Raw genomic sequence first — 47,640 nt, forward strand, 5'->3', positions numbered from 1 at the left:
GTCCAGCGTCCAGACCTGCACCTTCAGGTGTGTGGCGTCCGGATAATCCTCACCGGCCCCGAACTGGCGAACGAGGCTGGCCGGGCGACCCGCTTCCGCTGCCCCGGCCTCTACCATCTGGGCCAGACTGCGGCCCGTCACGCCTGCATGGTTCAGGAGCGCCAGTAGTTGCCCGCCCGGCGCCGTAACTCGCGCAGCCAGTTCGGCCAGCCGCCCGTAATCGCGCTCAGCCCGCCACACCCCCGCCTTGCCCCGCGCGAAGCTGGGCGGGTCCAGCACCACCAGGTCGAAGGTGTCGCCGCGCCGCTCCAGCCGGCCCAGCCACTCGAACACGTCGCCGTAGAGAAAATCCTGGTCAGGAGCGTGAAGGCCACTCAGAGCGTAGTTGGCCTGCCCCCAGGACAGCACTTTGCGCGACAGGTCCACATTCTTGACCGCCGTCGCCCCGCCCAGCGCCGCGCTGAGGCCAAAGCCGCAGGTGTAGGCAAAGGTGTTCAGCACCCGCCGCCCAGCCGAGTGGGCGCGCACCCAGGCGCGGGCCGGGCGGGCGTCGGTGAACAGGCCCACGCTCAGGTCGGCGCCGGGGCGAATCAGGAAGGGCACGCCGTCTTCCAGGCCCACCACTTCGGGCTGGGTTGCCCCCCAGATAGGCTCGGCCGGGGTCAGCTCGGCCCGCTGGACATTGGCGGCGTGGCTGGCCCCCACAGGACGGCGCTTGAGGTACACGCTGGCCAGGGGCACAGCCTGTGCACAGGCGGCGGCCAGCTCGTGTTCCTGAGCCCCCGTCAATTCGTCGTAGAGGCTCAGCATGCCCGTGTCGCCCGCCACATCCAGCGTGAACTGCCCGCCGGTTTCGGTCAGGTGCGCGGCGCGGTACAGGGTGGTGCCCTGCGCGGCCAGCGGCGCGCGGCGGGCCAGCAGGCGGGACAGGTCAGGGAGGGGCAACGTCACGCGCCCGAGTGTAATGCGCAGCCCAGGGGAAGATGGACTTCAGTGGGATCAAGAGAAGCCGTAAGCATGGACGAGGGGCGAGCAAACCGAGAAAGGCAAGACGGCCTCTGCCAAGGAAAAGTCATGTGGGCAGGGTGCTGGGCCAGAACTTTAAAAAGAGTTCCGTCTGCCGCTGCTCCTCATCAAAAAAGAGGAGAGGCGCGCTGCCCCTCCTCCCACTGTCCCGCTCTGTTACGGCCGCCCACCCAGCAGCCACCACACGCCGGCTGTGGCCACCGCCGTGATGGCCCAGAAGCGCATGGTGACGTGGGTTTCGGGCCAGCCGATGTCCTTGTGTTCAAAGTGGTGCTGAATGGGCGCCATCTTGAAGACCCGCTTGCCGCGCAACTTGAACGAGGCCACCTGAATGATGATGCTCAGGGTGGCGACCACTGGAATGATGGCGGCCAGCGGCAGCAGCCAGACATCGGCGTACAGCACATAAGCGCCCGCCGCAATGGCCCCGATGGCGTGGCTGCCCATGTCGCCCATGAAGACCCGCGCCGGGTAGGCGTTAAACCACAGAAAGCCCAGCAGCGCCGCCGCCAGCAGCGCCCCCACGGGCGACAGCCCCAGCAGCGGCAGCAGCACGATAATGGCCACGCCTGCCAGCAGCCCGTCCACGCCATCGGCAAAGTTAAAGGCGTTCACGCTGCCCACCATGACCAGGGTCAGCAGAATCACGTCGCCCACTGGCCCCAGGCTGGGCACCAGCTCATGCGAGGCCAGCGGCGCGGCGAAGTACGCGAACGCGGCGGCCACCACAAACTGAAGTGGGAATTTTTCGCGGGCCAGCAGCTCGGTCTTGCCGCCGCCCTTCATGCGCGAGCGGATTTTCAGCAGGTCGTCGGCCCCACCGACCAGGCCCATGCCCAGCGCCGTCAGCATGATGAGCAGTTCGCGCGGTCCCCCAGCGTTGCCGCTCAGGTACAGCGGCACAAAGACCAGCAGCGCCGCCAGCACGAAGGGCACGCCGCCGGCGGTGGGCGTGCCTTCTTTCACCAGATGGGTCTGTGGGCCGTCCACCCGCACCCGCTGGCCCCAGCCCCGCGCCTTGCTGACCCGCACGAACAGGCCCACCAGAAACCACGACAGCAGCGCCGTGACAATCATCATGGCCGCTTCACTCCGCTTCGCAACGTCATCTCAAGCGCGGAGCCTACCACGCGCCCGGCCAGCGCCGCCCGCATGCAGAGTCCAGGTTAGCCGCTGCGGTGCCTTCATTCCTCGCTGTCACCGTTTCTCTGCTTCCTCTCTTGAGCACGGCGTAGCTTTGTACAGCTTGACTTGATGCTGGGGTGTCTCAACAGCGTCATGTCCGCCTTGAGACTCGGCAGATCCTCTCATCCGGACTCCGATTAAATCGTTTGCAAAAACGATGAAATCCGAGCGGACTTGCAAAGCTGCGCCGCAGAGCGAGAAGGAGAAAAACGGGTTCCGGACGTGGAGTTGGCAAATCGGCGTTTTCCCGATTGGTCAACGAAACAAACGGAATCCGTATCACAGCTCTCCCGTGATCAATCATCCTCTGTGAGCGTCTGAATGGTTTTCGCCACCCGCCGGGCACGGGTCTCGGGGTTCTTGGTGCCCTCCACCGCCAACACATGCTGACGCTGCTGGCTATAAGAAAGCCGTCCGAAACGCTCTGAGGCGCCTGGCGTGCCGTTCAGCGCGGCCTGCAAGTCGTCAGGCACAGTGACTTGACGGGGTTCCGTGTCCAGGTGGAGGGTGACACTCACGTGGTCTCCTGCCTGAACGCCTGCACCCTGACGATGTTCGGCGCTGACCGGCAACATGTACCGGCCGCCCATCACCGCCACCGTGCTGCGGTACGTGTAACCGTTCAGGGTCACCGTCACGGCCGGTTTCTTCCCCGTGCCGAGTTCCGCCACGATCTGTGGGGGGACTTCGATGCCGGTGGCCGTCTTGCGTTCCAGTCTCAAGGTCGTCTCGAACGTGGGCATAGGTCTGTTTTATACGCCTGATGCGAGAGTACGTTGGGCCGGAGGGCAAAACAGAACGGCGAGGAAGAAACGCTGGAAAAGCGCGGGCGGTTTGAACAGTGTCGTGTCAGCCCAAATGCTCAGGAGACCCGTGCGAACCCTAACCGTGATCAATAATTGGGTGAATCCATGCTGGAGGAACGGCTTGACCAGAGGCCTTGATCAGTCGGCCAGATAACGAATAAAGTCCCGCATCTCATTGACGCAGGTGCCAGCGTCCTGGGCGGCGCTGCTGCCCGTCACGGTGCGCAGCAGGCCGCTGTCACTCAGATACAGCTGACTGACGCGGTAATTCACCCCGCCCTCTTGAAAATCGTAGGCGGCCAGCACGCTCCAGATGCCGGCGCGGTCCACCGGCTGGGTGACGACGTTGCGCACGTTGCGCCCCAGGCTGCCCTGCAACTTCAGGGCAAAGGCGCGGGCCTCTTCGGGGGTGCCAAAGCGGGGAAAGGCCTGCCCATGCCTCTCCTCGCGCATCAGGCAGTTGCCGCTGGCGTCGGTCCAGTAATTCGCGTCGCCGCCCACCGGCGTCCAGCCGGGCATAGGCACAATCAGGGCGCCCGATGTCCAGGGCAGCGTCAATGCGGCGAGGCAGACCGGCAGCAAGGGGCGTGGCATCAGCGGTCACGCTAACAGGCAGCCTGATGACAATCTTGAAGCTCTTCTCATGGAGTGGGGCCAAACAGTTCGTCCAGCCGCCGGTTCAGTCCGTCGCGTACGGCCGGCCACTCGTCCCTCAGTACGCTGAACATCACACTGTCGCGCGCCTGGCCGTCTGGCCGGACCTGATAGGCCCGTAAAACCCCTTCCTCCACCGCGCCCAGACGGCGCATGGCGCGGCGGCTGCGTTCGTTGCGGGCATCCACCTTGAAATGAACCCGGCCAGCCCCCAGCACCTCGAAGGCGCGGGCCAGCAGCAGCCGCTTGGCGTCGGGGTTGACCCCCGTGCCCTGCGCGGCGGGCAGCAGCATGGTGCCGATCTCGGCCCAGCGGTCGGCGGGCCTCACCTCGCTGTAACTGATGCGGCCCACCACGCGCCCCTCCTGCCAGACGGCAAAATTGACCCGCTGCGGCAGGGCATTTAGCCGCTCGATGTACTCGGCCCACGCCTCTGGGGTCGGCGCGCTGGGGCCGCCGCGCGCCAGAAAGCGAATGGTGTGCTCGTCGGCTCCGGCGCAGAGGTCGGCTGCGTGTTCGGGCTTCAGCGGCCCCAGCTCAATCAGGCGGCCGCGCAGGGTGGGCGTGGCCAGCCAGTCGGCCGCCGGGGCGGAGGGGGAAGCGCTGGTCATGCCGGGCATGGTACGCCGCCTGCCGGCTAAGCCCGGTGATACGGCTCGCCCGCACTGATGGTGGCGGCCCGGTACAGGGCTTCTAACAGCACCACCATGGCGAGGTCGTGCGGCAGGGTCAGCTGCCCCAGGCTCCAGAGGCGGTGCGCGCCGGCGCGCAGGTCGTCGGTGTGGCCCTCTGGCCCCCCAATCGCCAGGGCCAGCTCGCCGACACCACCCACCGCCTGAGCGTCCAGATAGGCACTCAGGCCCTCCGAGGAAAACTGCGTCCCGCGTGGGTCGAGCAGCAGCAGCGGCGCACGTCCAGCGGCCCGCCGTACCGCCTCACTTTCCTGGGCCTGGGTGCGCCCAGTGACCCGCGTGACCTGAAGGCGGTGGTAGCGCCGCAGCCGCTTTTCGTATTCGTCCCAGCCCGCGCGGGCGTAGGCCAGCCTCGGCTCTCCGACGGTGATGATATGCAGCCGCACGCCGGGCAGCTTAGCGTGCGGCGGCCCCCTGCCCGCTACACTGGGGGCCATGCGAGGCCCGATTTGCGCGTGCTTTCCCGGAGAGCAGGCATGAACTACGCCGCAACGCTGGCGGTGCTGGTGGTGCTGGCCTTCAGCTTTCCGCTGACGGTGCAGCTGGGCGCACAGGTGGGTGTGCCAGAGGCCGTGATGCTGTCTATTCTGGGTGCGGCGCTGACCTTCAGCCTGGCCACCTTTCTGGTGCGCTGGCAGGTCAACCACCACCGCGCCCGTCTGGAACGCCTGAACGCGGCGCGCGCCCAGATTGCCGCCGAGCCGGACAACCCGCGCGCCTATTTTGTGGGGGGCGAACACCTGGCCGCCCTGCTGCTGCGCCTGGACCGGCGCCGGGAAGCCGCAGAAGTCATTGACCGTTACGCCCGCCTGGGCGGCGCGCGGGAAGCAGAAATCGTGGCGCTCCGGGAAGCGCAGTCGGCAGCCGAACGCCGCGTGCGCCGCGCGCAGGGGAGAGAAACATGAAAGCGTACAAGGGCGTCGTGGAAAACGGCGTGGTGGTGGTCATTGGCGGCCGGCTCCCTGAGGGCACGGTCGTGACGGTGACGGTGGGTGAGGGCGAGTTGCTGCGCGCCCGCATCACGAATGTCCTCAAGCGGCCCCGCAAGGTGCGCGTGCGCCTCAAGCCCACGCCTGGCCTGGCGGTCAGTGGGGCAGGGCTGGACGCGGGCAGCCCGGTGCTGCGTCAGGACGGCGCACGGGCGGCCGATGACTGAAGGGCCCGAGCTGGACCTGACGGCCACCGGGCCAGGAGAGGCTGAGAGTCCGGCCCTCCCCAGTGGTGCCCGCGTGTGGCTGGTGCCGACCCCAGTGGGCAACCTGGGTGATGTCACCCTGCGGGCCCTGGAGGTGCTACGCGGCGCCGACGCCGTGGCCTGCGAGGACACCCGGCGCACCGGCGCCCTGCTGACCCACCTCGGGATTCGCAAGCCGCTGGTACGCCTGGACGCTCACACCATGCACCGCGCGCCGCAACTGCTGGAGCGCCACGCCCGCCTGGCCTATGTCAGTGACGCAGGCACGCCGGGCATCAGCGACCCCGGCGCCGAACTGGTGCAGGCAGCCATCGCGGCTGACATTCCTGTGGAAGTGCTTCCAGGGGCTACCGCCCTGATTCCGGCCCTGGTGCTGTCGGGCCTGCCCGCAGGGCGCTTCGCCTTTGAAGGTTTCTTGCCCCGCAGCGGCCGCGAGCGCCGCGAACGCCTGGAAGCCGTGGCGCACCGCGCCGAAACGAGTGTGCTGTACGAGAGTCCCCACCGCCTCCACGCCACACTGCTGGACCTGGCCGGCGCATGTGGCCCTGAGCGCGCCGCCAGCGTGACCCGCGAACTCAGCAAGAGGTTTGAGGAAACGGCGCGCGGCCCCCTGACCGACCTGGCGACCCACTTTCAGGAGGGCGTGCGGGGCGAGATTGTGGTGGTGGTGGCGGGCGCGCCAGCCACGCCGGCCCCCCAGGCCGCCGACTACGCCGAGCAGGCCCGCGACCTGGCCGCGCAGGGCCTGGGCGTCAGGGATATACGTGACCAGCTGACCCGCCTGGGTTTGCGTAAGAATGACGCTTATGCGCTGGCGCTTCAGGCGACCAGTACAGGCGCGCAAGACTGACCCTTTTTCCAGACCAACGAGGCTTTTTTCCATGACCGACCTGCCCCACTGTCCCCCCCAACCCAACCCGGCCAACATTCGCCGCGTGGCCGTCCTGACCAGCGGCGGCGACGCCCCCGGCATGAACGCGGCCATTCGCGCCGTGGTGCGCACCGCGACCTCCCAGGGCATCGAGGTGATCGGCGTGCGCCGGGGCTTTTCCGGCCTGCACCGGGGCGACTTCGTGACCCTGGGGCCCAGAGACGTGGCCAACACCATCCAGCGCGGCGGCACCATCCTGCTCTCGGCGCGCAGCCACACCTGGCGCACCCCCGAGGGCCGCGCGCGCGGCGCCCGCCACCTGCACGCCCACGATGTGGACGCTCTGATCGTCATCGGCGGTGACGGCAGTTTTCACGGTGCCCACTACCTGCAAGAAGAGCACAACATCCCCGTTATCGGTCTGCCCGGCACCATCGACAACGACCTGTACGGCACCGACCACACCATCGGGTACTTCACAGCGGTAGAAACGGCGCTGGACGCTGTAGACAAGCTGCGCGACACCGGCGCCAGCCATGAGCGCATCTTCGTGATTGAGGTCATGGGCCGCCACGCCGGCCACATCGCCCTGGACGTGGCGGTGGCTGGCGGCGCCGAGGAGGTGTTTATCCCCGAAGACGCCAAGGACATGGACAGCGTGCTAGAGACGGTGCGCAGCAGTGTCAAGCGCGGCAAGCTGGGCAGCATCATCATCGTGGCCGAGGGGTATCCAGGGGGCGCACAGGGGGTGGCGGCGGCCATTGAGCAGGGCACCGGCATGGAAACCCGCGTGAGCATCCTGGGCCACATCCAGCGCGGCGGCACGCCGGTGTCGTCTGACCGGGTGCTGGCCAGTCGCCTGGGCGAGGCCGCCGTCTACGCGCTGATGGAAGGCCGTAAGGGCGTGATGGTGGGCCGCCAGAACCACGAAACCAGCTTCACGCCTCTACCCGAAACGTGGGAACAACGCAAGGATGTCAGCCGCGACCTCTACCGCTGCGCCCGCACACTGAGTATCTAGCCTGTTCAGGCGAGGAAGAAGCCGCTGGCGGTAAGGCAAAGCGGCTTCTTCCTTGCGTCATGGCGACGATGGACAACACTGGGGCAGCCATCTGCTTCGGGGTGACTGCGGCAAACTCTCAATCAACATTGCTTTTAACGGCCCATCAAGCCGCTGGCTTCTCTGCATCTCTCTGCACGGCTCCAGACCAATGGGACGGGCGCTCGCCGGCTTCTCTGTCCTCTCTAGCGTCCCTCGCCGTTCAGGTCGCTGGACGGCACGTTAATGGTGGGGTGGCGCTTTTCAAAGCGGATGGTCAGGACGCCGCTGCTTAGGCTGGCCACACCTGACTGGGGCAGCACGGCTTCCGGGAAGGTCAGGGTGCGGCTAAAGGGGCCACTGGGCCGCTCCCCGCTTAGCAGGCGGGGGGCGGCCTCCCGGTGACCAGCCACCGTGACCTGGCCGCCGTCCTCCTGCACTTCCAGGGTCTCGGCGGCCACGCCGGGCACGTCCAGGCACAGCAACAGGTGGGTGTCATCCTCGGTCCAGTCAGCGGCCGGGCTCCAGACGGCTGGGGCCGAGAGGGTTTCCACCTCTTCCCGCAGCGTCATCAGGTGGTGCAGGCGCGCCAGTACGGGTTCGTTCATGCCGCACAGGCTATCATCCTCGCCGTGCGCGCCCTGCCTATGTTGACTGCCCCCACCGCTGCGGGCAAAAGCGCCCTGGCGCTAGACCTGGCCGAGCAGGCCGGCGCCGAACTGGTCTGCGCTGACGCCTTCACTGTGTACCAGGGGCTGGATATCGGCACCGCCAAGCCGGGGGCTGCTGAACGCGCGCAGGTGCCCCACCATCTGCTGGACGTGGCCAGCGTGACCGGGCCGTTCGATGTGGCGCAGTTTGTCGCCCTGGCCGAAGCCGCCATTGCCGATATTCTGGCGCGGGGCCGCACGCCGCTGATTGTCGGCGGCACCGGCTTTTATCTGGCGGCCCTGCGGCGTGGCCTGCCGCTGACCCCACCCAGCGACCCCCAGGTGCGCGCCGAGGTCGAGGCCGAGTTACAAGAACGTGGCCTGGACGCCCTGCTCGCCGAGATAGAACGCCGCCACCCCCAGGAGGCCGCCCGCCTGGAACGCAACCCGCGCCGGGTGGTGCGCGCCGCCGAACTGTACCGCCGCACCGGCCGCTACCCCGGCGAATTCGGGCATCAGGCACCTGCCTACCGCTACGAGGTGGTGGCCTTTACCCGGCCTCCGGCTGAGCTAGAGGCCCGCATGCACGCCCGCACCCTGGCCATGTTTGCGGCGGGCTGGGCCGACGAGGCGGCGTGGTTGGCCACCCAGGTGAGCCCCGACCAGACCCCACGCCCGACCGCCTGGCAGGCGCTGGGTTACCGCGAAGCGCTGGCGGTGGCCCAGGGCACCCTGAGCGTTCAGGCCGCCGCCGAGCAGGTGACCCTGGCCACCCGCCAGTACGCCAAGCGGCAGCTGACCTTTACACGCACTCAGCTGGGCGCGGCGCTGTTAAGTGAGGGTGAAGCGCGCCGGCATGTGCGCGCGGCGCTGGCCCGCTAGCGTAAGCCCCCGTCAAGGCCGCCGGAGTGGACATTCAGGCACGCCGGGTGTGAACACCGCGCCCAGCCAGTACAGTGACGGTGACCGCCTTCAGGTGGCGGGCGCCGTATTGACCGAAAGCCGATTTTCAGGGGGAGCGCATGAAAGCAAGGGTTCTCGGCATGATTCTCGCGGGTGGTCAGGGGTCCAGGCTGGCCCCACTGACCCAGAAACGCAGCAAACCGGCTGTGCCATTTGGCAGCAAGTACCGCATCATCGATTTCGCCATCAACAACTTCATCAATTCGGGCGTGTTTTCCATCTACGTTCTGACGCAGTACAAGGCCCAGAGCCTGACAGAGCACATCCAGCGCGGATGGCGCTTTGGCACCTTCCTGAGCGACTACTTCATCACGCTCGTCCCGGCGCAGATGTACCGGATCGAGGAACTGGGTCCGGTGTGGTACCGGGGAACCGCCGACGCCGTCTACCAGAACATGCACCTTATTGACAATTACGAAGCCGATTACATCGCCATTTTCAGCGGTGACCACATTTACAAGATGAATGTGGAGCACATGCTGCAAAAGCACATTGACAGCCGCGCCGACGTGACGATTGCGGCCTATCCCATGCCCCAGGCGCAGGCGCACCAATTTGGCGTGATGCATGTGGATGAGAGCTGGCGCGTGACCCAGTTTCTGGAAAAGCCCAAAGACCCCCCCGCCATTCCCGGCCAACCCGGCACCAGTCTGACCAGCATGGGCAACTACATCTTCTCGCGCCGGGCGCTGGAAGAACTGCTGGAAACCAACATGGGCGGCGGTGAGGACGGCTTTGACTTCGGCGGCGACGTGATTCCGCGCGCCCTGTCCGACGGCTACACGGTGATGGCCTACGACTTTCACCGCAACCCCATTCCGGGGCAGGCCAGTGCCAACACCTACTGGCGCGATGTGGGGACGCTGGACGCCTACTACGAAGCCAACATGGACCTCGTGAGCATCAACCCCGAGTTCGACTTTTACAACCCGCAGTGGCCGCTGCGCACCAGCAGCGAATTCTCGCCGCCTGCCAAGTTTGTCCATGAAAGTGATGGCCGCAAGGGCCAGGCTTTCAACTCCATCATGGCCGGGGGCATCATCGTCAGCGGGGGCACAGTACGGGACAGTGTGCTGGGCCGTAACGTGCGTACCCACTCGTATTCACTGGTGGAAAGCTGCGTGCTGTTTGATGAGGTCGAGGTGGGCCGCCATGCCCACCTGCGCCGCGTCATCGTGGACAAGAATGTGGTGATCCCGCCCGGCACGAAAATCGGTTTGGACCCCGAGGAAGACCGGGCGCGTGGCTTTACCGTCACCGACAGTGGCGTGACCGTCGTGCCCAAGAGCTACACCTTCTGACCGCACCCTACGGGCTTCAACTGTGCCCCCTCATCGCTGAGCCGATGAGGGGGTGTTGTTCTATCAGCGCTTCTCCTCAGCTGGAGCCGTTCTGCTTCCACCGCTGTCCGCAAAAAGGTACAACGGCGGCCTGTTGTGGAATCCAGTTGAATCAGAAGTCTGTTTTGTGCTCAACACAACTGGGCGCATCGGGAAAGAGATCAATCTTGAGATGCAGCCGCCTCATGTTCAGGGAATGTCTGCCAACCTCTAACGACTTCAGGCACCTATGCGGTCTGACTCAACGTTGCGCTGTATGCCTATTTCAAATGGCTCGTTGAAGCCACGCTGCCTGTTGAGCAGATGTGTCAGATTTGCGACAGGTGATGTGGAGATAATTTAAGACACTTAAAAGATCCTTCACGCTTGCGCGGGGGACCTGGGGAGAGCGTATGGACGAGTCGGGCAAGTCTTTGAAAGCTGTTGCTTTTACCTCTCGGGATCTCATTCAGGACGGAGAGGGGAACTGGTATCACCTGCCCACCCTGCGCGCCCTGCACACCGCTGGTCGCCTGGCCTCCGGCAGTGCCGGCTACCTCCTCCTGATGCAGCACGCAGCGCTGAACCGCCCCCGCCTGATCGCCTGAACGGGCCATCTGGAACAGCTGGGGGCAGGACCAGAAAGGCTGCTCTGGGCACAGGTGAGAAGTTCGGTGGCCGGTTTGTCCCAGGTCAATGACTCGGTCCTGAACTGGAAGAAGCTCAGGCCATACGACAATCTGGGAGAAGAAGCTGGACGGCCTGATTGAGGAGGCTGTCCGCTTTGTGTGTCAGGAAAGGTCTGACTGCGGTGTGCCATTTCACCCTGCGGAGAACCGCTACCTGTCAATTCCATTTCAAGTGCTGTCTACGACGGCCATCAAGGCTTGAAGATTTCCCTCAACAGACCGCTTTGACAGTGCGCCAATAGCTCCCGGCTGTCCTGCTGCCAAGTGTCTGGGCCACGTCCTTTCTGACGGCGGAGGTCAACGGAGAATCCACATTCGGCCATGCACTACACTGCCGCGCGTGAGAAGTTTTCTGGGTCTTTTGCGGTGGCCCCTACACGCGCTCGCTGTCCCATGTGCTCTGGTCAGGGTGAGCGGGTGATGCGCCGCTCTACCCGCCTGCTGCTGGGCTCGCTGCTGATTTGCTCAGCCTTACCGGCCAGTGCGGCTTCGCTATCCCCCCGCACCCTCCTCAGTGTGCCCGGCGACACCCCACTGGAACTGCGCCCGCTGACCAGCGGCCTGGTGGCCTGCCTGGGGGACCGCCTGCTGCTGCTGGGCGCTGGCGGCGAGATGCGGCGCAGCCTGTCCACGGGCGACCGCTGCGCTGGCCTGAGTGTGAGTTCAGATAGCCGCTACGCCCTGACCCGCACCGCCGAGCAGGTCAGTGTCTGGCGCCTGGCCGACGGAGTGCGCCTGGCGCGCCTGGAGACGCCTGGGGTGGTGGGGGCGGGCTTTAGCGGTGCGCAGGACCTCCTGATTGGGTCAGGGCGGGGGACCGAGCGGGTCTCGCTGACCACCCTGGCACGCACAGCCCCGGTGGGCGATGGGGTAGACGCGCTGGTCACGGCTCCGGACGGCCTGCGCGTGGTGGTCACACGTGGTCAGCGCGTCCAGTTGCTCGACAGCGCCACCCTGAGCATTCAAAGCGCGGTGGCCTGCGCCGTGCCCTGCACCTTGGGCCCCGTCGCCTTCAGTCTGGATGGCCGCACCGCTGCCGTGCAGGCGGGTGGTGAGGTGTATGCCCTACGCGCAGGCTTCCCAGCGTCAGTGGTGGTGCGCCGGAGTGACGCGGCGGGCGCAGTGGTCAGTGCCTTGCCCCGACCTGATGGCAGCGTGTTGGCCCTGCGTGTGGGTCAGGCCGAGGTGCGCGACCTGCAAACCGGTCACCGAGAGCGGCTCCTGCCTGTGGCCGGATTGCAGGCTGCCCCGGCGGCCCTGACCCCCAGCGGCCGGGTTTTGACCGTGCAGGGCAACGTGCTGCTGGACAGTGCCCCTGACCTGACCACGCCCCGGACTCTGCTGACCCTGCCGGGTGTCCTGACTGGCGGCGGGCTAGACCCCGCCACGAATGAAGCGCTGGCCCTGCTGCCCGGCGGCGCCCTGAAACTTGGGACGCGGGCCGCCGCTGGGGACGTGATGGCTGTGCAGACCATGAACCGGTTCACCTGGCTGCTGAGCGGTGACAGGGCAGGCGGCGCAACCCTGAGCCAGTTCAGTGGTGGCCAGCGTCGCCCTGGTGCCAGCCTCCGCACCGGCACCCACCTGAGTGTGAGTCACTGGGGCAACCACGCGGCCGTCTGGGACGACACGCGCCTGGTGGTGGTGGCGCAGAAAACCGGCCAGGTGGCGGTCACGCTGCCCGTGTCGGGCGCGGCGCGCGTCACCGTCTCGCCCGACGCTACCCGCGCCTATGTGTTTCCCCGCAGCGGTGACCCCGCTGTCATCTTGACCGCCAACGCCAAACGCTTTCCGCTGCCGGTCGTGGCTGGGGTGCGCTACGCTGACGTGCACATCAGTGGGAAAGGTCAGTTCGCGTACGTGCGCGCTGGGGGCGGCCTGGACCTGTACCGCCCTGGCCAGCGCTCGCCGTTTGCCGCTCTGCCCACCGTCAGCGATCAGGAAGGCGGCGTGCGGTACAGCCCCGACAGCGCCCACCTGGCCGCCGTGACCCGCGCCGACGCCGGCTGGCAGGTCACGCTGCTGGACCCCGAAACGGGCCGCGTGACGGCCACCAGCGCGCCTCTGGGCGACCGGCCCGCCTTTCTGGCCTGGAGTGCCGACAGCCGCAGCCTGACGGTAGGGGCTGGTCTGGGCACGGCACTGAACAATGTGACTGTGTTTGAGGTGACTCCTTAAAAGTTGGCAGATCCACGTGTTACTCAGTCGGAATGGTGATGCGGCGGCAGACCAGTACAGTCTCCAGGTGGGGGTAAACAGCGGGGCAGCGCGATCAGCAATCCCATATCAAACGGCCTTCTAGAGGGGTGGATCTTCGCCAACGAGGCGGCGAAGCGCCGTATTTAGCTCCTCCCAGAGAGGCTGACCAAGCGCCGCGCGGTACTCAGCCTCAATCTCCTGCTTGATGGTCTGTGCGTCCAGCAGGTAGTGCCAACCTGCTGCTGTGAATTGGACTCGCGTGGCCCGGCCATCGTCGGGGTCGGGGTGCCGCTGGACGTAGCCGCCCTTTTCTAGCTCGGTGACCAGCTGCCCTGCCGCCTGTTTGGTCATTCCGGCACGCTCAGCTAGCGTGACAATTCGCGTGCCCCCGGTGTCCAGATAGGGCAGAAGATTGGTATGGGCCAGACTCAGGGTGGTGTGCCCGCGCTGATGCAGTTTGTCTAATGCCAGGATGTTATAGGCCCGTGCGGCCCGGTGTAGCAGGCGGCCGACATGGTGCTGGCGGGCATGTTCGAGAGTAACGGAATCTGGTTTCTGGGGCAAGATGGTCAGTCTCCTTGTCTAATTAGACAAGATGGTTTACTATATCCGAGTTTGTCTATAGAGGACAGGGAGGTTCTTATGATGGTGCTCCACGCTCAGCACATGCAAGCACTCGAAACCCCCAACGGCAACTGGGGTACGGCGCTGGCTACCCCCCGACTGGGAGCCACTGAGGTCACGGTCATTCACCAACGTCAACAGCCCGGCGGATTTAATCCCCTTCACCGGCAGTCGCGGGAAGAGGTCATGGTGATGCTCGTAGGTGAGGTGACCGTCAGTCAAGGCGATGAGCGCGTCCGGTTAGGCGCCCACGACACACTGATTATGCCTGCCGAGATCCTGCACCGCGTGGATAACACCGGTGACGTGGACGCCGAGTGGCTGATTATTTCTCCAGCTGGGATGCGTTTTTTCCGTGACACTGGTGAAGAGGCCAGCCCACCCTGGCTGAAATAAGTGAGGCGGCCTCCGCTCATGGCGGAGCAGGCTGTCATTTGCTGATGAAGCCCCAAAACTGACAGCCTCTATCAAATACGCAGGGCGCCATGTGTACGCATGGCGCCCTGCCCGGTGGGCTCTTATACCACCGCCGGTTCCACGTATTCGCCGTACACCGTCTTCAGCACGTCCATCTGCTCACCCAGTGTGCAGTAGGCGTGGGCGCATTCCAAGAAGGCGGGCATGGAGTTGGCGCCCGTGACAGCCGTGTCGCGCAGGGCTGCCAGTGCCGCCTCCACTCGCATGGGGTCGCGCTCGCGGCGCACCTGGGCCAGGCGGGCTTCCTGCACACGCTCAACTTCTGGGTCGATGAGCTGGATAGGCACTTCGACCGCGTCCTGCACGAAGTCGTTCACGCCCACGATGATGCGTTCTCCGCGCTCGACTTCCAGCTGATAGCGGTAGGCGGCCTCGGCCATTTCCATCTGGAAGAACCCGCTTTCAATGCCGGCCTCCACACCGCCCATCAGGCGAATCTGCTCGATATAGCCCATTGCAGCGGCTTCAATGTCACCCGTCAGTTTCTCGACGTAGTAGCTGCCGGCCAGGGGGTCCACCACACCGGCCACGCCGGTTTCGTAGGCAATGATTTGCTGGGTGCGCAGGGCAATGGTCGCGGCTTCCTCGGTGGGCAGCGCGAGTGCCTCGTCAAACGAGTCGGTGTGCAGGCTCTGGGTGCCGCCCAGCACAGCGGCCAGCGCCTGAATCGCCACGCGCGCGATGTTGTTCAGGGGCTGCTGGGCGGGCAGCGACACCCCGGCGGTCTGAGAGTGCGTGCGCAGCATCCATGACCGGGGGTTCTTGGCGCCGTAACGGTCGCGCATCTGCCGCGCCCAGATCCGCCGGGCGGCGCGCAGCTTGGCAATTTCCTCGAAAAAGTCGTTGTGAATGTCCCAGAAAAAGCTGATGCGCGGCGCGAAGTCGTCAATGTCCAGCCCGCGTTCCATCGCCTTTTCCACGTAGTGAAAGCCGTCAGCCAGGGTAAAGGCCAGTTCCTGCACCCCGGTCGCCCCCGCCTCGCGGATGTGGTAGCCGCTCACTGACACGAAGTTCCATTTGGGCACCACTTTCGGGCCCCATTCAAAGGTGTCAATCACCAGCTTGACGCTGGGGCTGGGCGGGTAAATAAATTCCTTCTGGGCGATAAATTCTTTCAGGATGTCGTTCTGGATGGTGCCGCCGACCCGCCCCAGATCCTTGCCCTGCTTCTGCGCGTTGGCGATGTACATGGCCCAGATGGCGTTGGCCGGGCTGTTGATGGTCATGGAGGTGGTGACGGCAGTAGGGTCAATGCCCTGAAACAGAATCTCCATGTCCGCCAAGCTGGCCACCGCCACGCCGCACTTGCCGACCTCGCCCTTGGAAAAGGGGTGGTCCGAGTCGTAACCCATCAGGGTCGGCAGGTCAAAGGCGGTACTCAGGCCCGTCTGACCGGCCTTGAGCAGCGCGTGAAAGCGCTCGTTGGTCTGCTCGGCGCTGCCGAAGCCCGCGAACATGCGCATGGTCCAGAGCTTGCCTCGGTAGACGCTGGGCTGCACACCGCGCGTGTAGGGGAATTCGCCGGGATAGCCCAGGTCGCGCTCGGCATCCCAGTCTTTCAGGTCGTCGGCCGTGTAAATCGGCTCGGGGTCCATGTCCGACAGGTTCTTGAAGTTGTATTTGCGCTCGGGGAACTTCTGCGCGGCCGGGCTGTAGACGCTCTGCATCCACTCGTTCTTGCTTTTCATGTGGGGCCTCCGGGGGTGAGGAGCCAAACGCTCGTTAGGTCGCCACAGGGTAGCAGAGTGGCTCCAGGCAAAGGTGCGAGACAGGGCCAGAGGTGACCACTACGCTTATCCCAGTGACCCTTTCTGATCTGCCCACGGCCGCAGACCTGGCCCGTTTCAGCCTGGCTGCCCAGCATCCCCTGACCCTGACCTGGGGTGCCCCCTCCGAGCGCCTGAGCCACCTGGCTGGGGACCACGCCTTTGACCTGCAACTCGCCACCGACCTTGACCTTGCAGGGCAGCGGGCCGCTTTCCTGAACGCGGGTCCGGCCGCGCCCGAGTACCTGAATCACTGGGTCCATGTGCACAGCGACCTGCACGCCATGCTCAGCATCCGCTTTAAAGGGCTGGATGTGAGCCAACCTTTCGTCGAGGTCAGCGTGACTTCCCGGCCTGTCGTGCCCGCCGACCTGGCTGCCCTGGGCTCGGCCGCTCAGGTCTACCGCGCCTTTCAGCCCCCCAGGCTGCGGTTCTGGAGTGCCGCCCCCCAGACAATCTGGGCAGACCTGGCCCCAGACCGGCGTGTTCTGGCAGCTCCACTGCCTGACCTGCGCGGCGGCGCCGTGCCGGGCGGCCTGACCCTGCGGCCTACCGTGGACGCCGCCCAGTACGCCGAAGCCTGCGCGGCCTACGCCGCTGTGGACACCGACCACCCTGGGCATCCAGAGCAGGCCAGAATTCTGAGTGAGGACGATCTCCACAAGACCATCGCTGCTGGCACGATGTTTGACGTGCTGTGGCAGGGGCAGTGGGCGGGGTACGCCGGGACTCAGGCGTACCCGCAGTTGGGACTGGACACCCAGGTGATTCAGGAAGTGCTGCTGGCGCCACACGCCAGGGGCCGTCGTCTGGGCGCGGCGCTCAGCACCCTGCTGGCCCGGCACCTGCCCGGCGACCAGCAAGTCCTGAGCGGCACCATCCACGGCCACAACCGGGGCGCCCTTCAGGCCGCGCGGGGGGCGAGCCGCCACGATATCGGTGGCTGGTGGTGGGTGCCGCTGGGCTGAGTGGAAGCGTGGCTGGGGGCTCTAGCAGGGGCATTCAGTCAACTTCCGCCACTAACCTGACTGCCGCTCTGACTGGTCCTGCTGCGCGGCCTCAAGGGCCTGCGACACCGCCTGCGCCCGCACCGTTCTGGCGGCGCGCACGGTAAACAGCATGACCACGCCGGCAAACAGCATCGTGAAATACAGGTAGGCGCTGGGCACCCCCACCTCGAAGGCCTCGGCCACCAGATTGGTTCCCACCAGCAGCAGGAAGGCAGCGGCCAGCAGTTTCAGCGGCGGGTGCGCGTCCAGATACCGGCTGATGGGTCCGCTGGCCGCCACCATCACGACCATCGCCAGGACCACGGCGGTGACCATGACTGGCACGTTGCCGCTGATACCGATGGCCGTAATTACGCTGTCAAGGCTGAATACCACGTCAATCAGGGGAATTTGCAGGATGACGCTCAGCAGCGAGACCTGGCCGGCGCTGGCCTCGCCGGTGCCCAGGGGGTCGGCCGCCATCCGCGAGAGCTCGCGCACACTCTTGACCATCAGGAAGAGCCCGCCGCCAATCAGAATCAGGTCGCGTACGCTGAGCCCCTGGCCCAGCACCGTCAGCAGCGGTTCCTGAAGGCGCGTCAGCCAGGCAATGCCGCTCAGCAGCGCCACGCGCGTGACGACGGCCAGGGCCAGCCCCACGGTGCGGGCCAGTGCTTGCTGCGCGGCGGGCAACCGGGACGCCAGCAGCGTGATAAACACAACGTTGTCAATGCCCAGCACCAGTTCCAGCAGGGTCAGGCTCAGCACACCGACCCACGCCGAGGGGCTGCTCAGCGCCTGCACAAAGTCCGCCATACCCTTCACCCTACGGTGAGCGGTCCCCGCGTGGCCCGGCTTAAAGGGTCGGTCAAGATAGGGGGCGCCGGGCAAACGCTGACCTTGCTGTGTGGGCACACAACTGGGTCGCCTGGCAGGGCTGTGGTGCGGCCATCCTTATGTTGACAGGGCACTGGGAGGGCCAGATCAGAAGAAGGCCGTATCAGGCGTGTCCTGTCTGCCCAGCTCACTCATCAGAAGGGCCCTAATGTGTCGGTGTCACGTTCGGATACCCGCCCTGCTCGGACTGAAGCTTTCTGCGAACACTTCAATCGGGGGCCCTGACAGACTGTCCAGAGCCTCTGATTTCTGCTAAACTTTCTGTTTGGGTGTCCCGCCCACGCGATGTGAGGCGGGCTTTTTCATGCCAATGAGAGCAGAAGGCCGCCCGCGCCGCCGGGGCCAACCGCTCCGCACCTAAGGAGCTGCAACTATGGAATACCGCAACATCGCCATTATCGCCCACGTTGACCACGGCAAGACCACCCTGGTGGACGGCCTGCTCAAGCAGACCCTGAAGCTGGGCCACGGTGAAGAAATCGCCGAACGCGCCATGGACAGCAACGACCTGGAAAAGGAACGTGGCATCACCATCCTGGCGAAGAACACCGCCGTGGAATACAAGGGCGTCAAGATCAATATCGTTGATACCCCTGGCCACGCCGACTTCGGCGGGGAAGTGGAGCGCGTGCTGGGCATGGTGGACGGCGCCCTGGTGCTGGTGGACGCCGCTGAAGGCCCCATGCCCCAGACCCGCTTTGTGCTTCGCAAGGCCATTGAGCTGGGCCTCAAGATCGTGGTCGTCATTAACAAGATCGACCGCCAGGACGCCCGCATCGAGGACGTGGTCAACCTGACCTTCGACCTGATGGCCGAACTGGGGGCGAGCGACGAGCAGCTCGACTTCCCGATTCTCTACGCCGTGGCCCGCGACGGCAAGGCGTACAAGGACTTGGACAACCCGCAGGAGGACATGCACGAGCTGTTCGAGATGGTGCTGGAGCAGATTCCCGCGCCGCCCGTGGATGTAGACGCCCCCTTCCAGATGGTCGTGACCAACCTCGACTACTCCGAGTACCTGGGGCGCATCGTGCTGGGGCGCATCCAGCGCGGCACTGTCAAGAAGGGCGAGTTCGTGCAGCTGATCCACAAAGACGGCACCATGACCAAGTCGCGCATCGTGCAGCCCTTCACGCACCTGGGCCTGCGCCGCATCGAGGCAGACACCGTCAGTGCGGGCGACATTGTGGCGCTGGCGGGCATTGAGGACGCGCAGATCGGGGAAACCGTGGCCGACCTGGCCGACCCGGAAGCCCTGCCCATCATCACGGTGGACGAGCCGACCGTGTCGATGACCTTTCAACCCAACACCAGCCCGTTCGCGGGCAAAGAGGGCAAGTACGTCACCTCCCGCCACCTCAACGACCGCCTGAAGCGCGAAGTGATGACCAACGTGTCCCTCAAGGTCGAGGAACTGCGCCCCGACGAGTTCAAGGTCAGCGGACGCGGCGAGCTGCATCTCTCTATCCTGCTCGAAACCATGCGCCGTGAGGGCTATGAAGTTCAGGTCGGCTCGCCGCAGGTGATCATCCGCGAGATCGACGGCGAGAAGCACGAGCCGGTCGAGCACCTCGTCATCGACGTGCCGGAGGGGCACGCCAGCACCGTGATCGGTGTCCTGAGCGCGCGCAAGGGCCAGATGGTCAATATGGAGCCGCAGGGCAAGCGCACCCGCGTGGAGTTCAAGATTCCTTCCCGGGCGCTGTTCGGCTTCCGTACCCAGTTCCTCTCCATGACCCAGGGCGAGGGCATCATGAGCCACATCTTCGACGGCTACGCGCCCTGGGCCGGGGAACTCAAGACCCGCCAGAATGGCTCGCTGGTCAGCATGGAAGACGGCACGGCCTTCGCCTACTCCATCTGGAAATTGCAGGACCGGGGCGGCTTCTTCATCGACGCCGGAGCCGACGTGTACGTGGGCATGATCGTGGGTGAGAACGCCCGCGAGCAGGACATGAACGTCAACGTCTGCAAGAACAAGAAGCTGACCAACGTGCGCTCCAGCGGCGCGGACGACGCGCTGACCCTGATTCCGCCCAAGCGCCTGAGCCTGGAAGACGCCCTGGAGTACATCAGCGAGGACGAGCTGGTGGAGCTGACCCCCCAGAGCATCCGCCTGCGCAAGAAAGTGCTGAACCCCAGCATGCGCAAGTAAAGAAAGAAGTCCACAGAGGGCCGCAGCGAAATTGCTGTGGCCCTTTCGCATGGCTGGAGAGGTCCGGCTTACGGGTCTGCCGCCAGCCAACACGGTGCTCTTCAAGCGAAGCGGCTGGGCGCGGGGCAGCTGACCAGCGAGGTGTGAGCAGGGCGGCCGGGTGGTGGGCCTGATAGCCGACAGGCCGTATTAGGCTCTGGGCCATGTTCACCGCGCCTCTTGTTCGCCCCGCTTTCCTTCGGGACGTGCCGGCCATCACGGCCATCTACAACCATGCCGTCGTGCACACCACCGCCTCCTATGACCTGGAGCCCGTCACCGAAGCCTCGCGCCTGGCGTGGTTCGAGGCCAGGCAGGCGGACGGCTGGCCGGTCTGGGTGGCTGAGCAGGGCGGGCAGGTGGTGGGCTGGGCCACCTTCGGCCCCTTCCGCGCCAAGCCGGGCTACCGCTTCACCGCCGAGCACTCGGTCTACGTGGCCCCAGACGCGCAGGGCCAGGGCGCTGGGCGCCTGCTCATGACCACCCTGATTGCGGAGGCCCGCCAGCGTGGCCTGCACAGCCTGATTGGCGGTGTGGACGCCGAGAACACCAGCAGCTTGGCCTTTCATGCCCGGCTGGGCTTCGTGCCGGTCGCCCATTTCCGGCAGGTGGGCCGTAAGTTTGACCGCTGGCTGGACCTCGTGTTCGTGCAGTTGCTGCTGTAAGCATGCGCGCCGGGTGTACGCTGTGCCTATGCTGGCCGCCGTCGAAACTGTGCAGGAATGGCTGGGTCCTCTGAGCTGGATGGTGCAGGTGGCGGGCGGCTTCGCCGTGGCCTTTTTCGCGTCTTCCGTCTTTTCGCCTGCTGGACGCCACGCGGCGGTGGTGGCCCGCGCCGCTGCCGTGGTGGTGCTCCTTACAGTCCTGGGGGCGGCCTGGCTGGTGCATCCGGCCGCCGGCATGCTCCTGGGGTACTTCGGCTCGCACGCGTTTGGGCACTGGCGGCGGGCACAAGGCGGCCTGCTGGCGGCGCTGGTGGCGGCCGCCGCGTTCATCGCACTGGGCGCGGGCTGGCTGGTGTATCCCCTGTTCGTCATGGCGCTGATCTGGCTGGCTTCGGGCGCCTGGGGCCGCGAGGAGCGCAAGACGAAAAAAGCGCCCGCCGAAGCTGTTCCGGCGCCTCTGCCTGCCCAGGCCAGTGGCACGCCCATGCCGGCCGCCGAAAGCCCCCTGGTCGCCCTGCTGCGCGATGAGCGCCTGCCCCCCGAGGCCCGGGCGCAGCTGGCGGCCCTGAACCTGCGGACCCAGGAAGCCCTGTCGCTGCTGCAGACGCAGGGCGTGGACGGCAGTGAGGCGGGTTACCTGACCCGCGCCATCCGCGACGAGTACGCCCCCGGCGCTGTGAACGCCTACTTGAAACTGCCGCGTTCGCTGGCCGATTCTGCCCCTCTTCAGGACGGCAAAACGGGCCGCGCCCTGCTGGCCGAACAGCTAGAACTACTCCTGGAAGGTGTTCAGGACGTGATTAACAGCACGCTGCGCAGCGGCAGTCAGGATCTCCTGAGCCACGGGCGTTTCCTGCGGGACCGCTTTGAAAAGGTGAGCGCCGACCTGCGCGTGCCGGTTGAAGTCAAGGCGAAGTAGAGGGGCCGCTCTTTTTCATTACGCTCTGCACAGAACGCGCTATGCTGAGGGGCGATGTCTGCCGTGCTGCCCACCCCTGAATCCGCCCTGAGTGTCCTGAAAACCGTCTGGGGCTACGACGCCTTTCGGGGCGTGCAGGCCGACATTGTTCAGACGGTGACGGACGGTGGCAACGCCCTGGTGCTGATGCCCACCGGCGGCGGCAAGAGCCTGTGTTATCAGGTGCCCAGTCTGCTGCGCCCTGGCGTGGGCATCGTGGTCTCGCCCCTCATTGCGCTGATGAAAGACCAGGTGGACACCCTGCGCGCCCTGGGCGTGCGGGCCGCGTTCCTGAATTCCACCCTCTCGCCCGAAGGTGCCCGTGAGGTCGAGGCGGCGCTGCTGTCAGGCGACCTCGACCTGCTGTATGTGGCCCCGGAGCGCTTGCTCCTGCCCCGGACCCTGGACCTTCTGGAGCGCGCCCCCGTGGCCCTGTTCGCGGTGGACGAAGCGCACTGCGTTTCTCAGTGGGGGCATGATTTCCGCCCTGAATACCAGGGCCTGAGCATGCTGCCCGAGCGCTTCGGGCATATTCCCCGGATGGCCCTGACCGCCACCGCCGACGACCGCACCCGCGCCGACATCCTGCGCGTCCTGGGCCTGCAAGGGGCGCCGCAGTTCATCTCCAGCTTTGATCGGCCCAACATTCAGTACCGCGTGGCGAACAAGGAAGGGCCCAAGACCCAGCTGCTGGACTTTATCCGCTCGGAGCACGCCGGGGACGCGGGCATCGTGTATTGCCTGTCACGCAAGTCGGTAGAGGAGACGGCGCAGTGGCTCTGCGCTCAGGGGGTTGACGCGGTGGCCTACCACGCCGGCCTCTCGCCGCGTGAACGCAACCAGGCCCAAGAGCGGTTTCTGAACGAGGAAGGGCTGGTCGTGGTGGCCACTGTGGCGTTTGGGATGGGCATTGACAAGCCCAACGTGCGCTTTGTGGCCCACCTGGACCTGCCCAAGAGCATGGAAGGCTATTACCAGGAAACGGGCCGCGCTGGCCGTGACGGCCTGCCGGGCACCGCCTGGATGGTGTACGGCCTGGCCGACGTGGTGAATGTCCGCCGCATGCTGGCGGGCAGCGACGCCCCTGAAGAGGTCAAGCGCGCCGAGGCGGGCAAGCTGGACGCCCTGCTGACCTACTGCGAAACCGCCGCCTGCCGCCGCGAGGTGCTGCTGGCCTACTTCGGCGAGAGCTTTCACGGCCCCTGCGGCAACTGCGACACCTGCCTGAATCCGCCCCAGGTGCGTGACATGACCCGCGAGGCGCAAATGGCCCTGTCGGCCGCTATTCGCACCGGCAACCGCTACGGCGCCGCCCACCTGACGGACGTGCTCCTGGGCCGCGCCACCGAGAAAGTTGTGGGCATGGGCCACCACACCCTGCCCACCTTTGGGGTCGGCGCCGCGCACGACGAGAAGGTGTGGCGTGGGGTGCTGCGCCAGCTGGTCAGCCTGGGCTACCTGGCGGCGGGTGAATACCACGGGCTGTCGGCCACCGGCAAGGCCCGCACGCTTCTGAAAGGCGAGACGGCCCTGGTGCTGCGGGAAGACACATTACAACCCAAAACGAATAAGCGCGAGCGCACCCGCGACCGGGGCGGCAGCCGCGCTCCTGTGTCTCCCAGCGACCAACCGCTGTTTGAAGCCCTGCGCGGCTGGCGCCTGGCCCGCGCCCGCAGCCTGGGCGTGCCGCCCTACGTCATCTTCACCGACGCCACCCTCAAGGCTATCACCGAACTCAAGCCCACCAGCCACGCGACTCTGGGCACCGTCAGCGGGGTGGGGCAGCGCAAGCTGGCCGACTACGGTGACGAGGTGGTGCAGCTGGTCCGCGACTCGCTGGGCGGCCTGATGCCCGCTCCGGTCAGCGCCCCTGAACGCGGCGCACGCGAGAACACTGCGCTGCTGGGCATCCTCAAAGGTCGCCCGGCGCCCGAGCCAGTGCTGCTACCTCCCACTGCCCCCGCCGACCCGGCGCACACCGAGCAAGTGGCCGAGGCCCTGCGCGAGTTACGCAAGGCTCTGAGCAAGGAAACAGGCCACAGCGCCTTTGTCATCTTTCCAAACGCGACGCTGGAAGCCCTGGCGGCCCGTCAGCCCCGCACCCTGGCCGAGATGCAAGACCTCCCCGGCTTTGGCCCCAAGCGCCTTGAGGCCTATGGAGAGCGGGTGCTGGAAACGGTGCAGAGCGTGCTGGGCGAGGGCTAGAACCCGGTCTGCCCCCGCGACGAGGGCTGAGCAGGCCTGCTCAGCCCTCTCCTGTGGGATGGCCTGGTCTGACTCTCCTTGATAGCCCTGGCCGTCCCTAGAATCTGCCAACCCAGCTTGAACTGGGGAAACCGGGCGGCCTTTGCTGACAGGTCCCCAGGTTCCAGTCAGCCCAAGTTGGGCACTCCACGCTTCATCGGTCGCACGTAGGAAAAGCAAAGGCGACCCCTCACCCACAGTCAGCCGTGAGATGAAAGGCCAATCATACGGATTGCGCTTCATTGCCGCACCGCAAAGAAAGGCACCGTCGGCGCTTCCATATCGCGCAATCCGCATCTGTTCTTGCTCGCTCTCCTGAGAAGCTTTTCAAGTCTGCTGCTCAGCTGTCCAAGTCCGCTCGGAGTCCACCCGGCATTCTGCTCGATTCAATCGGAGGCCGTATCAGTCCCTATCCTCTTGCCGCGCCTGATGCCCATCAATCTCGCGCTGAAGGAAGAAATTGAGCAGTGTTCGCAGCGCCGCGATGGCGGCCAGCTTGCCAATGTCGTCCCAGGAGGGCGCGATGGCCGTGCGCAGAATATCGGCCGCCAGCGTGAATTCCAGGGCGACCGCCAGCCAGCGGCCCAGCTCTAACCTCAGGCTTTCTTTTTGCACGTCTGGTTGCGTACTGGGCCGCACAAACGCCGTGGCTGCCCGTCCCAGGGCCACCAGCACCGCCGCCGCAATGACCAGCGCGGCGGCCACCTCGACCCCAGTGGCCACCCACTCGGTCACCACCTTGACCTTCTCCAGCAGGTTCACAGGCTCAGCGCTAGCTCCACAGCCTCGCGCAGCCCCCCGTCGTCCACATGGCCGACAAAGTGCCGCGCTGCCTGCCGGGCCGGGGCGTCGGCGTTGCCCATGGCCACTGGATGCCCCACCTCGCGCATGGCGGTCACGTCGTTTTCGCCGTCCCCCACCATCATCACGCGGTCCAGCGGCACCCCGTAGGCCCGCGCCACCTGGGCCACCGCGCTGCCTTTGCCCACCCCTGCCCGCGTGACCGAGATAAACATGGCGTCCGGCATCACCGGGCTGCCGGCCGGGTGCAGGCTCAGCCCGTCGTGGGGTGCGGCGCTCACGGCCGCCTCTTCCTCGCGCGCCACCACCCACTGCACCCGCACCACGTCGCCGCTCAGGTCGCTGGGCGCTTTGGGGTGGTACGGCACCCCCAGCAGCCGCGCGTGGCGTTCGGCGTAGTCGCCGGGTTTGGTGATGGCAAAGTCCAGGTCGGTGTAGATCTCCAGCAGCCGGTCTTCCTGCTGCGCCCGTGCCAGCAGGCCCGGCAGGCTTTCCGGTGGAAACGGCTCAGAGAGGCTGTGGCCGCTGCCCACGTTGACGATGCTGGCCCCGTTCTGAAAAATATGCCAGCCGTCCTCATCTATCCGCTCGGCGTAGGCACGGGCGTTGCCAAAGGCGGGGCGCCCACTGCACAGGGCCAGCCGCACCCCCTGCGCGCGGGCTGTCTGGAGCGCCGCCCACACGTCTTCCCGGATGATGTTCCCCGTGCCCACCAGGGTGCCGTCCACGTCAATGCAAATCAGGCCAAGCATGGGGCGCAGTCTAGAGTGCTACCGCCCTACCACCGAGCGGGGTGCCCAGGTGCCTTCCCGCTCCACCGTGGCCTGACCGCCCACATGCACCGCCGCGACCCGCTCACCCTGCAGTTCCAGTTCCACTTCGACCTCGCCGGGCGTGCCCAGCGCGTGTCCCTGATACACCACGCCGCAGGCCCGTTCGCCGCGCACCGGCAGGCGGCCCTGGCTGGCCAGCAGCGCCATCAGGGCGCCGGCCGCGCTGCCAGTCACCGGGTCTTCCGGAATGCCTACGGCTGGGGCAAAGTCCCGCGCCGCAAAACGGTTGACGCCCATCGGTGCGTAGGCGTACAGGCTGACCACGCCCAGCGCTTCGGTCAGGGCCTGAATCCGCGGCAGGTCCGGCTCCAGGCCGTCCAGAATCACGCTGTCGAGCAGCGGGAGAAAGACACTCCAGAGACCCGTGCTGGCCGCCGCCATCGGCAGTCCCCGGTGAACCATGCGCGCGTCAATCCCCAGGGCCTCGGCCAGTTCGGTGCGGATGCTGCGGGGCAGCGGGCGGTAACTGGGCGCCGGCTGCTGCATCCACACCCGCTGCGGCACCCCCGCCACGCTGTCCAGCCTCAGCGGCACCCGCCCGGCCAGTGTGTCCAGGTACAGCACAGAGGTGCCGTCCCACTCGCCGGCCTGCGCCAGGGTCAGGCCCAAGGCCACGGTGGCATGGCCGCAGAAATCCACCTCTTGTGTAGGCGTAAAGTAGCGCACCCGCAGAATCTGTCCCTCGCGCCGCATGACATATACCGTCTCTGGCGCGCCGATCTGGGCGGCCAGGGCCTGCAAATCTGTGCGGCTCAGTTCGCCGGCGCGCAGCACCACGCCCGCCCGGTTGCCGTGCCCTGGCGTCTCGGTGAAGGCACTCACCTCGCTATAGGCAATCATGTCTCTACTGTATCCCAGCGCCTTAAGACTCACTTAAATGGATCTGAAGCGCATCTCCATCAATGTGGTTCTTAGCCAAGACTTGAGCAGAGTCGTAAAAATCTTTGCGTTTGCCCTGCCACACTCCGGCCAGTTCATTCCCTTCCCGGGTGAGCCCATTCAAGGAGGCTGTTATGGCACGTTTGATTCCTGTTTCCGAGTTGGTGCGCGACCGTTCCTACGACCTGGGCGATACCTATGACATTGTGGGCCGCAACGCCTATGCCGTGGACGAGAAAGTAGGTACCGTGCGCGAAGCCCTAACCGACGACGGCGGCCAGATTCGTTACCTGATTGTGGATGTGGGCGGCTGGTTCTCGGCCAAGGAAGTCATGGTGCCCGTCGGCATGGCGCGTATCGAAGACGACGGCGTCTACCTGGATAATCTGACGAAAGATCAGGTCAAGGGCCTCTCCGGCTACGTCGCGGGTCAGGACTACGACTATGAAGCCCAGGTGGGCGACGAGCGTATTCTGCGTGGTGTAGACCACGCTGAGCATCAGACCAACGCCGGTGAATTCATCTACCGCGATGAAGATACTCTGTTCCAGACGCCCCAGCGCTTGCAACTGCTGGAAGAGCGCCTTCAGGTCAACAAGGACCGCTATGTGGCCGGGCAGGTGCAGATCGGCAAGCACGTCGAGACCCGCACCGAGAACGTGACGGTGGGTCTGGAGCGCGAAGAAATCGTCATCGAGCGTCATGTGGTGACGGACGCCCGTCCCGTGGACGGCAACGTGACCCTGGGCGCTGGCACCGAGACCATCCGGGTGGATCTGGAAGCCGAGCGGGCCGACGTGAGCAAGCAGGCCTACGTGACCGAGGAAGTCGAGATTGGCAAGCGGACTGTGACTGAGCAGCAGACCGTCAGCGAGACGGTGGGCCGCGAAGTCCTGGACGTGGACCAGTCCGGTCAGGTGGCGGTGCAGGGCGCCGAGGGCACCACGCTGCGCGATGACCGCAACCTGGGCGAGCGCACGGTGGACGCCGTGAAAGACGCCGTGGACCCCCTTGACGGCAAGATCGACCGCCGCTAAGAGGCGTGTGGGAAGGGCCGCTGTGCCCTTCCCCCGTTTCCTATGAAAGAAGAACGGAAGGTCAGCCGCGCCCTGGAAGGGGTGCTGCAACTGCGTGAAGAACGTGCCGAGGTCCGCAAGATTCGGGAGGCGACGGGGCAAGTGATGCTGCGCCGTGAACGCCGAGTGCGTGAGGAAACGGTGCGCGTGGAACTCGTCTCCGAGGTTCTGGTGATTACCGCCATAGAGGGTGCCCCCACCGTGCAAATCGGCACCCGCACCCTGGCTCCGGGCGAAAGCTATGAGGTGCTGCTCTCCGATGAACGCGCCGTAGTGGACAAAGTCATAGCCCAAACACAGGAAGTCCGGGTGTTCAAAGACACCTTTGTGCGCGAGGAGACGGTGCCCCTTCAACTGGCGTATGAAGAACTGGTGGTGGAGGAACAGACCTTTCTCCCGGATGCCAACACCTGAAGAGCCACAAAACGAAGCCCCAGCGGCAAAGTTCGCTGGGGCTTCGTCTTTGCCGCTTAAGGGCGCATGCGGGTGAGCATCCGCGGAAAGGGAATGGCCTCGCGGATGTGGTCAATGCCAGTAATCCAGGCAATCACCCGTTCCAGACCCATACCAAAGCCGGCGTGGGGCATAGAGCCGGTGCGGCGCAGGTCCAGATACCACTCGAACGCTTCGAGCGGCAGGCCTTCGTGCTCGATCCGCGATTTGAGCAGCTCATAGTCGTGAATGCGCTCGGAGCCGCCAATAATCTCGCCGTAGCCTTCGGGAGCAATCATGTCGTCGCACAGGGCCACGCGGGGGTCTTCGGGGTCAGGCTGCATGTAAAAGGCCTTAATCGCCGCCGGGTAGCGTTCAATGATCACGGGGCGGTCAAAGTGGTGACCCAGAATCGTTTCGTGCGGGGCGCCCAGGTCGTCTCCCCAGTCCACCGGCTGCACGTCGGCCTGCACGTTGTCGGGCAGGTCCCCGCTCTCGATGTGCTGCCGGATAATCTCCAGCGCCTCGGTGTAGGTCACGCGCGGGTAACTACCCTCGGCGGCCCCGGCCAGCTTGCCCACGTCGCGGCCCAGCAGCGCCAGCTCCTCAGGGCACTGTTCCAGGACGCGGCGCACCAGAAAACTGACAAAGCGCTCCTGCAAAGCCATGTTCTCGGTGTGGTTGCTGGGGACCACCTCCGGCTCGATCATCCAGAATTCCAGCAGGTGGCGCCGCGTTTTGCTCTTTTCGGCGCGGAAGGTAGGGCCAAAGGTATAGACCTTGCCAAAGGCAAAGGCGCCGGCCTCGGCGTGCAGCTGGCCCGTCTGGCTCAGGTACGCCTTGTCCTCTCCGAACAGGTCAATCTCGAACAGCTCGGTGGTGCCTTCAGCGGCATTGGGTGTGAAAAAGGGAGCGTCAAAGCGGATAAACCCTTCCCCGTGAAAGAAATCCACGATGGACCGCTGCACGCAGTCGCGCACACGCATAATCGCCCAGGGGCGGCGGTGGCGCAGCCAGATGTGGCGGTGATCCATTAGAAACTCGATGCCGTGTTCCTTGGGCGTGATGGGGTACTCGGCGTGATTCTCGCTGATGGGGGAGAGGCCACGTACGCTCAGCTCCACGCCGCCCGGCGCGCGCTCGTCGGCCCGCACCTCGCCGGTCACAGTCACAGCCTGTTCCTGGGTCAGCCGCTTGGCCGCTTCGAAGACGTCCTCGGTCACGTCGCCTTTAAAGACGGTGGCCTGCACAAAGCCGCTGCCGTCGCGCAGCTTCAGAAACTGGATCTTGCCTTTGCCGCTTTTGTCAGTCAGCCAGGCGTGGAGGGAAACGGTTTGCCCCACATGCTGCTTGAGGTCATGGATGGTCGAAAACAGGCTCATATCGGCGCTCAGTATAGGCAGAGCTGCAGAGAAGGCGCCTGCCGAGGCTGGTACCAGAATGAGTCTTCTGTATTCTTGCCGTTCGCGCCAAGCAAGCATGATACAGATGAGGCTAAAAATTCACGATCTAGAAGAATCGTGAAACTATTCACTTAATATAGCTGTGTCCCTCTAATAACTCTGAGGGGCTCGGTGCATCTATTCAAAGCACCGAGCCCCTCACCACCTGCTGTTATTTCAAGGCGTCGCTCATACCCAGAACATCCGGGACTTTGAGGCTGGCGCCGCCCACCAGCGCGCCATTCACATTCGGCTTGGCGCAAATGCTGGCAATGTTGTCTGGCTTAACGCTGCCCCCGTACAGCACCCGGAGGTCATCTGCGTCGCTGCCGTAGCGCGTCAGCAGGGCTTCGCGGATGGCGGCGGCCAGTTCCTCGGCGTCCTCGGCGGTGGCTGTCTTGCCCGTGCCAATCGCCCACACGGGTTCGTAGGCAATCACCACCTCCGGGCCCACGCCGGCCAAGCTGCCGTTCAGCTGCGCCAGGGTATAGGCCACCTGTTCGCCCTGCTCGCGCACGGCCAGGCCCTCGCCCACACAGACAATCGGAATCAGGCCGTTGGCCTGGGCCTGTTTGGCCTTGGCGGCCACCACCGCGTCTGTTTCGCCGTGGTACTCGCGGCGCTCGCTGTGACCCACGATGACGTAGGTGGCGCCCAGGTCCTTGAGCATGGCGGCGCTGACCTCACCGGTGTATGCCCCGCTCTCGTGGGCCGACACGTCCTGTCCGCCAAAGGCCACCCCCGCAGGCAGGTTGGCGGCCAGGGCGCTTAAGGCCACCGCCGGTGCCAGAACGGCCAGTTCGGCCGCGCCGCCCTCCAGCTTCTCGCCCAGTTCCTGCGCCCAGGCGCGGGCCTCGGTGGGGGTCTTGTTCATTTTCCAGTTCAGTGCGAGCAGGTTGTGCATCTTCAGTCCTCCCTGGGCAGGCGCGAAAGAATAGTGTCAATCTCGCCCTGCCAGATGGTGGTCGCCATAAAGGGCCGGAAGCCCATCTCGGTGTTGATTTTGAGCATGGCGCTGTTGCTGTCGGCGTTCTGCGTGCGGATTTCCCTGGCCTGTGGGCTGAGGCGCCGCAGGTGGGCAACGTTCGCGGCCTTGAGCCAGCGGCCCAGGCCGTGGCCCCGGTGGGCGGCCAGCACCCCCGTATTGCCCTGGCTCACGATGCCCGGTTGCGACGCTCGCCACGACAGGTCGTTCAGGCCGGCCAGCGTGCCGTCGGGGGCGCGCACTACTGCGGTCAAGCTGACCCGCCCACCGGCGCGGCTCAGGCTTTCCAGTTCACGGACCTCCTGCGCCGACACGGTGGTGTCTTCGGCCTTCAGGTCACCTCGGGGAGCGCTGTTCATCACGCTGAGGAGCGCCGCGTAGGCGGCCAGGTCCGCTTCGGGCACCGCGCCTTCCCAGACTTCCAGGGTGTAGCTGTCCGCCGGGCGGGTGGTCCAGCGCTCTAGCAGGCCGTCCGGCAGATCAGAGAGCAGCAGTCGGTTTTCGTGATTGGCCAGGCCTGGCGTGAACCCACAGTGCGCCGCGAAGGCCTCGCCCGCCGACACGCGGTCGGTGGTGCGGGCCAGCAGCAGGGACCGGCCGCGCGCCTGCATGGCCTGCGCTGCGCGGCGCAGCAGCGACCCGCCCACTCCGCGCCCGCGCCAATCCGGGGCCACCATCAATTCCAGGTCGGCCAGATGCTGGTTGTCCTCTGTGTTCATCAGCTGTGTGCGTGCGTGGGCGTGAATGCCGCTGCCGTCCTCCACCGTCCAGAGGTCCAGCTCCAGGAGGGGCGGCAGATGCTGCATCTGGCCCCACACATGCTCAGGGTTGACGGGCGGGTCATCGGGGTGCGTTTCCTGGCGCAGGCGGTTCAGGTGCGCGACCAATTGGTGGGCAAAGGCCTCAGTGAATTGATGCTGGGACCGGTGGATCAGCTGCGTGGCCTGTGCCGTCATGGTGCCGCTCCTGTGCGTGATGGGCTGTGCCGGACCCGGCCTGTCTTGTTCCGTGCCAAGGGGTGGACAGGTTGCCTAACCCATCGCCTCGACGCCGGGCAGCACCTTGCCTTCCAGCAGTTCCAGGCTGGCGCCGCCGCCCGTAGAAATATGGTCGATCTGGTCAGCCCGGCCGCTCTTGTTGATGGCACTGACCGAATCGCCGCCGCCCACCACCGTGTAGGCCTGGTCTTTGAGGCTGCCCACGGCCGCCGCCACTGCATTCGTGCCCGCAGCAAAGGCCTCAAACTCGAAGACGCCCATCGGGCCGTTCCAGAACACCATTTTCGCGCCTTTCAGGGCCTCAGCGTAGTCGGCCTGCGTCTGCGGGCCGATATCCAGGCCCATCCAGCCGTCTGGAATGGCCCCGGCGGGCACCACCTGCGTCTGGGCGTCGGCGGCAAAGCGGTCAGCCGCCACCGCGTCGGTGGGCAGCATCAACTTGTCGCCGTAGGTATCCAGCAGGTTGCGGGCGTACTGCACCTGATCCTCTTCCACGAGGCTGGCCCCAATCTGCCCGCCGCGCGCTTTGAGGAACGTGAACATCATGCCGCCGCCAATCAGCATGCGGTCCACCTTGGGCAGCAGGGTTTCAATCACCTTGATTTTGTCGCTGACCTTGGCCCCGCCGATGATGACCACGTAGGGGCGCTCCTGGCCCGACAGCACCCGGCCCAGCGCGTCCACCTCGGTTTGCAGCAGGTGCCCCGCCGCGTGGGGCAGCAGGCCCGCGACCCCGCTGACGCTGCTGTGGGCGCGGTGCGCGCTGCCAAAGGCGTCCAGCACAAAGGCGTCGCCCAGCCGGGCCAGACGTTCATTCAGCCCCGCGTCGTTCTGTTCCTCGCCGGCACTGAAGCGCACGTTGTCCAGCAGCGCCACGGCGCCCTCGGGCAGCGCCTGCACGGCGGCCAGCGTCTCGCTGCTGTCAGCGGTGCCGGAAATGAACGTGACGTCGCGGCCCAGCGCCTCTTGCAAGACGGGCGCCACCGGCTTCAGGGAATACTTGTCTTCCGGGCCGTTCTTGGGCCGGCCAAAGTGGCTGAGCAGAATGACATTGCGCGCGCCCGCGTCCAGCAGCGCGCGCAGGGTGGGCAGGCTGGCCGTCACGCGGGTCGTGTCCTGCACGGCGCCGTCTTTGACCGGCACGTTGTAATCCACGCGCACCAGCACGCGCTTGCCACGAACATCTAGGGTTTTCAGGTTTTGCACGGTTACTCCGGAAAAAGTGAGAGACAAAAACTGATGGTTGATGGTGACAGGACCAGGGTCCCCACCATCAACCATCAGCCGTCAGCCATCAGCCTTTTTGCTGAACGAGTTCCACCAGGTCGGCGATGCGGTTGCTGTAGCCCCACTCGTTGTCGTACCAGCTAAAGAACTTCACCAGGCTGCCCATCGCCATCGTCAGGCCGCCGTCAATGATGGCGCTGTGGGGGTCGCCGACAATGTCGGCCAGCACGATGGGGTCTTCGGTGTAGGAGATGATGCCCTTGTGGCTGCCTTCGGCGGCCTTCTTGAACACGTCGTTGACTTCCTGAACGGTCACGTCGCGCTTCAGAATGACCACCACGTCGCTGATCGAGCCGGTGGGGGTGGGCACGCGCAGGCTGGTGCCGTCGAACTTGCCTTTCAGCGCGGGGTACACCTGCGACACGGCCTTGGCGGCGCCCGTGGAGGTGGGGATGATGTTCACGGCGGCGGCGCGCGCGCGGCGCAGGTCGCTGTGCGGCAGGTCCAGCACGCGCTGGTCGTTCGTGTAACTGTGCACCGTGGTCATGATGGCCTTTTCGATGCCAAAGGCCTCGTCCAGCAGCTTCATAGGGGCGCCCAGGCTGTTGGTGGTGCAGCTGGCGTTGGAGATGATGTTGTGCTTGCTGGCGTCGTAGTCGCCCTCGTTCACACCCAGCACCAGGCTGATGTCCTCGTTCTTGGCAGGCGCCGTGATGATGACCTTCTTGGCGCCGCCCTCAATGTGCTTGCTGGCGCCCTCGCGGCTGGTAAAGATGCCGGTGGACTCAATCACGATATCCACGCCCAGCTCGCCCCACTTGATGTTGGCCGGGTCACGCTCGGCCAGCGCGTGAATCTTCTTGCCGTTCACGGTCAGGCTCTCTTCGTCGTACTCGACGGTGCCGTCAAACTTGCCGGCGGTGCTGTCGTACTTCAGGAGGGTGGCGAGCGTTTTGTTGTCGGTCAGGTCGTTGATGGCCACCACTTCGACGCCGCGCGCTTCCAGGACACGAAACACCAGACGGCCAATGCGGCCGAAACCGTTAATCCCTACTTTCATGCTGTGCCTCCAGTCGTGAGGGCCACCCCCCCCAGTGGGGGAGAGCAGAGACCTCGCATGTCGCAGTGTACCCCCTGATGCCGGAGGCCAATTTCGTGTCCTCTGGACACCAACAGGAACTTAGACCCGGTTCAAGCAGCCCGGCGGCGGTGGGTGAGGCGGCTGGCGCCTCAGCCTAGGCCACTCCGACGGCGCCTACAGCTCTGGCCGTGAACGCGCCAGCAAAGCGCTCAGCGCCCGCTCGGCCCGCTCCTCCGCCGCCTCGTCCTGAACAAAGCGGCGCGACACATGGTGCGCGAGGTAGAGGCCGCACAGTTCCCAGACAAACTGCTCGGGGTCCAGGTCGGGGCGTAACTGCCCCAGTGTCACTGCTTCGCGCGTCCAGGCGGCCAGTAGCGCGCGCCACTCGCGCTCGGTGTTCAGCAGCCGGTCTCGCAGCGGCCCCGGCTGGTCATCCAGTTCGAAGAGGCCTGCCGCCACCGGACAACCGCCCGTCAGGCCCGCGCGGGCCGGCCAGCCCATCCAGAGCCGCGCCGCCCGTTCGAGCCGGGGAAGGCCCGGCGCTTCCCGCAGCGCCCCCTCCAGCACCGCCGCCTCAAACTCGCGTGAGGTCTGGTCCAGAAGTCCGAGTTGCAGGTCCTCCTTGGAACCAAAGTGCGCGAACAGCCCACTTTTAGACCGGCCTGTGTGTTCGGCCAGCATGCCCAGGCTCACTCCTGCGAAGCCGTGGACCGTCACCAGGTCCAGCCCCTGCCGCAGCAGCGCGGCTCTTTTGCCAGACGTGGGGACATTCATCGCTTTAAAATAGCACGACCGGTCGTGCTAGGTTTCGGCTGCTGGTGGTGCCGCTCTGTGGCCAGCAGCAAAGGAGCGACATGGTCTGGACCGAACTGCTGATGGCCAAAGTGCAGCTGCTGGGGCCCCTTGACTGGCTGGCCCCGGTGCTGATTGGGCTACTATACATCTCGCTGTCCTCGCTGCTCAGGGAGCCGGCGCGGCAGAAGTTCAGCGCGGTCATGATTGCTGGTGCGGGGGCGGCTTACCTGAATGGCGGCTTTGGCGCCTGGGAGTTGGCCTTTACCGCGCTGGTCACGGTCTGCGCGTACCGGGGGCTGACCAGTTACGCCTTTATCGGCGCCGGCTGGCTGCTGCACACTGGCTGGGACGCGCTGCATTACCTGTACGGCAACCCTATCGTGCCGTTGTCGGCCACTTCATCGTTTGGCTGTGCCGTCTGCGACCCCATCATCGCGGCGTGGTGCTTTGCCGGAGGACCATCCGTGTTCGGGGGACTGCGCCGACGTTTTGGTGCTCACCGGCCCCAGATAGGCCCGCTGTGAGCACCGTTTTTGCGCCCCTGACCTTTCCAGACCTGCTGGGCCGCTTGGGGCTGGCCTGCCTGATTCTGGTGCCGCTGATTCTGGTGCTGGGTCAGGTGTTCGTACGTGTGACTGGCGTGCCGCCCAGCTATCCGCCTCTCAGCCCGCTGCCGCTGCTGTCAGGGGCCATTGGTGGGTCGCTGCTCAGTGCCCTGGGGTACTTGCTGCTGAGCACTGTCATTAAAGACCAGAAGACGTTGTGGACCGTGCTGGTGGTGCTGGCCCTGGCCCTGCTGGTCGCCAGTTTTCACCTGCCCTGGCGCCTGAGCTACACCCGTTCGGCCCGGTTTACTGGCGTGACCGTCTCGGCGCAGGTGGCTCAGGCCATGCTGCACTGCGTGGTGGTGGGCACCAACCTGGCGGTGCTGTTGCGGCGTTAGGGTGAGGTGGGGACAGCCCCGCGCAGCAGCACCGTGGCCCGGCGGATCAGGTGCCAGGGGGCAACCCTAAAAGTTACTTCCAGGACGTAGCGGCCATCGGGGAGACCGGTCACTTCAGGCGGCAAGCCTTCCACGCGCACGCTCCGGGCAGGCAGAAGCGCCTGCTCTGGATTTCAGGACAGTCCACATGGTCGGGGAAAGCAGAGATCTCCCGTCTGCCCGACGTGAGCAAGCGGTATGTGATGGTAAAACAGCTCAGTTCAAGGGTCACTGGCCCAGGCCCCAGATTGACCCGCCGCGTCTGGATGTTCTCCCAGGTCAAGGTGGAGACCGGGGACGGCACGACCATCACCGGAGTCAGTCGGGGGCACAGGCGTAGCCCATGCACTGGTCAAGGAGAGCAGCAGGGCCAGCGCAGCGGCCTGGCGCACGAGTGTCTTCAGCCTTTGATCAGGGTGAAAGACACGTCTACTGTCACCGAGTCGCTGCTGCCGGGGTAACGCACGTCATAGTCATAGGGATTGAACTTGAACTGGGTGCTGACATTCACCTTGCCGCCCTGCAAGGTGGCCTTGACCGGCACGCTGATGGTCTTGGTGGTCCCCTTGACCGTCAATTTGCCGGTGGCGGTCGTGGACAGCGTCTGCCCTTCGGCCAGCTTGCCGCCGGTCAGTTTCTCCAGGGCAAAGGTGGCGTTAGGAAACTTGGCAGCGTTCAGGGCGTTCTCGCCCTTGGCGTGCGTGTCACGAAGGCCGATGCCCGTTTTTAAGCCTGAAACCGGCACCTTCACCGAGCCGGTCGTGGCCGCCAGATTCGCCGGGTCCAGCTCCACACTGGCCGTCACTCCGGCGATGTTGCCGCGCACCGGAATCAGGCGCACCGTATGGGTGAAACTGGCCTGACCGTCGGCCGCCCGGTAATCCGCTCCCTGGGCCTCGCCCGCCATCAGAACTGCCGCCGTGCCTGCCGCCCAGAGTCGTTTCATAGGCCGATCTTGAATCAGCCGTGTGAAGAACAGGTGAACCTGCGCCCTGGCCTGCGCGACCATGAACCCAAAGTCAGAATTTTCACCTTTCGCGGCCACTTCGTACAAAAGTTCATCTGAAGCCTCTGTTCTGACAGGTGGCTGTGCCACTCCATTGCCTACCGTGAGGCCATTCTCCGCGTGCTTGCCCCGGCTGGCCGCGTCCCTCACGGAGGTTGTATGAAGCGCGTTCTCTCTTTGGTGTCCCTGGTCCTGTCGAGCGTTGCCCTGGCGGGCAGCGGGCAGATGTCCACGCCGGTTCGTCTCACGGTTCAGCCGGTCTGCGAAGTGCAGAGCGTGACCCCGGAGCGTGTGACCCTGCACTGCACCCGCAACTACGTGCCTTCTGTGCCGCACGACTTGCCTCAGCTGCTGGGCAAGCTCCCGCTGGCCGAACTGCGCCTGACCAACAGCGCCCCGGCCCCCAGCGGCGGCACCCTGAACACCTACGCGGTGCAGCCACTGGGCGCAGCAGGCGAACTGGTCTTCTACTGACCGCCGCCTGCACTGGCCTTGATGAGCCCACATGGCCATCAAGGCCAGTTGGCTTGGATGCGCAAGCGCCTGTCTTCTGAAGCCGGGAGAGGGTGAGGCGAGTCCCAGACATCTGCCCAGACATCTGCCCAGACGCCTCCCCGCGTCTACAGCAGACGGCGCGGCATACTGCGTGCCATGAAGCCCGAGCTGCTGGTCATGAAATTTGGTGGCACGAATATGCAGGACGCCCGCGCCATTCGCCACAGCGCGTCTCTGGCGGCGCGCAGCCTCCGTGAAGGGATCAAGGTGGTGGTCGTCGTCTCGGCGATGGCGGGCGTGACCAACAGCCTGCTGAAACTGGCCGACGCCGCCCAGTCGGGTGACATCGCCAGCGCCAACGACGAGATTGCCCTGCTGCGGACCCGGCATTTTGCAGCGGCCCAGGAACTGGGCGCGGCCCCCGACAGCAGCGCTGTGCGCGAAATCCGCGAGATGCACGAAACCCTGCGCCAGGCCATCTACGGCGTCTACCTGCTGCGCGAACTGACCCCGCGCAGCCGAGACCTGATCGTGGCGTTTGGCGAGCGCCTGTCGGCCCCCCTCATGAGCCTGGCCCTGGAGCAGAGTGGCCTGCGCGCCCACCACCTGACGGGCGGCGAGGCCGGCATCCTGACCGACAGCCACTTTGGTAACGCCAAGCCCCTCCCCAGTACCTACGAGCGGGTCAAGGACCGCCTGAGTGGCCTGCTGGCGGCGGGTGTGACCCCGGTGGTGGCGGGCTTCATGGGCGAAACCGACAAGGGGGCCATGACCACCCTGGGGCGCGGCGGCACCGACTTCAGCGCCACGATTGTCGGCAAGGCCCTGGGCGCCGACGAGGTCTGGGCCTGGAAGGACGTGGACGGCGTCATGAGCGCCGACCCCCGCGTGGTCAAGGACGCCCGCAACATCGAAGTTCTGAGTTACGGCGAGGTCATGGAGTTGGCCTACTTTGGGGCCAAGGTGCTGCACCCGCTGGCGGTGACGCCCCTGCAGGACAGCGGCATTCCCCTGCGCGTGAAAAGTGCCGCCGACCCCGATTTTCCCGGCACATTGGTGCAGGCCCAGCCGCGCGACGAGGAAGGGCACCCGGTCAAAGCCGTGACCGCCATTCGCAACGTCAGCATCGTCAATGTCAGCGGCGCCGGGGTGCTGGGGATTCCCGAAGTGATTGCCAGCGTCTTTGACGCCATTGCCCGCGAAAACGTGACCCTGCTGATGGTCTCGCAAAGCTCGTCCATGAGTAACGTTTCTTTGGCGGTGCAGACCGCTGACGCCGAGCGCACCCTGGCCGCCCTGCGCGCCGGGGTCAGCCTGGAACTGCAGGTCGAGGAGCAGCCGGGCGTGGCTGTGCTGGCCATTGTGGGCAGCGGGATGCGCGGCCAGAAGGGCGTCTCGGCCCGCATGTTCACGGCGCTGGCGGCACAGGACGTGAACATCCTGATGATCTCGCAGGGCAGCTCCGAGCTGAATGTGTCGGTGGCTGTTGAGGCCGGACATGTGGACACCGCCACCCTGGCGGTTCACCACGCCTTTGGCCTGGGCGAACCTGCCCCTACTGCCAGCTGAGCGGTTCTCACACCTGAGCTTCAGCCGAACCACCAGAGCGCACCAGGCAGCTGAGCCGTCGAGGCGCCTGGTGCAGGGCACCTTGCCAGTTCAGCTTGCCTGGGCGTCCCCGGTTTTTGAAATCTTTACCTCTTTATTTGCGTATAGATGAAAACTGAAGAGTTGACTTCATGCAGCGGAAGTCCAACCTACTCCCAACCGCACCAAACTGAACAGCATGCGATCATGTGGTCGGAACTGCCCCGCGTGGAGTGAGGCAACGCCCTGCAGTAAGGCCGTAGTGTGAGAGACCGGGCGGCGAAGAGGGCGGCGCAAGCCCACCCAATGCCTTCGGCCAGTCACGTGTATCAGCACTTGCTAGAAGCCATGCCCGTGATGCTGTGGACCGCCAATCAAGACGGCGTGTGGGCACACGTCAATGGCGCCTGGATTGCCTACACCGGGGTGATTGGTCAAACCCGGGGGTTTGGCTTCGAGGAAGCTGTGCATCCAGACGATGAGGCGCGCACGGTCGCCGTCTGGAAACAGGCTGTCGAGCAGCGTCAGGATTACCAGATTGAGTACCGCTTGAGGGGCCAAACGGGCACCTACCGCTGGTTCCTGACCCGTGGTGTTCGCGTGACAGATGATCTCGGGCTTCAGCTGGCCTGGGTCGGCACCTGCACGGATATCGACGACCGAAAACGTGCCGAGCAGCAGGCCATAGACGCGCGTGAGGCCGCGGTGCGCGCGCTGGGCCTCGTTCTGGAAGTGAGAGACCGGGAGACCAAGGGACACACCGACCGGGTGATGGCCCTCGCCCTGCGGCTTGGGCAGGCCCTGGGGCTGAGCGAGGCCCAACTTGAAACGCTCCGTTTGGGTTCGTACCTGCACGACATTGGGAAGATGGTGATTCCAGACGCCATTCTGCTTAAGGCTGGACCATTGACCGAACAGGAATGGGCCGTGATGCGCAGCCATACGCTGGAGGGCGAACGCTTCGCGGCGGCGCTCGGGTTTGTGCCGCCCGAAGTTCTGGAACTCATCCGCTTTCACCATGAGCGCTGGGACGGCGGCGGCTATGTCACTGGCCTGAGCGGTGAGGCCATTCCCCTACTGGCCCGTGTCTTTGCGGTCGTTGACGTCTACGACGCGCTGTTAAGCGAGCGGCCCTACAAGGCCGCCTGGACCCAGGCCCAGGCGGCCGATTATCTGCGGTCGGAGGCTGGGCGGCAACTTGATCCCCAGGTGGTCGCCACCTTCCTCCGTTCCCTTCAGGAAGGCCCGGCAGCTCCCGACTGAACGCCTTAGGCCGGCAGGTAACGCACCCCGAACTCTTGGCCAGAGACAGGCCGGCCGAGCAAAAAGCCCTGCCCAATGTCGCAGTCCAGAGATTTGAGCGCTTCCAACTGGGCCTGGGTCTCAATGCCTTCCCCAACCGTAAAGACATTGAGCCCATGACCCAGCGTGATCGCGCTCCGAACCATCGCCAGAACCTTGTGGCCTCCTGGAAGGGGGGTCACGAAAGAGCGGTCGAGTTTCAGCTGACTGATATCGAGGTGTTGCAATTGACTGAGGTTTGAAAAGCCAGTCCCATAGTCATCGAGCGCCACCTGAACGCCCAGGGCAGTCAGGGCCCGCGCCAGCTTGAGTGTCTCTGCTGACTGTTTGAGCAGCACGCTCTCTGTGACCTCCAGTACCAACTGGGCTGGCGGAAGGGCCGTGTCCCGAAGCACCTGTTGAATGACCTGGAGAAAACCGGAATCCAGCCACTGCTGGGCCGAGACGTTGACGGACATCTGCCAGGTCAGTGGGTGCTGGGCGCGCCACTGGGCCAGCTGGGTGCAGGCTTCGTGGAGAACCCACTCGCCCAGCGGAACGATCAGGCCCTGTTCTTCTGCCAGGGGAATAAACTGCGCCGGCGAGATCCACCGGCCATCCCGTTGGGGCCACCTCAGCAGCGCCTCCATGCCCACCACCTGGCCCGTGCGGAGGTCGATCTGAGGTTGGTAGTAGAGCTGCAACTCGCCCTGTTCTATGGCCTGGCCCAGGCGGTTACGCAGAGACAGCTTCTCCCGGGCCGCCTGGGTCATGCACTCCTGATAAAACTGGTACTGCCCTTTACCCAGCGCTTTGGCGTGATACATCGCGGTGTCGGCGGCACGTAGAAGGGCTTTCGTGTCCTGGCCATCTGTGGGATAGAGGCTGATTCCAGCGCTGGAGCCCAGGTTCAACATATGTCCGTGGACGGAGAAGGGTTGACTCAGAGCCTGCTGAAGATCATGTGCGAGCTGCGAGACATGCAGACTCTTGTAGACGCCGGGAATCAGAAGGACAAATTCGTCACCACCAAACCGCGCAATCAGATCGTCTGTACGGAGCAGGTCAGACAGCCGGTGGGCCACCGCCTTGAGCAGTTCGTCGCCTGTGTCATGGCCGAGTGAATCGTTCACGAGCTTGAATCCGTCCAGATCCAGGACCATCACTCCCACTCCTGTCTTGTGACGGCGCGCGAACTGGAGCGCCTGTTCCGCCCGGTCCAGGAACCGCAGCCGGTTGGGCAGTCCTGTTAGCGCGTCATGGTGCGCCAGATGCTCACTGCGTTCGTGGGCCGCCTGCCAGTCAAGCGTGATGAGCCGCAACTCCAACTCATCCATGACAATGGCCGCCAGATCTTCGAGCAACTTCAGGTCATCAGCTGTCAAGGACTGGGGGCGCCTGCTGTACACCGCGAGGCTGCCAATATGAAACCCGTCTGGTGTGGTCAGGGGCACCCCTGCATAAGAGCGGGCACCCTCGAACTTCACCATCGGATCGTTCTGAAAACGTGGACTGGCGTGTAGATCCTCAACCGTAAACGCCACGCCGCGCTCAACAGTTTCCCCACAACAGACGTTCTCCCGGTCCATTTCGTGGATGTTGGTTCCGGCGCTGGATTTGAGCCAGGTCCGCTGCGCCGCGACAAAATTGATGATCACGATCTGAACTTTCAGGAACCGCTGGACAAGGCGGGTGATGCGGTCAAACGCCGGTTCGGGGAGGCTGTCGAGCACGTGATAGCGGTAGAGCGCGGCAAGTCGGTCTGGTTCATGTGGGTGCTCTGGGGGCTTCACGCTGTTCCTTATTCCTCTTGTAAGGGAGTGGCTCCCAGGGTGAAGCTGGCGACCTACCCCTGCGCCGGCTCGGCTCTTATCTCATTCAGCGTTCAGGCCACGTTCCCTGAGATACGGAAGTCTAGAGGCCGCATTCCGCTTGGGCCAGGCAAAAGAGGTAGTGGCCCGTTCATCTAATTGGCCTCAAGCCCACGACATAGGCAAAGCCCTGTTTATCTTCAGGGTCAGGCGGTTCTGCGGGCTGAACCGGATCCAGGTGGGCTGACTGTTTGCGAAGAGCGCCCAGCCAGCTGTGGCACTTTGCGCCGAGCCTGGCTGGAAACTGCGCCGCCAGTGGGTTAAGAGCAATCTTCAGGCGCTGCTCTCTTTTGGTGAAGCCCGCTGCGCCACCTGGCTTGAGCAGCAATCAAGCCCTAGACAGATATCGTTCTGGCCAGGTTCGTCGCCTTGACTGATTCGGTCATAGCAACAGTCTCAAGCTGAGTGCAAAAGGCGGCAGCGGACTCAGGTGTGTCTGGCCTTGCAAGGCCCAGGGCTGAATCTTTACCGCTGCATCTACACTCTGGTCTCTGTCACCATGAGGCAAATTCCGTTGAATCTGGGGCCTGATCAGACGAGGCCATTACGCTGCGTTGCTGGCAGAATCCGGTGCAAGATCGCCAGGGCAACGCGCCCCCTCACCTCCTCAACAGCAGGCTCACGTCCGGGTATCGCGCTGCCCGCCGGGAGACTGGCGCAGCCCCGGCCAGCGGCGACTCATCAGGATATACAGACCCGCCACCCAGGCGCTGCTGGCTGTAATTCCTGCCAGTACATCTGACGGGTAGTGGACACCCAGGTAATTCCGGCTGGTGCCCACGGCAACCGCCCACAGTGCCCCAAACACGGCCACCGGCCAGCCGGCCCGCGACCGCCAGAACACCAGTGTCAGGGCCATGCCAAAAGCGGCGTTGGCCATGGCGTGCCCACTGGGAAAGCTGTAGCCCGGTTCGGTCAGGACGGCCACCATCTCGTCGGGTCGGGGGCGCTGGAAAATGACCTTGGCCACCACGTTCAGCAGGGTCGCGCCCATCACGCCCGTCAGGAGAAACCAGCCGTGGGCCCGGCCGCGCCCGCTGTCTGCCTGCCCCAGCAACCAGGCAATCGCCAGGGTAATCAGGGGCAGCACCTGCACGCCCCCAATCTGCGCCAGCGTCTCGGCCACGCGCGTCAGGGTGGGCGTGCGCTGCGCGGCGTACCAGCTGAGGACCGCCTGGTCCCAGGCAAAGCCGCCTTCTTCCAGCACCTCCTCGGCCAGTTCGGTAAACAGCAGCAGCGGCCCGAGGACCCCCAGGAGCAGCAGCAGCAGGGAGCGCCAGTGGTGCCGCACAAAAGGCAGAAATTCCTGGCGCACGCGGGCAAGCATCCTTCTATTACAGCCGCCTGCCGCCTGCGCCGCGTTGCCGGATGCTTAATGCCGCTAGGCACGCTGGCGCATGGACCGCTGCGTCAGGTGCCGCATGTGCGCCCTGGGGGTCAGGCCGCACCATAAGGGCACAAGGAACGCGCTGGCCGAATGGCTGCCAAAGAGGCAGCGGCGCGGGCCTTGGTGGAGAGACCCAGATGCATCAGTACCCGATTCACCTTCACGCCCACGACCTCTTGCGGGAAGCCGCCCAGGACCGCCTGGCCCGGCAGGTGCAGGCCGCCAGCCGCTCCGCCCGCGCCCCCCGTCCCCACCTGAACCTGCTGGCCCTGCTGCGCCGCCTGCGCCCCGCGTGAGGCCCGCCCACACCCACTCGCCGCTCCCTTCTTCGTGAAGAGGAGCGGCGAAGTTTTTGGTGGGCCAGAAGCGCGGGTTACATCAGGGGAGCGCTGGGGTGTCCCTGGAAAACGGCAAGGGCTGATCCGGCAGTTCGCTACCGGCTCTGGCCCCTTGTCAAGCCGCGTTCCTGTAGGCCGGGGCTTCAGCGGTGCCTGGGGAGGGTGAAGCCGAAGGTGGCCCCGTCCGTGCCGTCACTCTGGGCCATGACCTGACCCCCATGCCTCGTGACAATGCGCCGCACGGTGGCCAGGCCAATCCCGGTGCCGGGAAACGCCTCATGAGCATGCAGCCGTTGAAACAGACCAAACAGCTTGTCCGCGTATCTGGGGTCAAAGCCCACGCCATTGTCCTGCACCCAGACCTGCACGGCGTCAGGGTGCTCCTCCGCCCAGATACGCACTTCGGCCACTGGCCGGGAACTGGCATATTTCACGGCGTTGCTGACCAGATTCGTCATCACCTGCTGCAAGAGCCCCTGGTCCCCCTGCACCACCGGCAGCGGCCCCAGCTGCCACCGCAGGGCCTGCGCCGGATACTCTGCCGCCGCGTCTTGCTGGGCCTGCTTGACCAACGCGCTCAGCTCAACGGCTTCCCGCCGGAGCGCCTGCCGACCGGACCGGGACAGGACCAGCATGCCGTCAATCAGGGTGTTCATGCGGGCGGCCCCCTCTTTAACGACCTGAAGGTGCCGGGTCACTTTGTCCAGTTGCCCTTTGTCCAGGCCGCGCTGCGCCAGGTCGGCAAACGCCATGACGTGGCGAACGGGGGTGCGCAGGTCATGCGACGCCGAATAGGTAAAGGACTCCAGTTCGGCGTTGGCTTCCTCCAGGTCCTGTGTGCGGCGGTTCAGCGCGTCCCGCTGCTGCGTCAGCTGCTGGGCCTGCACCGCTCGCTCGACGGCCAGGCTCAGGCCCCGCACCACCGCCCGCACAATCGCCTGGTCCTGCGCCGACCAGCGCTTGGCCGCCCGTTTCCCCACCGCAAAGATGGCCCGGACCTCCCCGCCGATCAGCAGCGGCACGAAACCGGCCGCCCCGTACGCTGTGGCCGCCGAGAGCGAATTGTCTTCGGCATCCCAGCCCTGTACGAAAACCGGCTCACCTGTGCGGACCGCTTCGGCAAAGTCCGGGGCATCCAGCGGAACCCCAGCCTGCATTTGTTTCACGACCTCAGGACTCACGTCGGCGGACCACACCACCCCTTTCCAGACCGTTTCCTTCAGTTCGTAGTAGGCCACGCTGACATCGCTCAGGTGCGCCTGGACCACTGCCACCGCCTGCCGAGCGAGGCGGTGCAGGTCCGTTTCTACCCCCACGGCCTCGGTAAAGCTGACGAACGCGTCCAGTGCCACCGCGCGCTCTTCAAGCACCTGGGCCTGCCGCACCCGTTCCAGCGCCAGCCCCAGGCCCTGACCCACCGAGGCGATGGTCGCTTGCTCCTGCTCTGTCCAGAGGGGCCGGGTGATGCCCGTCGCCAGGAAGGCGAACGGCTGGCCCTGCGCAAGATAAGGCGTGACGCTCAGCGCTGTGCTGTGGCCCACCGATTGGGCCCGGCCCTGCTCGCCGGTGGCAAAGGTCGCCTGCCCGGTCCTGAAGGCTTCAGCGGCCAGCGGCGTCCTGAGGGGCACCCCAGCCTGGCGTGCGGCAACGACCTCAGGAGGCGTGTTCGCGGAGAACGTCAGGGGCAAGGCGGTGTCGCCCTGCACCAGATAGAAGCCGCTGATGGCGCCCTCAACCGTGTCCTGAAGAATCTGTGTGGCCGCCGCCCCCAGCACCTTCAGGTCTGTGGAACTGGCCACAGCGGTTGTGAAGGTGACGAAAGCACCCAGCGCCTGTGTCTGCTGACGCACCTGCTGCTCTAACGTGGCGGCGTGGCGGTGCAGCGCGGCCTGGCTGGCCTGACGGTCTTCCTCGGCCGCTTTACGCGCCGTGATGTCGCTGGAGATGGCGAGCAGGTGGGTGATGTGCCCGTGGTCATCCCGCAGGGGAGACACCGAAAGCCTCCACCATTTGGGCGTGCCCGCAAAGGTCCGGGCCGGGGCTTCAAGGGTGGTGGTCTGCCCAGCCCGGGCGGCGTCCAGGGCGGCCTCGACCTGAGCCTGAGCTTCGCCTTCCCAGAAAGAAGTCCACAGGACATCCTGGCACTGCTGGAAGTCGTCAATCTCCATGGCCTGCTGCCCGCCCAGATTCATGGTGAGCAGCCGGGCGTCCAGGTCCAGCACCTTGATGCAGTCGCCGCTCGCGTCAATGATGGTCTGCAACTGCCCTGGGGTCAGCCACACCTCGGCAGCAGACGTCATAGCGGAAAACGGGTGGCAAGCGACGTGGGGCGAAGCATTCTCTGGAGGATACCGGAGCCGGAGAATGCTCTGTGCAGTGCAGGTGGGATTGTGCCGGTGCCAGGCGGCGTCACATCACCTTCCGCTGCCCGGTGACTGGCCGCATGTGGTGTTCTCTATAAACGGATCAGCATCTACCCGGCGCCTATCCTCAGGTGATGTAAAGGAACGTCACGGGGCGGGCCAGGTCGATGGAGTCTCTGACCTGGCCCGCCCCGTGACTGCCTTACTTCGTTTCGACCAGCTTGTAGGTGCCGCTGCCGCTGTAGCTGTAGATGTACCAGCGGTAGGTGCCCGCAGACGCTGTGACTGACACGGTTTCCTGACTGCTCGGGCTGGTGCTCTGCCCAGCGGTGGCCCAGGCCGAGCCCGTCCAGCGCTGCAGATACAGGTCAAAGTCGCTGCCGGCTGGCCCGGTCAATTCGCCTTTCAGGGCGCCGCCCGCGTAGGAAAAGCCCGAGGAGCCCGGCTGAACCGTGGCGGCGCCCTGGTTGAGGGTGCCGGTGTAGGTGCGGCCCGGCGTGGGGGTGGGCGGCGTGGTGCCGCCGGGGTAGATGGCCTGCAGGGCGAAGAGGTCACCCCGGCTGAGTTCGGTGGCCTTGCCCAGGTTGGCAGGCGTGCCGTTGTACTGGCCCACCGGCTGGCTGCGCGCATAGATGTACGGCGGGAAGTAGTTCATCACCGAGTCGTAGTCGTAGGGGCCGTGCGTGTAGGCGTTGCAGGTCTTGCCGAAGTTCGTGGTGTCGCCCACGTAGTTGCTGCCCACCGTGATGTAGTTGTCGCGGTCGCAGCGCTGGTGTTCATGGTGAAAGCCCGAGGCGTGGCCCATCTCGTGGATGATGGTGCTGTTGGTAAAGCAGTTGGGCGCGATGGTCAGCGTCTGGGTGCCGCCGATGGACCCCACATAGGACGACCCGCAGCCGCCGCCGCCCACGACAAACTCCACCTTGTTGGCGGCGTTCGGGTTCCACACCCAGCGCAGCGTCGTGCCCGCCTGCGCGTTCCAGCGTTCGACAGCGGCGTTCACGGCGGCCGCCTGCGTGCTGGTCAGCCCGCCCTGGCGCCAGAAGTACGACACCGTTTTGCCCGACCAGTTGCCCCCGCCTGCCGCAAAGCGCGACAGGCTCTGTCCCGACAGCATTCCGGCCGACTTGTTCAGCCGTTCCAGCACGCGCACGGCGTTCTCTGAGCGGTCCAGCAGCATGTCGCCGTCCAGCACCATATGGCCGCCGACGTTACGGTACATGACCGTGGTGCCGTCCCGCAGGGTCACTTCCACGGCGGCGTCCTGACCTAGTCGGGTGCGCTGGTCGTCGGTCAGGTCAGCCAGGGGCGTCTGGCGCAGGTCCAGGGCAAACGTGGGGCCAGACGCATTCTGGCCAGCGCCGGGGGTCTGGGCGGCCGCTGGGGCCGGCGTCTGCTCGGCGCAGCTGGCCAGCAGGGTCAGCGTGGTGAAGGTCAGGGCGGCAGCAAGGACATGGTTCATGGTGGCCTCCAGAAGGCTGGTGGAAGTGTCAGGCAGACCAAACCGTCGCCCCGGCTGGCGTAACGGCGTGCGCACTGGACTGTGGTGTTGTCCCGCATCGTGACATATCTGGTTCACTGGGTGGTCTAGTCAGGGGCAGGTGTCCAGTTAAACTGGCCCAACCCATCACCATCGAATAATCAGGCTTTGAGCGGTTGGCTGAGCAATGAGGTCCCTA

At 65.3% G+C, this 47,640-nt stretch carries 47 protein-coding genes; 22 read left to right on the top strand and 25 right to left on the bottom strand.

Going from position 1 to position 47,640, the window contains the following annotated elements; translation table 11 throughout:
• The 6 genes from GO986_RS19080 to GO986_RS19105 all read right to left on the bottom strand — a co-directional run.
• Positions 1–951 (bottom strand): class I SAM-dependent rRNA methyltransferase (locus GO986_RS19080; protein ID WP_369409478.1); only part of this gene is annotated, 951 nt, incomplete at its 3' end.
• A 231-nt stretch (positions 952–1,182) separates the two neighbouring features.
• On the bottom strand, positions 1,183–2,106 hold the full coding sequence (locus tag GO986_RS19085; RefSeq protein ID WP_157461023.1) for a phospho-N-acetylmuramoyl-pentapeptide-transferase: 924 nt from the start codon (positions 2,104–2,106) through the stop codon (positions 1,183–1,185).
• A gap of 401 nt (positions 2,107–2,507) precedes the next feature.
• On the bottom strand, positions 2,508–2,954 hold the full coding sequence (locus GO986_RS19090) for a YdeI/OmpD-associated family protein (RefSeq protein ID WP_157461024.1): 447 nt from the start codon (positions 2,952–2,954) through the stop codon (positions 2,508–2,510).
• A gap of 201 nt (positions 2,955–3,155) precedes the next feature.
• Positions 3,156–3,611: a hypothetical protein gene (locus GO986_RS19095; protein ID WP_157461026.1), complete on the bottom strand. Its 456-nt coding sequence runs from the start codon at positions 3,609–3,611 to the stop codon at positions 3,156–3,158.
• A gap of 47 nt (positions 3,612–3,658) precedes the next feature.
• On the bottom strand, positions 3,659–4,282 hold the full coding sequence (locus tag GO986_RS19100; RefSeq protein WP_157461028.1) for a GNAT family N-acetyltransferase: 624 nt from the start codon (positions 4,280–4,282) through the stop codon (positions 3,659–3,661).
• A 26-nt stretch (positions 4,283–4,308) separates the two neighbouring features.
• The gene (locus tag GO986_RS19105; RefSeq protein WP_369409479.1) at positions 4,309–4,749 is read right to left on the bottom strand and encodes a 23S rRNA (pseudouridine(1915)-N(3))-methyltransferase RlmH; all 441 of its coding nucleotides are present in this window, start codon (positions 4,747–4,749) and stop codon (positions 4,309–4,311) included.
• 90 nt (positions 4,750–4,839) lie between these two features.
• Between GO986_RS19105 and GO986_RS19110 the strand changes: the two genes are divergently transcribed.
• The 4 genes from GO986_RS19110 to pfkA are packed head-to-tail and all read left to right on the top strand — an operon-like array spanning position 4,840 to position 7,450.
• Positions 4,840–5,268, top strand: coding sequence for a hypothetical protein (locus GO986_RS19110; RefSeq protein ID WP_157461031.1), 429 nt, complete (start codon positions 4,840–4,842; stop codon positions 5,266–5,268).
• Positions 5,265–5,519, top strand: coding sequence for a hypothetical protein (locus GO986_RS19115; RefSeq protein WP_157461033.1), 255 nt, complete (start codon positions 5,265–5,267; stop codon positions 5,517–5,519). Before GO986_RS19110 ends, GO986_RS19115 begins: the two co-directional genes overlap by 4 nt.
• Positions 5,512–6,408, top strand: coding sequence for a 16S rRNA (cytidine(1402)-2'-O)-methyltransferase (gene rsmI / locus GO986_RS19120; protein WP_157461035.1), 897 nt, complete (start codon positions 5,512–5,514; stop codon positions 6,406–6,408). Before GO986_RS19115 ends, rsmI begins: the two co-directional genes overlap by 8 nt.
• Positions 6,409–6,439: 31 nt before the next feature.
• Complete coding sequence (gene pfkA, locus GO986_RS19125) at positions 6,440–7,450, top strand: 6-phosphofructokinase (protein WP_157461037.1); 1,011 nt, start codon at positions 6,440–6,442, stop codon at positions 7,448–7,450.
• A gap of 224 nt (positions 7,451–7,674) precedes the next feature.
• Here pfkA and GO986_RS19130 read toward each other — a convergent pair whose 3' ends face one another.
• The gene (locus GO986_RS19130) at positions 7,675–8,076 is read right to left on the bottom strand and encodes an Hsp20/alpha crystallin family protein (protein WP_157461039.1); all 402 of its coding nucleotides are present in this window, start codon (positions 8,074–8,076) and stop codon (positions 7,675–7,677) included.
• Positions 8,077–8,100: 24 nt separating this feature from the next.
• Between GO986_RS19130 and miaA the strand changes: the two genes are divergently transcribed.
• The 4 genes from miaA (at position 8,101) to GO986_RS19150 (ending at position 13,267) form a co-directional block, all read left to right on the top strand.
• Positions 8,101–9,000 carry a tRNA (adenosine(37)-N6)-dimethylallyltransferase MiaA gene (miaA, locus tag GO986_RS19135; protein WP_369409480.1) on the top strand — a complete coding sequence of 300 codons (900 nt, stop codon included), beginning with the start codon at positions 8,101–8,103 and terminating at the stop codon, positions 8,998–9,000.
• A 140-nt stretch (positions 9,001–9,140) separates the two neighbouring features.
• Entirely contained in the window at positions 9,141–10,382 is a 1,242-nt protein-coding gene (gene glgC, locus GO986_RS19140) for a glucose-1-phosphate adenylyltransferase (protein WP_157461041.1), read from the top strand.
• Positions 10,383–10,813: 431 nt separating this feature from the next.
• A complete protein-coding gene (locus GO986_RS19145) occupies positions 10,814–11,008 on the top strand; it encodes a hypothetical protein (RefSeq protein ID WP_157461043.1) in 195 nt (64 codons plus the stop codon).
• Positions 11,009–11,509: 501 nt separating this feature from the next.
• Complete coding sequence (locus GO986_RS19150; protein WP_157461045.1) at positions 11,510–13,267, top strand: WD40 repeat domain-containing protein; 1,758 nt, start codon at positions 11,510–11,512, stop codon at positions 13,265–13,267.
• A gap of 120 nt (positions 13,268–13,387) precedes the next feature.
• Here the strand turns inward: GO986_RS19150 and GO986_RS19155 are convergent, their stop codons facing one another.
• A complete protein-coding gene (locus tag GO986_RS19155; protein WP_157461046.1) occupies positions 13,388–13,852 on the bottom strand; it encodes a MarR family winged helix-turn-helix transcriptional regulator in 465 nt (154 codons plus the stop codon).
• Between the two features lie 102 nt (positions 13,853–13,954).
• Between GO986_RS19155 and GO986_RS19160 the strand changes: the two genes are divergently transcribed.
• Positions 13,955–14,308 (top strand): cupin domain-containing protein, encoded by a 354-nt coding sequence (locus tag GO986_RS19160; RefSeq protein ID WP_198170829.1) that lies wholly within the window; start codon positions 13,955–13,957, stop codon positions 14,306–14,308.
• 122 nt (positions 14,309–14,430) lie between these two features.
• Here the strand turns inward: GO986_RS19160 and GO986_RS19165 are convergent, their stop codons facing one another.
• The gene (locus GO986_RS19165) at positions 14,431–16,077 is read right to left on the bottom strand and encodes a methylmalonyl-CoA mutase family protein (protein WP_157461050.1); all 1,647 of its coding nucleotides are present in this window, start codon (positions 16,075–16,077) and stop codon (positions 14,431–14,433) included.
• A 113-nt stretch (positions 16,078–16,190) separates the two neighbouring features.
• Here GO986_RS19165 and GO986_RS19170 point away from each other — a divergent pair, with 113 nt between their 5' ends.
• On the top strand, positions 16,191–17,123 hold the full coding sequence (locus GO986_RS19170) for a hypothetical protein (protein ID WP_157461052.1): 933 nt from the start codon (positions 16,191–16,193) through the stop codon (positions 17,121–17,123).
• Positions 17,124–17,174: 51 nt separating this feature from the next.
• Here GO986_RS19170 and GO986_RS19175 read toward each other — a convergent pair whose 3' ends face one another.
• Entirely contained in the window at positions 17,175–17,960 is a 786-nt protein-coding gene (locus GO986_RS19175; RefSeq protein WP_157461054.1) for a TerC family protein, read from the bottom strand.
• A gap of 454 nt (positions 17,961–18,414) precedes the next feature.
• Here GO986_RS19175 and typA point away from each other — a divergent pair, with 454 nt between their 5' ends.
• From typA to recQ, 4 genes are all read left to right on the top strand, one after another.
• A complete protein-coding gene (typA, locus tag GO986_RS19180) occupies positions 18,415–20,196 on the top strand; it encodes a translational GTPase TypA (RefSeq protein WP_157461056.1) in 1,782 nt (593 codons plus the stop codon).
• 203 nt (positions 20,197–20,399) lie between these two features.
• Positions 20,400–20,900, top strand: coding sequence for a GNAT family N-acetyltransferase (locus tag GO986_RS19185; RefSeq protein WP_157461058.1), 501 nt, complete (start codon positions 20,400–20,402; stop codon positions 20,898–20,900).
• Between the two features lie 28 nt (positions 20,901–20,928).
• Positions 20,929–21,819, top strand: coding sequence for a hypothetical protein (locus tag GO986_RS19190; protein ID WP_232337901.1), 891 nt, complete (start codon positions 20,929–20,931; stop codon positions 21,817–21,819).
• Between the two features lie 54 nt (positions 21,820–21,873).
• On the top strand, positions 21,874–24,063 hold the full coding sequence (gene recQ, locus GO986_RS19195; protein ID WP_157461060.1) for a DNA helicase RecQ: 2,190 nt from the start codon (positions 21,874–21,876) through the stop codon (positions 24,061–24,063).
• Between the two features lie 441 nt (positions 24,064–24,504).
• Here recQ and GO986_RS19200 read toward each other — a convergent pair whose 3' ends face one another.
• Genes GO986_RS19200 through GO986_RS19210 form a run of 3 tightly spaced genes read right to left on the bottom strand, consistent with a single transcriptional unit; the run spans position 24,505 to position 26,576 of the window.
• Positions 24,505–24,858 (bottom strand): DUF1622 domain-containing protein, encoded by a 354-nt coding sequence (locus tag GO986_RS19200; RefSeq protein ID WP_157461104.1) that lies wholly within the window; start codon positions 24,856–24,858, stop codon positions 24,505–24,507.
• A 2-nt stretch (positions 24,859–24,860) separates the two neighbouring features.
• The gene (locus GO986_RS19205; protein WP_157461062.1) at positions 24,861–25,655 is read right to left on the bottom strand and encodes a Cof-type HAD-IIB family hydrolase; all 795 of its coding nucleotides are present in this window, start codon (positions 25,653–25,655) and stop codon (positions 24,861–24,863) included.
• A gap of 18 nt (positions 25,656–25,673) precedes the next feature.
• Positions 25,674–26,576 (bottom strand): PhzF family phenazine biosynthesis isomerase, encoded by a 903-nt coding sequence (locus GO986_RS19210; RefSeq protein ID WP_157461064.1) that lies wholly within the window; start codon positions 26,574–26,576, stop codon positions 25,674–25,676.
• Positions 26,577–26,749: 173 nt separating this feature from the next.
• Here GO986_RS19210 and GO986_RS19215 point away from each other — a divergent pair, with 173 nt between their 5' ends.
• Positions 26,750–27,652, top strand: a complete 903-nt coding sequence (locus GO986_RS19215; protein WP_157461066.1) for a PRC and DUF2382 domain-containing protein — start codon at positions 26,750–26,752, stop codon at positions 27,650–27,652.
• Between the two features lie 42 nt (positions 27,653–27,694).
• Positions 27,695–28,105 (top strand): DUF2382 domain-containing protein, encoded by a 411-nt coding sequence (locus tag GO986_RS19220; protein ID WP_157461068.1) that lies wholly within the window; start codon positions 27,695–27,697, stop codon positions 28,103–28,105.
• 56 nt (positions 28,106–28,161) lie between these two features.
• Here the strand turns inward: GO986_RS19220 and asnS are convergent, their stop codons facing one another.
• From asnS to GO986_RS19250, 6 genes are all read right to left on the bottom strand, one after another.
• Positions 28,162–29,505, bottom strand: a complete 1,344-nt coding sequence (gene asnS / locus GO986_RS19225) for an asparagine--tRNA ligase (RefSeq protein WP_157461069.1) — start codon at positions 29,503–29,505, stop codon at positions 28,162–28,164.
• Positions 29,506–29,737: 232 nt separating this feature from the next.
• Entirely contained in the window at positions 29,738–30,469 is a 732-nt protein-coding gene (gene tpiA / locus GO986_RS19230; RefSeq protein ID WP_157461071.1) for a triose-phosphate isomerase, read from the bottom strand.
• Positions 30,470–30,471: 2 nt separating this feature from the next.
• The gene (locus tag GO986_RS19235; protein WP_157461073.1) at positions 30,472–31,506 is read right to left on the bottom strand and encodes a GNAT family N-acetyltransferase; all 1,035 of its coding nucleotides are present in this window, start codon (positions 31,504–31,506) and stop codon (positions 30,472–30,474) included.
• Positions 31,507–31,581: 75 nt separating this feature from the next.
• Entirely contained in the window at positions 31,582–32,754 is a 1,173-nt protein-coding gene (locus GO986_RS19240) for a phosphoglycerate kinase (RefSeq protein ID WP_369409482.1), read from the bottom strand.
• Positions 32,755–32,842: 88 nt separating this feature from the next.
• Entirely contained in the window at positions 32,843–33,835 is a 993-nt protein-coding gene (gene gap / locus GO986_RS19245; RefSeq protein ID WP_157461077.1) for a type I glyceraldehyde-3-phosphate dehydrogenase, read from the bottom strand.
• A 195-nt stretch (positions 33,836–34,030) separates the two neighbouring features.
• Positions 34,031–34,630 (bottom strand): TetR/AcrR family transcriptional regulator, encoded by a 600-nt coding sequence (locus GO986_RS19250; RefSeq protein ID WP_157461079.1) that lies wholly within the window; start codon positions 34,628–34,630, stop codon positions 34,031–34,033.
• 80 nt (positions 34,631–34,710) lie between these two features.
• Between GO986_RS19250 and GO986_RS19255 the strand changes: the two genes are divergently transcribed.
• Positions 34,711–35,175, top strand: coding sequence for a DUF6010 family protein (locus GO986_RS19255; RefSeq protein ID WP_157461081.1), 465 nt, complete (start codon positions 34,711–34,713; stop codon positions 35,173–35,175).
• Entirely contained in the window at positions 35,172–35,594 is a 423-nt protein-coding gene (locus GO986_RS19260; protein WP_157461083.1) for a hypothetical protein, read from the top strand. Before GO986_RS19255 ends, GO986_RS19260 begins: the two co-directional genes overlap by 4 nt.
• Here GO986_RS19260 and GO986_RS19265 read toward each other — a convergent pair.
• Both GO986_RS19265 and GO986_RS19270 read right to left on the bottom strand, forming a co-directional pair.
• Positions 35,591–35,728 carry a hypothetical protein gene (locus tag GO986_RS19265; RefSeq protein WP_157461085.1) on the bottom strand — a complete coding sequence of 46 codons (138 nt, stop codon included), beginning with the start codon at positions 35,726–35,728 and terminating at the stop codon, positions 35,591–35,593. The genes GO986_RS19260 and GO986_RS19265 overlap by 4 nt on opposite strands.
• A gap of 305 nt (positions 35,729–36,033) precedes the next feature.
• Positions 36,034–36,579, bottom strand: coding sequence for a YceI family protein (locus GO986_RS19270; protein ID WP_232337902.1), 546 nt, complete (start codon positions 36,577–36,579; stop codon positions 36,034–36,036).
• Between the two features lie 219 nt (positions 36,580–36,798).
• Here GO986_RS19270 and GO986_RS19275 point away from each other — a divergent pair, with 219 nt between their 5' ends.
• The 3 genes from GO986_RS19275 to GO986_RS19285 all read left to right on the top strand — a co-directional run bounded on the left by GO986_RS19275 (position 36,799) and on the right by GO986_RS19285 (position 39,984).
• A complete protein-coding gene (locus tag GO986_RS19275; RefSeq protein ID WP_157461086.1) occupies positions 36,799–37,113 on the top strand; it encodes a hypothetical protein in 315 nt (104 codons plus the stop codon).
• Positions 37,114–37,290: 177 nt separating this feature from the next.
• Positions 37,291–38,703, top strand: a complete 1,413-nt coding sequence (locus tag GO986_RS19280) for an aspartate kinase (RefSeq protein WP_157461088.1) — start codon at positions 37,291–37,293, stop codon at positions 38,701–38,703.
• Between the two features lie 324 nt (positions 38,704–39,027).
• A complete protein-coding gene (locus GO986_RS19285; RefSeq protein WP_157461090.1) occupies positions 39,028–39,984 on the top strand; it encodes an HD domain-containing phosphohydrolase in 957 nt (318 codons plus the stop codon).
• A gap of 5 nt (positions 39,985–39,989) precedes the next feature.
• Here the strand turns inward: GO986_RS19285 and GO986_RS19290 are convergent, their stop codons facing one another.
• Entirely contained in the window at positions 39,990–41,795 is a 1,806-nt protein-coding gene (locus tag GO986_RS19290; protein ID WP_369409483.1) for a putative bifunctional diguanylate cyclase/phosphodiesterase, read from the bottom strand.
• A gap of 697 nt (positions 41,796–42,492) precedes the next feature.
• Positions 42,493–43,200 (bottom strand): phosphatase PAP2 family protein, encoded by a 708-nt coding sequence (locus GO986_RS19295; RefSeq protein WP_157461092.1) that lies wholly within the window; start codon positions 43,198–43,200, stop codon positions 42,493–42,495.
• 197 nt (positions 43,201–43,397) lie between these two features.
• Between GO986_RS19295 and GO986_RS19300 the strand changes: the two genes are divergently transcribed.
• The gene (locus GO986_RS19300) at positions 43,398–43,556 is read left to right on the top strand and encodes a hypothetical protein (protein WP_157461094.1); all 159 of its coding nucleotides are present in this window, start codon (positions 43,398–43,400) and stop codon (positions 43,554–43,556) included.
• A 185-nt stretch (positions 43,557–43,741) separates the two neighbouring features.
• On the opposite strand, the gene GO986_RS19305 is transcribed toward GO986_RS19300, so the two are convergent.
• Together GO986_RS19305 and GO986_RS19310 are read right to left on the bottom strand one after the other, a co-directional pair.
• Entirely contained in the window at positions 43,742–45,898 is a 2,157-nt protein-coding gene (locus GO986_RS19305; protein WP_157461096.1) for a PAS domain-containing sensor histidine kinase, read from the bottom strand.
• A gap of 265 nt (positions 45,899–46,163) precedes the next feature.
• Positions 46,164–47,423 (bottom strand): M12 family metallopeptidase, encoded by a 1,260-nt coding sequence (locus GO986_RS19310; protein WP_157461098.1) that lies wholly within the window; start codon positions 47,421–47,423, stop codon positions 46,164–46,166.
• Between the last annotated feature and the right edge of the window lie 217 nt (positions 47,424–47,640).

Source organism: Deinococcus arboris (assembly GCF_009755355.1).
GTDB lineage: Bacteria > Deinococcota > Deinococci > Deinococcales > Deinococcaceae > Deinococcus > Deinococcus betulae.

Excerpts from the sequence above, each read along its gene's own strand:
- GO986_RS19270 (WP_232337902.1), bottom strand. The coding sequence starts at position 36,579 with ATGAAACGACTCTGGGCGGCAGGCACGGCGGCAGTTCTGATGGCGGGC.
- GO986_RS19115 (WP_157461033.1), top strand. The coding sequence starts at position 5,265 with ATGAAAGCGTACAAGGGCGTCGTGGAAAACGGCGTGGTGGTGGTCATT.
- pfkA (WP_157461037.1), top strand. The coding sequence starts at position 6,440 with ATGACCGACCTGCCCCACTGTCCCCCCCAACCCAACCCGGCCAACATT.
- glgC (WP_157461041.1), top strand. The coding sequence starts at position 9,141 with ATGAAAGCAAGGGTTCTCGGCATGATTCTCGCGGGTGGTCAGGGGTCC.
- GO986_RS19215 (WP_157461066.1), top strand. The coding sequence starts at position 26,750 with ATGGCACGTTTGATTCCTGTTTCCGAGTTGGTGCGCGACCGTTCCTAC.
- rsmI (WP_157461035.1), top strand. The coding sequence starts at position 5,512 with ATGACTGAAGGGCCCGAGCTGGACCTGACGGCCACCGGGCCAGGAGAG.
- GO986_RS19250 (WP_157461079.1), bottom strand. The coding sequence starts at position 34,630 with ATGAATGTCCCCACGTCTGGCAAAAGAGCCGCGCTGCTGCGGCAGGGG.
- GO986_RS19160 (WP_198170829.1), top strand. The coding sequence starts at position 13,955 with ATGCAAGCACTCGAAACCCCCAACGGCAACTGGGGTACGGCGCTGGCT.
- gap (WP_157461077.1), bottom strand. The coding sequence starts at position 33,835 with ATGAAAGTAGGGATTAACGGTTTCGGCCGCATTGGCCGTCTGGTGTTT.
- GO986_RS19295 (WP_157461092.1), bottom strand. The coding sequence starts at position 43,200 with ATGCTTGCCCGCGTGCGCCAGGAATTTCTGCCTTTTGTGCGGCACCAC.
- GO986_RS19285 (WP_157461090.1), top strand. The coding sequence starts at position 39,028 with ATGCCTTCGGCCAGTCACGTGTATCAGCACTTGCTAGAAGCCATGCCC.
- GO986_RS19110 (WP_157461031.1), top strand. The coding sequence starts at position 4,840 with ATGAACTACGCCGCAACGCTGGCGGTGCTGGTGGTGCTGGCCTTCAGC.
- asnS (WP_157461069.1), bottom strand. The coding sequence starts at position 29,505 with ATGAGCCTGTTTTCGACCATCCATGACCTCAAGCAGCATGTGGGGCAA.
- GO986_RS19145 (WP_157461043.1), top strand. The coding sequence starts at position 10,814 with ATGGACGAGTCGGGCAAGTCTTTGAAAGCTGTTGCTTTTACCTCTCGG.
- GO986_RS19190 (WP_232337901.1), top strand. The coding sequence starts at position 20,929 with ATGCTGGCCGCCGTCGAAACTGTGCAGGAATGGCTGGGTCCTCTGAGC.
- GO986_RS19165 (WP_157461050.1), bottom strand. The coding sequence starts at position 16,077 with ATGAAAAGCAAGAACGAGTGGATGCAGAGCGTCTACAGCCCGGCCGCG.
- GO986_RS19310 (WP_157461098.1), bottom strand. The coding sequence starts at position 47,423 with ATGAACCATGTCCTTGCTGCCGCCCTGACCTTCACCACGCTGACCCTG.
- GO986_RS19095 (WP_157461026.1), bottom strand. The coding sequence starts at position 3,611 with ATGCCACGCCCCTTGCTGCCGGTCTGCCTCGCCGCATTGACGCTGCCC.
- GO986_RS19255 (WP_157461081.1), top strand. The coding sequence starts at position 34,711 with ATGGTCTGGACCGAACTGCTGATGGCCAAAGTGCAGCTGCTGGGGCCC.
- GO986_RS19150 (WP_157461045.1), top strand. The coding sequence starts at position 11,510 with ATGCGCCGCTCTACCCGCCTGCTGCTGGGCTCGCTGCTGATTTGCTCA.
- GO986_RS19280 (WP_157461088.1), top strand. The coding sequence starts at position 37,291 with ATGAAGCCCGAGCTGCTGGTCATGAAATTTGGTGGCACGAATATGCAG.
- GO986_RS19235 (WP_157461073.1), bottom strand. The coding sequence starts at position 31,506 with ATGACGGCACAGGCCACGCAGCTGATCCACCGGTCCCAGCATCAATTC.
- GO986_RS19185 (WP_157461058.1), top strand. The coding sequence starts at position 20,400 with ATGTTCACCGCGCCTCTTGTTCGCCCCGCTTTCCTTCGGGACGTGCCG.
- GO986_RS19100 (WP_157461028.1), bottom strand. The coding sequence starts at position 4,282 with ATGACCAGCGCTTCCCCCTCCGCCCCGGCGGCCGACTGGCTGGCCACG.
- tpiA (WP_157461071.1), bottom strand. The coding sequence starts at position 30,469 with ATGCACAACCTGCTCGCACTGAACTGGAAAATGAACAAGACCCCCACC.
- GO986_RS19085 (WP_157461023.1), bottom strand. The coding sequence starts at position 2,106 with ATGATGATTGTCACGGCGCTGCTGTCGTGGTTTCTGGTGGGCCTGTTC.
- GO986_RS19210 (WP_157461064.1), bottom strand. The coding sequence starts at position 26,576 with ATGATTGCCTATAGCGAGGTGAGTGCCTTCACCGAGACGCCAGGGCAC.
- GO986_RS19300 (WP_157461094.1), top strand. The coding sequence starts at position 43,398 with ATGCATCAGTACCCGATTCACCTTCACGCCCACGACCTCTTGCGGGAA.
- GO986_RS19205 (WP_157461062.1), bottom strand. The coding sequence starts at position 25,655 with ATGCTTGGCCTGATTTGCATTGACGTGGACGGCACCCTGGTGGGCACG.
- GO986_RS19090 (WP_157461024.1), bottom strand. The coding sequence starts at position 2,954 with ATGCCCACGTTCGAGACGACCTTGAGACTGGAACGCAAGACGGCCACC.
- GO986_RS19220 (WP_157461068.1), top strand. The coding sequence starts at position 27,695 with ATGAAAGAAGAACGGAAGGTCAGCCGCGCCCTGGAAGGGGTGCTGCAA.
- recQ (WP_157461060.1), top strand. The coding sequence starts at position 21,874 with ATGTCTGCCGTGCTGCCCACCCCTGAATCCGCCCTGAGTGTCCTGAAA.
- GO986_RS19275 (WP_157461086.1), top strand. The coding sequence starts at position 36,799 with ATGAAGCGCGTTCTCTCTTTGGTGTCCCTGGTCCTGTCGAGCGTTGCC.
- GO986_RS19130 (WP_157461039.1), bottom strand. The coding sequence starts at position 8,076 with ATGAACGAACCCGTACTGGCGCGCCTGCACCACCTGATGACGCTGCGG.
- GO986_RS19175 (WP_157461054.1), bottom strand. The coding sequence starts at position 17,960 with ATGGCGGACTTTGTGCAGGCGCTGAGCAGCCCCTCGGCGTGGGTCGGT.
- typA (WP_157461056.1), top strand. The coding sequence starts at position 18,415 with ATGGAATACCGCAACATCGCCATTATCGCCCACGTTGACCACGGCAAG.
- GO986_RS19305 (WP_157461096.1), bottom strand. The coding sequence starts at position 45,898 with ATGACGTCTGCTGCCGAGGTGTGGCTGACCCCAGGGCAGTTGCAGACC.